Genomic DNA, 57,017 nt, shown 5'->3' on the forward strand with positions numbered 1-57,017 from the left:
GCATGGAAAATAAACTCTCGGTGAATGTGTCGGCGCCGCGCATGATCTTCGGGGGCAAGTGGGGGCCTTCTATCAACGCTTCATTGGTCTTCCGCGATGACGTGGCCGCCGGTACTTCAGCAGCCTGTTAGAGGAGCCGGAGGATTAAATCAACATACTCATGCGCCAGCAAACGGAAATCCTTCAAGACAGCCGGTTCTTCATTTGCGCCGCGTTTATACTCTTGTGCTGGATTCGGCCACTATGGGCTTTGCTTATGCTTTTAATGCGCGCTTTTAGGGGCTTCATCATCCTGTTCGTGGTCATCGCCGGCGTGCTCTTCGGTTCGGCGGGGACGCTGTACGATGGGCGCGCGTGGGCGATGCTGGCGGTGTTCTTTGGATGCGCCGGGGCCATCACCGTCTGGCTCTGGTTCCGCGACAGGGCGCTGCTGGAGCGGCGAGTGAAGGCAGTACCTGGCTCGGAGCCCGATCCGATGCAGAACGTCGTCCAGGGGCTGGCGGGATTTGTCTTTCTGGCCATCTTCGCCGCGTCGGGGTTCGACAGACGCTTCGGCTGGTCCCAGGTGCCCGCCGCCGTTTCGCTCGCTGGCGACTCCATGATCGTCATCGGCTTCCTGATTGTTTTCCTTACCTTCCGCGAGAACACTTTCACCGCCAGCACGATCGAGATCGCCGAGGGCCAGCACGTCATCGACACCGGTCCCTATGCCATCGTGCGCCACCCCATGTACGCCGGCGCGCTGATCATGATCGCCGGAATACCCCTCGCGCTGGGCTCGTGGTGGGCGCTTATCCCGGCTGCCTCGATCGTCCCGGTCATCGTGTGGCGGCTGACGCGCGAGGAGGTCTACCTGGCGGCCAACCTCGCGGGCTACTGCGACTATCGGGGCCGGGTACGTTACCGGCTGGCGCCGCTTCTCTGGTAGTTGCGCTGTCGATGGGCGGCCTGACATTCCGTTCAACCCGGACGGATTCGCCGCCGGTTACCTTAGGCGTCCCTCGCTGCTGCAGTTATCTGTTCACGTTTCGTGGACGACTTGCGTTAGCGGTTCTAAAGCCCCTTTCCCGAAGGGGAAAGGGCTTAAACGAAGCATTCTGCGGCGGCGGGTTGGGGTGGTGCTCCCGCCGCTCAAACTCACTTCACGCCTTCCACGCGTAGGCCTGGAACATTTCTTCGAGGGGCGGCTGGGTGACGCTTGCGGTGTAGTTCGTGATCGTCGAGGCGGCGACCACCAGGATGACGTCGAGCACCAGTGCCTGATCGAAGCCAGCCTCGGTGAACGCAGCGATGTCGTCATCGTCGACATGGCCACGCTTTTCGATCAGCGTGCGTGCCAGGCGCGAGAGCGCCGCGAGCTTCGGGTCCTCCGGGAGGCGGCGTTCGCGGATCGCCTGCACGTCGGCCTCGCTCAGGCCTTCCTTGAGACCGAGACACGAGTGGAATGCGACCGGCCAGGTGGCGCCATTGGTCACCGCATTGGTGAGCAGCAGCGTCTGGACATGCGCTTCGGAAAAGTTGCCGCCATGCGCCTGCTGAAACAGGCCGACGAGACCATTGATCAGCTTCGGCGAGCCGGCAATCGCGCCAGCGATATTGGGCACCATGCCGAAGGCCTGGGCGAGCCCGTTCAGCGCGGGCTTCGATTGTTCAGGGGCGGATTCGAGGGTATAGATGGGGAAGTGAGCCACGGTATTTCCTTGAGAGTTGCAGGTATCGCTGATATCGATCAGGCGACAAGCTCAGATTAGTGAGAGAAACGAGACTCGCCAATTACATGGCGGGTAATCAGCGAGCCAAATCATTCGCGGGCTGCATCGAGCAGGGTGATGTGCTGCGCTTCGGTTGCGTCGTCGGCGGGAAACATGCATTTGATCCGCAGTTCCTGTGCGGCGACCGTCAGCGGTGTTCCGACCGTTGTGATCATCGAGAAGTAGTTGAGTACGGCGCGGTCGTTGATGAAGCCCATCGGCACGATCGGCAGCGTGGACGCAGAACCGGCCATCCCTTGCGATCGCCATTCGGGGCGCACGCCGGGGTAGGACTGCAGCGCGTCGAGGAACTGCTTCGTCTGAGGATCGACGACGTGGCCCACCGATTCGCGCTGCACGCGCTGGATAAGGCTGTGCACCACCGCCTCCCGGTTGGCCATATGGGGCCGCAAACCGCGGGGATCGAACGCTTCGGCCGCTCTCGATGAAGCTGATCTGCCGCTGCGAGAGGCCCGCGTCGAGCGAAAGATCGAGCTGGTTGACGCCTCGCACTTCTCGCCAATAACGCAGCAATCCGCCCAGCTCCTTCGACACTCGCTGGTTGAGGTCCAATGCGCTCATGGTCATTCCGTATGTATGAGAACAAACGGTCCGTTGCGATCGATGTACAACCGCGCTCGACCGGATAGCGGAAATTATCGATTCGTGACCATTTCGAGCAATTACGTCGCATGTAATCATTACGGCGGCGCGCCAACTGCCGCGAAATGATGTTCGGAAATGTTCCGCTAAATGGACCTTATCCTTTCGAAGGACCTTCAAATACCGCCATTAAAGCCTGTGGCATCTCCACGGGCGATCGGTCTCTCGTGTGTGCGACGAGAAGCTATATTGAGCAGTGGTGACATCCGTACATGAGCATGTCGGGTGTTCGTACTATCGCTGCTCGCGCGGTTGGACTCACGCGAGTCGTCGCGAGGTGCCGTTCTAAAACCGCCCCGGAGGGAGCATGGGAAGTCGCCTTGGAGGACAAGTCGTCGGTGCCGCGCTGGCATTTGCCATCGCAGGCGGCGCGACCTGCGCCAGCGCGCAAACAACTGTAAGTCCGCCTGTCGAGACGTCCGCGCAAACGGCGGCGGCTGCGCCAACCGCGCCGCGACGGAGGTCCGATACCATGCTGGCCGGCGACGTCCGTCGAGCGCTCGTGCGCAATCCTGGGGTGAATTCCATGAATATTCACGTACAGGTGCGCGGCGGCATCGTTACGCTGACTGGGTGGGTACCACAGCGCTCGCAGATCGAGCGGGCCAGTATCGCGGCAAGGTCAGTTCGCGGCGTCAGAGCGGTTTCGAATCGTTTAACGGTACGAACGGGGCACGGCGGTGGTCGCTGAGCCCATTGCCGATTTCTGTTGTTGCATGGTCATCGTGGGCGGCCAATGGACCGGGCATCTTGTACAGGAGGAATGCAGAGACATTAGCGTGAGGTCGGGTCGGGCGCCTTCACATAAATGTTTCGACTCCAAAAAAATTGATGATTGATATCATGTTTAGCATGACGAAGTGTGAGGCATACCTTGGTCGTTCATTGCGGTTCTTTACCCGAAACGAGCGCCGTGTCGTAGCGCCGCATCCATGTTCGGTACCGCACACTCCGTCGCGGATTTTCAGCCAAAAATTGCTATAAAAGTATGAGGGAACGGAGGCAGATAAACGGTACGGCGCGCTTCCAGCGCACGTCGATGAAACGCAATCCGGTCGCGCAACATAGAAGAGCGCGCGCCCCGCCTGCACGACGGTGACACCGGTACTGGTGTGCGGCAGTCCAACGGGGTGTCCGTTAGTCCAACGGCGGCGCGATAGCCGCAGCAAGCCGTGATGGCGGCGCATATATCCAGGAGACCGTCATGGCAGAGGCCGCTATCCCCCAAGCCGACGTGAGCGCTGCAGACCCCGAATGGCCCTGTCCGGAGGGCGAACCGGCCGAATATTTCGTGCCGCCGAAGTGCGGCGAGGCGAATGTGTTCGAGATCGGACTCGTTCTGGGTGGTACGGTCTCTGCGGGTACATTCACGGCGGGCGTGCTCGATTTTCTGTTCGAAGCACTGGACGAGTGGGACAATGCGCGAATGCAGGCGGTCAAGGACGCACGCGGGGCCGTACCGGGTCACCGCGTCCGCATCCGCATCATTACGGGCGCATCCGGCGGAGGCATCAATGCCATTCTGGCGGCGCGCGCGCTCAGTTTCCGCTTTCCGCACGTGAGGGAGGGCGTGCAGGAGCCGAGTCCTTCTCCCAACCCTTTCTACCAGGTGTGGGTCAACGACATCGACATCCAGAAATTGCTGGACACGTCTGATCTTGGTTCGTCCGGGCATAAGGGCATCGCTATCATTTCGCTCCTCAACGGCGGCGTGCTTTCGCAGATCGCGCAGGACACTCTTGGTCCCACGCCGGCCGCCGCAGGGGATAAGCCGGACGCGGGCTATCCCGCCCAGGCGCTGCGAGCGGCGGGCGTCGAGGACGTGTTCGCGAGGAGTTGGGTCTATAACCCGTTGGCAGTTGTCGTCACGCACACCAACCTGAGCGGCGTCCCGTATTCGCAGATGTTCCGCAGCGACACGGCGGGTGCTTCCGCGGAATATTTCACGAACCACGCCGATTACGTCCGACTGTATTTCGGCTATTGCGTGGGCGAAAACGGCGCTGCTATCGACCCGAAAACCCGGTATCTCCCTGACTCCAGATATGTGGGCGCTCCGCAAACGTACACGCTGGGCACGGCGTACTTGCCCGAGCAATTGAAGGGGTGCACGGCTGCAGACTGGCCGACGCTCGCACAAAACGTCCTGGGGACTTCGGCATTTCCGATCGGCTTTCCGGCACGCGTGGTGGCACGCCACGCAAACGACTATGCGTACCGTTTCGTCTGGGATCCGGTGGACGCGAAATACCATTGGATCGCGCCGCTGTGGCCAAAGGTTGCGCCAAGCGGTTTGAACCTGAACACCTATCAATTCCTGTCGCTCGATGGTGGATGCACGGACAACGAGCCCATCATGCTGGCCACGCAGGTTCTGGAAGGACTGGAGCGGGCAGGCAATCACCATAGCGTGGCCGGCGCGGAGAAGGCGGACCGGGCCGTGGTGCTCGTGGACCCGCTGTGCGACCCGCTTCCTGAGCTTTTGAAACCCGAGGCGACTGCCCTGGTGTCGCTCCTGTCACCCACGCTGCAGATGTTCATCCGCTCCAACCGCTTTGCGACGGCGGATATGACCGGCTTTCTGCGCAGCGACGTGTACAACCGGTTCCTCGTCGCGCCAAAGCGGTGGCCGCGCAAAGCGGAGGGCGCCGCCGCATCGGTACTCGTGGGCGGCGCGGCGCTATGTGCCGGCGGCCTCGGGGCATTCATGGGCTTTTTCCACAGAAAATTCAGAGAGCACGATTTCATGCTCGGCCGTCGCAACTGTCAGGCATTCCTCGCCGGCACATTCACGCTCGCCCCGGAAAACCCGGTCTTCATAAAAGGGGAAATACCCACGCTGCCAGCGAACTGGTCCGGGCCCAGGCCGCCGGATCCCACGCTGGAATGTCCGATCATCCCCTTGTACGGCAGCGCCGCCGAAGTTCAGGACCAGCCCGAATGGCCCGTAGACGAGTTCAAGCCTAAAAGCATCGAGGGGCTCCTGAAGAAGCGCGTGGAAGCCATGCTTTCCCACCTCGGCGATTATCTGCACATCGGGAAAATGGGTGAAGCGCTGGTCGCCGTAGTCGATCTGCTCGTCATTGCACCGCAGATCACGAAGAAAATTCTCGCCATCGTGAGCGCCGAACTCGTTCGTCAGAGACTGCTCAATCCAGCCGATGCGGTTCCCAACGGCGACGATCCGATGCCATAAAGCGAATGGGAGTGACGCGACGTGCGATACGGCAAAGTGCGCACACGTCCAGCGCCCGCCTGGCTGAACGAAGCGGGCCTGAGAACTGCAAGGCGCGTGGCAATGATCGGAGTAATGGGCTGCGTCGCCGTCGCGGTCAGCATGACGGCGTTCGCTGCCGCAACATCTGCAGACCTGACATGCAATTCGCCGCGCCAGGGGGCCCTCGCCAGAGGGCCGGCTCACGGTGCGAACGGCACGACCGGTACGAACGTGACCGTCACCTGCATGCCCTCGATGCCGGAAACTGCACATCGGGCCGACGTTCGTGACGACCCTGGTAACGCCGGAAACGGTGTGCCCCCATCACACGGTGGCGAAGCCGGCGACCCCGCCGCGCCTCACGACACAAGCGGTGGTGACGCACATCATGCAGGCGCGGCCCCCGCAGCCGATGACGCCATATCGGCGCGCTCACAAGGGGGCACGAAGGCGAGCGGCGCCGAGGCGGCATCCGGTGCAGGTAACTCGTCATCCTCAGCGCCATCAGTGGCCGAACGCAACGCAAAGCGCTGGTCATCGGCGGACTGGAGCAACCTGGTGCGTGCGATTCTCGGCGGGCTCGCGCAACTCGTGGCTGTCTGCGTGGGCGGCTACGGCGCCGGGCTGTTCGCCTATCGCTCACTTGGCATATTCAATGGGCTCTTCGGCGTCGGCGCGCTGGCTGCCAAATCGCCTGGCACGTCGAAATCACCGGAGGCGGCCAAAGCGCCGGATTCGACGAAGTCGCTGGACGCGCCATCCGCCCCGCGGCCGGGACACTTCGCCTTTACGCGCCATTGGGGCGGCTTCGGCGGAGAAGCGACCGGTTGGTATCTGTCGAGGGAGTTGATGCAGTTGATCATCGCGATCCTGCTCGCGGTCGTTGCCGTGGTACTGGCGCTCGCGGTGCTCCTCGTGGCGTTCGGCCGGGGCGGGACCGAAACGGCTCCCGAAGTCAAGCCGGCCGCCAGCGCGCCGCACGCCAGCGCCGCTCACGAGTGAATCTCGATCATGACGATCCGGATCAGGATGACTGTCGACCCGCAATCGCCGCTCGACAGCGGCACGGCGATCGTCGCGCGCTCCGAGGCGAGCCAGGTGCTCGAACATGAACTGACGCAGTATTGCAAGGGGCGCATTCAGGGACGTTCGTTTCTGATCGCGGGCCACCGCGGCGCGGGCAAGACGACGATGGTCGCCGACGTGCTGCGGCGAATCGAGCAAAATGCGCGCAATGGCGATTTGCCATTGCGGCCGCTGCAAGTCATCCTGCACGGTCCAAGCCTGTTCTCCAATCTGGGCGACCCGCCGCAGCCGGAAAGCCCGGCAGACGTGCAGCCCGATGCAACAAAGCCAGTGGAGGATGCAGGCACTGCTTCGTCTGCTTCTGTGCGTGTCGTCTTGACCGCCGCCGCGCAACAGGCGACGGCTTCGGTTGAGCGCACGGCGGCGGACGAAGACCACGCCGGTAACGACGCCGCACCGGTGTCCGACGTCGAGGGCCAGGCGCAGCGCGCGCTGGAGCAGGTGATCCTTTGCCTGCACCGTGCCGTGGTGGTGGCCTACATGGATGCGTTCCGCGCGTGGGTCAACGACACCCAGGCACGTTCGCAGGCATCCGCACAGGACGATTCAGACAGCTGCCTTTTACAGCCCGAAGCACAGTGGGCGGAACTGGCGGCGCAATTCGAAATCGAGCTGATGGAAGATCCACGCGCCTCTCGCCTGCGCGAATTCTATGCAGGCGTTGGCGCATTGCAGTCCGGCGTCCTGTATGGACCCGGCAGTTCGCAAACGGCAGTCGGGCAGGGTGCAAACGAACTCGTTGCGCTGAATGGCATTTGCACGGCGCACCAGCGCATCTCGGGCGTAATCAGCGGGCGCGACGAGGACAAGCTGTCGAAAAAGAAGGAAGCGCGATCGGAACACCGCGTTGGATGGCAAAGCGCGGACTTCATCAAGCCGCTCGCGAGCGTCTTCTCGGGTGTGGTGGTCGCGGCAGGCGCGTCGGCGGGCCAGCATGCGTTGTGGTCGTCGGCGCTATTCGGCCTGCTGACGATGTTCGGCGCGTCGTTCGCGTTCTCGAGTTCGTTCTCGAGTACGAAACTGCATGAGCGCACCGTCGATCGCACGTTCATACCCGACCTCTCGGTGCGAACGCTGGACCGCGTGTTGCCCACGTTGCTCAGGCGTCTCGTGAAGGCGGGACTCGCGCCGGTGCTCGTGATCGACGAACTCGACAAGATCGACCTTCAAGCGGAAGACCTCGAAAAAATCGTCAGTCATCTAAAGAAGCTGATGGCCGAGAATGTGTTTTCGTGCTTTCTCACCGATCGTGGCTATCTGGAGCTGATGACCATGAAGGAGCGAAGTACGGCTTACGCGAAGACGTACACGAATTTTTCGCATTCGCTCTTCGTCACTCATGAGCCCGCCGACCTCGACAAATACATGAACGAGATGTTCATCGCCGAGCCGGACGAAGCGTCGAAGATCGACCTCGATTTGCTGAAATGGGTGCTGCGGCACCGTTCCCAAATGCACGCGCTCGCGTTGAATCGCGAAATCGCGGCGATCCGCAATGACCACAATGAGGTCACGGCCACGTCGCGGGAATTGCGCTCGTCGCCCGTGTATGCGATCGACTTGACCTTGCAGGTGGCCATCGAGCACCGCCTGAACAGCAGCGAAGTGCAGCGCTGGCTGAGGCAGCGGCCCAGAATGCGCCTGACCCTGCTCGATGCGCTCTACCACATCTCACGGAGGTGGCAGGAAGCGCCCGAGTCCGAGCTGGATCTCACCGACAAGGGGCTTCCGGCGTTCCACGCCGACCTCGAAAAGCGCATGAACCTCACGGAGGTCTGCGGCGTGAACGGTCGCCTGAGCATGGCGGAGATATTCAAAAAGGACGATCTCAACATGCTGGACACCCAGGTCCGCGCCTTGGCGAAGCAACTGTGCCTGTTCGCGCCCGGGTTCAGCCAGCCGAGCGACTTGCCGGACCCGACGCAGGGGCCGCCTTCTCCGCGACAGTGGGTCATTAGCTGCCTTCTGACTGGCGACGATTCAGTGCTCATCAGGCTCGACAAGCTCGACGATAACGGCAAGAACCGCTACAGCTTTCGCTACTATCCTTCTGGCGAACGGCTGCCGCCAGTGAGGATTCAGGAGGAAGAAGTGCCGGTGGAAGAGGTGACGTTGGAGCAGCAAACGCTGAAGCGGATCGAGGAATTGCGCGCCGAGGCCGCAGAGCCTGCCGCGTTCCTCGATCGGCTCGCCCGGACTTTGTGCCTCATCATGTTTGACGCCGTTGGGGTCCAGTCGAGTCAATCAGACTGGGAGGTCTTTTACAAGCTCGCCGACGAACTGGGCGTGCTGTCGCCTAACCCGCCAGCGCGAGATGTCCAGGAGGCTGCGACGCGCCTGGCCGGCGCGAAGCTGTGGTCTGGCAGCGTGACGGCGCTCGAAAGCGACCTCGATATGCTCAAGCGCTTCGAGCGCATGATTCGGGCCAATCTCGACCTGATCGAACTTGCCTTGTGCACGGCCGCCCGCCTGGGCGCGCTGGACGGCGCACCTTTGCGAAGCGACGCTATCATGCGCGGGCTTCGAGCGATATCGTCGGGCTTGAAGCTCGCGCAGATTGGCGAGGAGCGTGTGCGAGACGTCATGCGCAGTTTCAATCAGGAGCTGGAGGAACGCCTGCATCTGGTGCCACACGCGCCTGCGGCCGCGGCCACGGATGCAGATAGCGCGGTCGAACGGATGTCCACGATCGTCGACGCCTGGTACGTGGGCCGACGATCCGATGCGAAAACGCTCGCGTCCGCGTGGTCTTCGCTGGCCGACGCGGCGTGGAAAAACTTCGGGCGTGACAGCTCCGGCGCGTTGTTCACAGAGGCAAACCGTCCGGCGCGCCTGGAACTGATCGTCTGCGCAGCGAACGCCCGCGGACCGGGCAAATTCTTCACGCTGAACGCGCTGGCCCCGCCTCTTGAGGACTGGACGAACGTCGCTTATCGCGCGCTCGCTCAGCCCGGGCTGCTCACAGCAGGCGACGACAGGCTGCCACCCGAACTGTTCCCGCACGCGTTACGCATGCTGGGATTCAATCTGCTCCCACGCGAATTCGTCGCGCCGGTGCTCGCGAACTTCGCGCAACAAAGTGGGACGGCCTACGCTGACCTGGACGAGATGCTCGGGCCGAGCTTGAACATGGACGCCGGTTCTCTCTCGAGCGTCGGACCCAACGTGCCAGCGACGATCGTGATCGTCCCGCGGTCGGCGGCACGCTCGAAGACCTTCGAGTGGTCAGCCCCGCAGGTGAGCGAGGTCATGGTCATCATGGAGATCAACGCGCTGATCGACGCGCTTGACGATCAGCAGTTCGCCGCATTGCTGAAGCTCACGTCCAGCGTCGAACTGCGGTGGGACGGCACGCCCATACCAGACAAGCGCGAAAGACTGCTGACCATTTTCGGAACCACAGTGCAGAGGGCGGACCGCTACGTCTAGCCCGCGTTACTCCCCACCTTGCCCCCCAAGATCAACCGTATCGACAAAGTCCTCAGTCACACGAGGCAGCGTCCGACCGCGTTTCTTGACGAGCGCAATCGGGCGCACGAACGCCGGATCGTCGATCGGCCGCATGACGAGACCTCGCTCGGCATGCACTTCGCGCGCGGACTCCGGAAGAACGGAGATACCCAGGCCGCCGCGCACCATCGCAACGGCGGTCATCATGTACATCGGCTCGCACGCGATATCGGGCGTGCAACGCGCGTTCGACAGCGCCGCGTCCACGACCGCGCGCACACTGGTACCCGGCGCGGTCAGCACGAGCGGCATCGATGCGAAGTCGTCGACCGTCACCGTGCGCTTGCGGGCAAGCGGGTGGGTCTTCGGACACACGATCACGAGGCGATCCTCGCCCGTCTGCAGGACATCGAGCGTCGCATCGACGCTGTGCCCGCCCGTCAGGCCAATATCGACCTCTTCATTGCGCACAAGCGCGTTGACGGCGCTCGCGACGACATCGCGAACCTGAAACCGCGCCTGTGGCACGCGCTGGCGAAACGTCCGGATCAGTTCGGGCAGCGCGCTGGCCGCGAAGGTCGGCAGACACGCGAGCCGCACCGTGCCGCTCGAACCGTCGCCAAGCGCGCGCGCATCTCTGAGGGCCTGCTCCATCTCGCTTAGCGATCGCGCCAGGATAGGCAGCAATTCGCGGCCCGTCTGGGTCAGCGCGACACTGCGGCTGTTGCGATCGAACAAACGCGCACCCACCGTTTCCTCGAGGCGTCGAATCTGCACGGTCAGCGCGGGTTGCGACAAATGCAGCCGCGCCGCCGCGCGCGTGAAGTTGCCCGCGTGCGCCACGGTCACGAACGCACGAATGTCGCGGAGATTGAGATCCATAACGAGCTGTGATTGCTGCGATCAATTCATTTCAATTGTGTTATTGCAGCGCCGAACTTACGCTGGTCCGCACTAAAAGACAAGACTGGAGACAGAACATGCTGCCGTTGCTGGGGCTCGTGACGATCGTGGTGCTGCTGGCCGCGATTCTTTCAAAACGCATGTCGCCGCTCGTTGCGCTCATCATCGTGCCGCTCGTCGCGTCGCTGATCGGTGGATTCGGCTTGCAGACGAGCAAGTTCGTCATCGACGGATTGAAGAGCCTTGCGCCCGTCGTCGGCATGTTCGTGTTCGCGATTCTCTATTTCGGCACGATCACGGACGCAGGCACGCTCGATCCGATCATCGACCGCATCCTGCGCACGGTCGGCACAAAGCCGACGCGTATCGTGGTGGGCACGACGCTGCTCGCGCTGCTCATTCACCTCGACGGCTCGGGCGCCGTGTGCTTTCTCGTCACCATCCCCGCCATGTTGCCGCTGTACGAGCGCCTGAACATGGACAAGCGCGTGCTCGCGGCGGCCGTTTCGATGGCGGCGGGCATCAACTTCTTGCCGTGGACGGGGCCAATGATCCGCGCGTCGGCGTCGCTGCATTTGCCGGTTTCGGCGCTGTTCAATCCGCTGATTCCGGTCCAGGCGATCGGCCTCGTGTTCGTGTTCAGCATGGCCTGGTGGCTCGGCCGGCGCGAGGAAAAGCGCCTCGGCTATGCTTCCGCCAGCGACACGATTGCGCTGCCCAAACGCGAACTCACGCCCGAGGAGCAGTCGCTGCGCCGCCCGAAGAACTTCTGGTTCAACATCGTGCTGACGATCGTCGTGCTCGGCACGATGGTCGCAATGGGCGAGAAGATTCCGCCCGCGATCATGTTCATGGTGGGCCTGTGCATCGCGCTGATGGTGAATTACCCGAACGTCGACATGCAGCGCAAGCGCGTCGACGCGCATGCGCGCGCCGCGCTGATGATGGCGGGCATTCTGCTCGCAGCGGGCGTGTTCACCGGCATCATGCAGGGCAGCGGCATGCTCAAGGCGATGGCGCAGGCGGCGGTCGGTTTCGTGCCGCCTGCGTTTGCCGGGCGAATTCCGGTCGTGCTAGGCGTGCTGTCGATGCCGCTCTCGATGCTCTTCGACCCCGACTCGTTTTATTTCGGCGTGCTGCCGGTGATCGCCGAAGTGGCGTCGCAACTCGGCGTGCCGGCGGTGCACATCGGCCAGGCCGCGCTGCTCGGCCAGATGACCACCGGCTTTCCCGTGAGCCCGCTCACGCCCGCGACATTTCTCGTCGTCGGCCTGTGTGGAATCGATCTCGCGGACCATCAGAAGTTCACGTTTCCGCTGCTGTTCGGCGCGTCGATCGTCATGACGATCGCGTGCGTCGTGCTGGGCGTGTTTCCGCTGTAAAGAGGAGTGGCAGAAGTCATGTACCGGACCGGATCATCAAGGCGCATACGGATAGGCGCGGGCGCAGGCTACTCGGGCGACCGCATCGAGCCTGCTGTCGAACTCGCGGAGCACGGTGCGCTGGACTACCTCGTATTCGAATGCCTCGCGGAACGCACGGTCGCGATCGCCCAACAGACGCGCCGTCACGATCCCGCACTCGGCTACGATCCGCTGCTCGAAGCACGCATGCGCGCCGTCCTGCCCGTCGCCGTGAGGAACCGCGTACGGATCATTTCGAACATGGGCGCGGCCAATCCGCGCGCAGCGGCGATCAGGACGGCGCAGACTGCGCAGGAGCTCGGACTCGGCGGACTGAAGATTGCCGCCGTCACCGGCGACGATGTGCTCGATGTCGTCCTGCGTTCCCAACTGCGCTTCGAAGAGTCCGGCGACGATGTCAGCCGCTACACGGACCGCATCGTTTCGGCGAATGCATATCTCGGTGCGGCACCGATCGTCGATGCGCTCGCGGCGGGCGCGGATATCGTGCTGACGGGGCGCGTCGCGGATCCGTCCCTGTTCACGGCGCCGCTCATCCACGAGTTCGGCTGGCGCATGGACGACTGGAACACGCTTGGGCAGGCAACCGTCGTCGGGCATTTGCTCGAATGCGCCGGGCAGGTGACCGGCGGCTACTTCGCCGATCCCGGTTTCAAGGACGTACCGGATCTCGCGCGGCTCGGTTTTCCGATCGGCGAAGTGAGCGCCGATGGCAGCGTCGTCGTGACGAAGGTGCCGCATGCGGGCGGTTGTGTGACCGAGGCGACATGCAAGGAGCAGTTGCTCTACGAGATTCACGATCCGCAACGCTACTTGCAACCCGATGTCGTCGCGGATTTCAGCGGAGTACGTGTCGTGGAAGAGGCAAGAGACCGCGTGCGCGTGACGGGCGGACGCGGCAGCACACGCACCGGAACGCTGAAGGTGTCGGTCGCCTATGTCGACGGCTACATCGGCGAGGGGCAGATTTCCTATGGCGGACCGGGCGCCGTCGAACGTGCGCGACTCGCGCTCGACATCGTGCGGGAGCGCCTCGCGACCACGGGCGTTGACACGAGCGAACTGCGCTTCGACCTGATCGGCGTGAACGCGCTCTATGGCGATGCCCTCGCGGCACGTCACGACGCGCCGTACGAAGTGCGCGTTCGCGTAGCAGGGCGCGCGGCCAACGCAAAGGAAGCGGCGCGCATCGGCAACGAGGTCGAAACGCTCTACACCAACGGCCCTGCGGGCGGCGGGGGCGTAACGAAATCGACTCGCGAGGTGCTCGCCGTGCAGTCCGTGCTGGTGCCACGCGAGCAGGTGGTTCCGGTTTTCCAGGTTGTCGAGGCAAGCGATGAAACTGCGTGAACTGGCCCATGGCCGCACTGGCGACAAAGGCAATACGCTGAATATCTCGGTGATTTGCTACGACGCGAAGCACTACGCCCATCTGCGCCACGTCTTGACGCCCGAACGTGTCAAGGCTCACCTCGCCGACGTGGTCAAAGGCGAGGTCGTGCGCTACGAACTGCCGCTGCTGGGCGCGTTCAATTTCGTGCTCGGCAACGCGCTCGGTGGGGGCGTCACGCGCTCTCTGGCGCTGGATGCGCACGGCAAATCGATGAGCATGGCGCTCCTCGATCTCGAAGTAGACGACCTCCCTGGATGACCGCATTGCGGCGCACTTTCCGAAAGGCGCCGCGCGACACCCGGCTGAACCTTCAGGGTTCTCCCCAATGCATACCCATGTCCTAAAATTTGTATGATGACCCTATGACATGGCAAATCTGCTGATATGTTCGAGAAAATCGCCAACCGGGCGCTGAGCGACACCGTCGCGCAACAGCTGCTCGCACAGATCGACAAGGGCACGTTCGCGCGCGGCGGCAAGCTGCCGACGGAAGCCGTGCTCGCCCAGGAGTTCGGCGTCAGCCGCACCGTGATCCGCGAGGCCATCTCGCGCCTGAAGAACGAAGGTGTGGTCGAGCCGCGCCAGGGCAGCGGCGTGTACGTGGCCGCGCATGGCGCAATCCGGCCGCTGCGCATCGACTACGCGGAAGCGATGGAAGGCGGCTCGGTGCTGCAGATTCTCGCGGTGCGCCGCGCGATCGAAGCCGAAGTCGCGGCGGAAGCCGCCATGCGCCGCACCGACGCCGACATGATGGCCATCGACGCCGCGCTCAGAAAGATCGATGAAGCCGTCGCCGAGGGCCGCGACGGCGTTGCCGAAGACGTCGCGTTTCACCGCGCGATCGCCAGCGTGACGGGCAATCCGTACTTTCTGAAAACGCTGACGTTTCTCAATCAATACCTCGAAGCGGGCACGGTCATCACGCGCCGCAACGAGGCGCTGCGCGAGGACTTCTCGCGCCAGGTGCGCGACGAACACGCCGCGATCGCCGCGGCGATCCGCGCAGGCGACCCGATGGCCGCGCGCAATGCCGCGCAAACGCACATGTACAACGCGGCGCGCCGTCTGGCCGAAGCCGGTATCTGCTGAATTTGCAGACGCATTCGCCCGTGCAATCCGCGGCGCGCAGTCTGCAGCACTGTTCGTAAAGGAAAGGGTATGTCGAGAAATGTCGGAGTGATCGGTCTCGGTGCGATGGGCATGGGTGTCGCGCGTTCGCTGCTGCGCGGCGGTTTCAAGGTCCATGCATGCGACGTGCGCCGCGAAGTGCTCGACCCGTTCGTCGCCGCTGGCGGCACGGCTTGCGCGAGTCCCGCCGAGCTTGGCGCGCAGTGCGATGTGGTCGTCACGCTCGTCGTCAATGCCGCTCAAACGGAAACGGTGCTGTTCGGCGAGCAGGGCGCGGTCAAGTCGATGAAGCCGGGCGGCGTCGTGATCGCGTGCGCGACGGTCGCGCCCGACTTCGCGATCGACCTCGGCCGCCGCGTGGAAGCGGCCGGCCTGCAACTGCTCGATGCGCCCGTCTCGGGCGGCGCGGCGCGCGCGGCATCGGGCGAAATGACGATGATGACGTCCGGGCCCGCCGCCGCGTATGCCGCGTGCGAGGACGTGCTCGCCGCGATGGCCGGCAAGGTCTACCGGCTGGGCGCGCAGCACGGGGCGGGCTCGAAGGTGAAGATCATCAACCAGTTGCTCGCGGGCGTGCATATCGCCGCCGCTGCCGAGGCGATGGCGCTCGGTCTGCGCGAAGGCGTCGATCCCGACGCGCTCTACGACGTGATTACGCACAGCGCCGGCAACTCGTGGATGTTCGAAAACCGCGTGCCGCACATTCTCAACGGCGACTACACGCCGCTGTCGGCCGTTGACATCTTCGTCAAGGATCTCGGCCTCGTGCTCGATACCGCGCGAGGCTCGAAGTTTCCGCTGCCGTTGTCGGCGGCTGCGCATCAGATGTTCATGATGGCGTCGACAGCGGGTCACGGTGGCGAAGACGATTCGGCCGTCATCAAGATTTTCCCGGGCATCGATGTGCCCGCGAAGCGTTGAGCGGGAAGGGCGCAACGACATGACGAACAGGAACGCCTCTGCCGGCAAGCCGCTGCTCGGCTGCATCGCCGACGATTTCACGGGCGCAACCGACCTCGCGAACATGCTGGTGCGCGGCGGCATGCGCACCGTGCAGACGATCGGCGTGCCCGGCGCCGACACGCGCATCGAAGCCGACGCGCTCGTGGTCGCGCTGAAGTCGCGCACGATCGACGCCGCCGACGCCGTGGCGCAGTCGCTTGCCGCACTCGAATGGCTGCGCGCGCAAGGCTGCCGCCAGTTCTTCTTCAAATACTGCTCGACCTTCGATTCGACCGATCAAGGCAATATCGGACCCGTTACCGACGCGCTGCTCGACGCGCTGTCGCGCAATGGAGGCGACGCGCCGTTCACGATCGCGTGTCCCGCGTTTCCGGAGAATGGACGCACGATCTATCGCGGGCATCTGTTCGTCGGCGACGTGCTGCTGAACGAGTCGGGCATGGAGCACCATCCGCTTACGCCGATGACGGACGCGAACCTCGTGCGCGTGCTGCAACGTCAGACGCGCTCGAAAGTCGGCCTCGTACGCTACGACGCCGTGGCGCGAGGCGCGCAAGCCGTGCGCGCCTCGATCGACGCGTTGCGCGCCGACGGCGTGCGCATGGCAGTCGCCGATGCCGTCTCGGACGCCGATCTCGATACGCTCGGCGAAGCGTGCGCGGACCTGCCGCTGATCACGGGCGGCTCGGGTGTCGCGCTTGGTTTGCCCGCGAATTTCCGCCGCGCCGGGTTGCTCGCCGACGCTGCCGACGCAGGCGAGCTGCCGCGTATCGACGGCGCGTCGGCCGTGCTGGCGGGCAGTGCGTCGAAGGCGACGAATGCCCAGGTTGCCGCATGGCGCGAAACACGCCCCGCGTTCCGCATCGATCCGCTTGCGGCGGCGCGCGGCGAGCCCGTCGTCGAGCACGCGTTGGCCTTCGCGCGCGAGCACATGCACGCATCGCAGCCGCAGCCCGTGCTGATCTACGCGACGGCCTCGCCCGACGAGGTGAAGGCGACTCAGCGCGAACTGGGCGTGGCGCAAGCCGGCGAACTGGTCGAACGCACGCTCGCGTCGATCGCGCGAGGGCTGCGCGATCTCGGCGTGCGCAAGTTCGTCGTCGCGGGCGGCGAGACCTCGGGCGCCGTGGTGCAGGCGCTGGGCGTCGCCATGCTGCGCATTGGCAAGCAGATCGATCCGGGCGTGCCCGCCACCGCCACCATCGCTGCCGAGCCGCTTGCGCTCGCGCTCAAGTCCGGCAACTTCGGCGCGGTCGACTTCTTCGCGAAGGCGCTGCGTATGCTCGACGGAGGCGCGCAATGACGGCGGCCATTCACACCAGCAACGAAACGAAGGTCCGCGAAGAAATCTGCGTGACGGGCGCGAGCCTCTACGAGCGCGGCTACACCGTCGGCAGCGCGGGCAACATCAGCGCGCGGCTCGACGACGGCTGGCTCATCACGCCGACGGATGCCTGTCTCGGCCGCCTCGATCCCGCCGAGATCGCGAAGGTCGATCTCGACGGCAATGCGGTTTCGGGCGGCAAGCCGTCGAAAACGTTGGCGCTGCATCGCGGCGTCTACGAGCGCAACCGCGAAGCGCGCGGCATCGTGCATACGCATTCGACACACCTCGTCGCGCTGACGCTCGCGGGCGTCTGGAGCGACGCCGACGTGCTGCCGCCCATCACGCCGTACTACGTCATGAAGGTCGGGCACATTCCGCTGATCCGCTACCGGCGTCCCGGCGATCCGCAAGTCGCGCAACAGATCGCCGCGCTCGCGGATAGCGTGCGCGGCGTGCTGCTGGAGCGGCTCGGCCCCGTCGTATGGGAGCGTTCCGTTTCGCAGGCGTCGTACGCGCTCGAAGAACTGGAAGAGACGGCGCGCCTGTGGCTGATGACGAACCCGCGTCCCGCGCCGCTCGACGACACCGCGCTCGCGGAGCTGCGCGCAGTGTTCGGCGCGCGCTGGTAGCCCCCTCGATTCCATCGAGTGTTCCGCGCCCCCCGCGGAGCCTCCGTATCACCCACCTCAGGCAAAAAGCCGGGGGGCCGTCCGGCATGAAGCGGACGGCCTGCAACCGGCGGCAACCCGAAGGAGACAACGCATGACGAGCTATCAGGCGGCATCGGTTCGCCCCGCATCCACCGCCGACGCCGCCGGGCAACCCGGCGCGGCCGAAATCGAACGCACCTACGGCAAGGTGTTCTGGCGCATCGTGCCGTTTCTGATGCTGTGCTACGTGGTCGCGTATCTGGACCGCGTCAACGTGGGCTTTGCGAAGCTGCAAATGTCGCAGGATCTCGCGTTCAGCGAGACCGTATTCGGTCTCGGCGCGGGCGTGTTCTTCGTCGGCTACTTTCTCTTCGAACTGCCCAGCAATATCCTGATGCATCGGCTCGGCGCGCGCATCTGGATTGCGCGCATCATGATCACGTGGGGCCTGCTTTCCGCCGTGTTCGTTTTCGTACGGACTCCGATGCAGTTCTATGCACTGCGTTTCCTGCTGGGTCTCGCCGAAGCGGGCTTCTATCCGGGTGTCATCCTGTACCTGACCTACTGGTTCCCGTCGCATCGCCGCGCGAAGATCATTGCCGTGTTCATGTCGGCGATTCCGGTATCTGGCATCTTCGGCAATCCGTTGTCGGGCTGGATCATGCAGACTTTCAATTCCCATCACGGCTTCGCAGGCTGGCAATGGATGTTCGTGATCGAGGCGGTGCCTGCCATCGCCATCGGTATCGCGACCATCCTGTATCTCGACAACGGCATCGCCGGCGCGAAATGGCTGACGCCGCGCGAAAAGAAACTGCTCGCCGACGAAATCGCCGCGCAGCCGCAGGAAGAAGCGAAGTCGCATTCGCTGGGCGCCGTGTTTCGCGATCCGCGCACGTGGTGGATGTCGCTGATCTATTTCGCGTTCGTCACCGGCCAATACGGACTCACGTTCTGGATGCCGACGCTCGTGAAGTCTACCGGTGTGACGGGCGCGTTCGAAATCGGCCTGCTGAGCGCGATCCCGTTTCTCGTCGCCATCGTCGTGATGAACGTGATGGGCCACAGCGCGGACAAGCGCCGCGAGCGGCGCTGGCATCTGATCGGGCCGGCGCTCGCGGGCGCGGTCGGCTTCACGGTCGCGGCTTCGTTCGCGAATAACACGGCTGTGTCGATTGCGTTCCTGTCGATCGCCGCTGCGGGGGTGCTGACCTGCGCGCCGCTCTTCTGGTCGCTGCCCACGGCGTTCATGTCCGGCGCGACGGCGGCTGCGGGCATCGCGATCATCAATTCGATCGGCAATCTGGCGGGCTTCGCAAGCCCGTACATGATTGGCTATCTTAAGGATCTCACGCACAGCACGCAGTCCGGCATGTACGTGCTTGCCGCGATGCTCGTGATCGGCGCGCTCGCCGTCTGGCTGACGCCCGCGCGGCTCGTGAACCGCTAACCGTATTCAAGGAGTCGTTTCGATGCCACGCTTCGCCGCCAATCTTTCGATGATGTACAACGAACACGCGTTTCTCGACCGTTTCGCCGCCGCCGCGCGCGACGGTTTCGAGGCCGTGGAGTTTCTGTTCCCTTATGAGTTTCCGGCCGCCGACATCAAGCAGCGTCTCGACGACAACGGGCTCACGCAGGCGCTCTTCAATGCGCCGCCGGGTGACTGGGCGGCGGGCGAACGCGGCATCGCGTCGTTGCCGGGCCGCGTGGACGAGTTTCGCCGCAGCATCGAGACCGCACTCGATTACGCGCGGGTGCTCGGCAACGACAAGCTGCACGTGATGGCCGGGTTGATCAAGCCTGAGCAATCGCGTGCCGCACATCGCGAGGTGTATCTGAAGAACCTCGCCTATGCGGCGCAGGCCGCCCAGGCTCACGGCATCACCGTCGTCATCGAGCCGATCAACACGCGTGATATTCCCGGCTTCTTTCTGAACCGGCAAGACGACGCGCAGGCCATCTGCGCGGAAGTGGGCGCCCCGAACCTGAAAGTGCAGTTCGATCTCTACCACTGCCAGATTGTCGAAGGCGATCTCGCCGTCAAGCTCAAGCGTGACATGAAGGGCATCGGGCATATCCAGATTGCCGGCGTGCCCGAGCGGCACGAGCCGGATCTTGGCGAAGTGAACTACCCGTATCTGTTCTCGCTGATCGACGCACTTGGCTACGACGGCTGGATCGGTTGCGAATACCGGCCGCGCGCCGGCACATCGGAAGGGCTTGGATGGATCAGGCCGTACGTGAAGGCGCGCAGCTGAGCACACATACCTGAGCGCATTCGACGGACACACTGAGGAACGACAGCGACATGAAAGTACTGATCACGGGCGGTGCGGGATTTCTGGGCCAGCGTCTCGCGCGCGAACTGCTCGCACGCGGCGAACTGAAGGGCGCAGATGGGCAGCGCGAGCCGATCACCGAACTGGTGCTGCTCGACGTCGTCGCGGCGCCGGGACCGGCTGACGAACGCGTGCGTGTCGAGGTCGGCGACATTGCCGAGCGCAGCGTGCTTGAACGTGTAATCGACGACAGGACCGCGGCGATTTTCCACCTCGCGGCGATCGTCAGCGGCCAGGCGGAAGCGGACTTCGAGCTCGGCATGCGCATCAATCTCGACGCGTCGCGGCTGCTGCTCGACGTGTGCCGCGAGCGCGGGCATCGGCCGCGCGTCGTGTTCACGAGTTCGGTCGCCGTCTATGGCGGCGATCTGCCCGCCGTCGTCCTCGATGAAACCGCCTTGAATCCACAGTCGTCGTATGGCGCGCAAAAGGCCGTCGCCGAGTTGCTGCTCAACGACTTCTCGCGACGCGGTTTCGTCGATGGCCGCGTGCTGCGTCTGCCGACCATCAGCGTGCGGCCGGGCAAGCCGAATGCGGCGGCGTCCTCGTTTGCCAGCGGCATCATTCGCGAGCCGCTGAACGGCGAGCCGGCCGTGTGCCCGGTGAGCGGTTCGACGCGACTGTGGCTGCTGTCGCCGCGCAAGGCAATCGAGTGTCTCGTCGCCGGATGCGAGATCGACGGCGCGGCGCTCGGCAACCGGCGCACGGTGAATCTGCCGGGCGTGTCGGTGACGGTCGACGAGATGATCGCCGCGCTGCGGGACGTGGCGGGCGATGCCGTCGCCGCACGGATCGAATGGAAGGCGGACGAGCGGGTCGAGAAGATCGTCGGCAGCTGGCCCGCGCAGTGGGACGTTGCGCGAGCGACGCAGCTTGGCCTGCAGGGCGACGCATCGTTCAGGGATATCGTGCGCGCGTTCGTCGACGATGAACTCGGTGGGAAGATTGCGCAGCATTGATTGCCTGCCCGGCTTCTTGCGCCAGAAATAACACACGCCGCCATCGCAGACCTGAGTCCTTGCGAGGCGGCGCTTTTTACCGAAGTTGGAGACCCTCGCGATGCTGCGGGCCGCGCGGACCGTAGTCGAGTTCGGCGCCCAGATTGCTGCTGCGCGTGATTGGCGCGGGTGCATCGCAGGCGTCCATGATCGATTCGACGAAAACCAGTTTGTCGTTTGGCGCGGCGAGGGCGTTTTGCAGATCCCCGCAGGTCCTGGCCACGAACGACTGCACGGAGGCGCCTGGGTGGAGCACTTTCGGCAGCTCCGCGTAGGCCCAGTTCGCGATGTCGTTGTAGGGCTCGGTCTTGCCGAGGTAGCCGCGTTCGATGGTGTAGCCGCCATTGTTGATCAGCAGGATCGCCGGCTTGTGATCGTGGTGCAGGATGGTCGACAACTCCTGCGCCGTGACCTGGAACGAACCATCGCCGATGAGCAACACGTGGCGGCGCTCAGGCGCCGCAGTCAGCGCGCCGAGCAGGGCGCCGACCGAATAGCCAATCGATCCCCAGTTGATCGATCCGATAAAAGTGCATCCCGGCGGCAGCTTCAGGCCGAGAAGGGAAAACGACGTGCCATTGTCGACATACAGGACGTCGCCGGGCCGCAGATAATCCTGGACAGCCTGCCAGTAGGCGGATTGCGTCAGCTTCGCGGCAGCCTCGACGTGCATGCGGGCCGCTGGCGCATCAACCGGGCGTTGCACGCGCGTCGCAACCTGCGGGATGGCATCGATCACGCCCCGTAGCACTTCCTTGAGCGTCACCGCCTGATAGTTGTCTTCGCCGACGTCCACGGCGTGTGCACGCGCGTGGATCGTGCGGGCGGGCAGCGTCGCCGTGAAGTCGCCCGTGGTCACCTCGATTGGCCGGTAGCCCACGGCGAGCAGGCAGTCGCTGCTCTCGATCGTCTCCTGTACCCCCGGCTCGCTGCCCTTGCCGGCATAGATGCCAAGGTAATGCGGGTGCGATTCGTCGATCACCCCCTTGGCGGCGTTGATCACCGCGACCGGGGCCTGCAGCTTTTCCGCGAGCGCCACGAGTTCGGGGGCGACGCCGAACCGGTCGGCGTCCGTATCCACGAGGATCGCCGGTGCCGTTGCTGCGGAAAACTGTTGGGCGAGCGCGGCGATGCACGTTTGCAACCGTTCCGGATCGCTCGGAACGTGGGCAAGAACGAGCGGCGAGGCCGGCACCTCGATCTCGAGATAGGCGATGTCCGACGGCAGCTCCAGATAGACCGGGAGCTTTTCCCGCCAGGCGGTGAGGATCAGCCGGTCGATCTCGACGACGGCGTTGCGCGGCGTGATCCTCGCCTGGGCCACCGTCACCGCCGCATAGGCGCGCAGGAAGTGGTCGAAGTTGCCGTCGGCCATCGTGTGGTGCATGCCGAGGCCGCGATCGATGGAGCGCAGCGGGATCGAACCGCTGATGCAGATGACGGGCACGTGCTCGGCATACGCGCCGGCCACACCGTTCAGCGCGCTCAAGGCGCCGACCCCGTTCGTGACGAGCAGCGCGCCGAGGCCGTTCAGCCGCGCATACCCGTCCGCGGCATAGGAGGAGGTCAACTCGCCCGTGGTGCCGACCCATTCCAGCGCACCGCTATCGTGGAGTTGCTGCAACAGCGTGAGGTTGTAGTCGCCCGGGACGCCAAACAAATGACGAATACCGGCTTCCTCGAGGCGGCGCAGCAGGAAGTCGCCAATCGTCATGCGTTGGGTGAGTTTGGCCGTGTTTTGCGTGTTTTCCATGGAGGACTCCTAAGCTGGGTCATGGGAGGAATGTGCGGTACCGGTGATCAATCGCACTCCGCGGAAATAGCGCTGCGCAAGTCGGTCTGCGGTACAACGGATTCGCAGTCTAGGCGCCCGGTCAAAACAGTAGCGTGACCGGGTCATTACAAAAAAATATCAGGGAGAGAACACGCTGCACTTTGTCATTTCTCTGTAATCACTGAGTAACGCCCCTGTTGGAGCGCACTGCCTAGACTGCTTTCAAGCCCGGCTGGTATAGGGGCGCAAACGAGCACAGAATCAGTGACACGCGCATGAGAGTGCAGGGATCGGACGCCATGAAAATCCTCGTCATCGAAGACGAAGTCAAGAGCAGCGAGTACATCCAGAACGGCTTGACGGAAGCCGGCTACGTGGTGGACGTGGCCACGAATGGCATCGACGGGCTGCACCTCGCGCAGGAGATAGGTTACGACCTGATCCTGCTCGACGTGATGATGCCGGAGATGGACGGCTGGACCGTCATGAAGAAGCTCGGTGCCCGCATCAAAACGCCCGTGTTGTTCCTGAGCGCACGCGGCACGCTCGAAGACCGGCTCAAGGGCCTCGATCTCGGCGCCGACGATTATCTCGTCAAGCCGTTCTCGTTTGCCGAGTTGCTGGCGCGCATCCGCATCATACTGCGGCGCGGCCAGCCTCAAAAGCAGGAAGAGCAGGTCTTCGAAGTCGGGGATCTGCGGGTCGACGTGCCGAAGCGGCGAGTCGACCGGGGCGGCGTGCGCCTCACGCTCACCAACAAGGAATTCAACCTGCTGGCGTTCTTTCTGGAGCATCAAGGCCAGGTGCTGTCGCGCGCCCTGATCGCTTCGCGCGTCTGGGACATGAACTTCGACAGCGATAGCAACGTGGTCGATGTTGCGGTGCGCCGGCTGCGGCAGAAGATCGACGACCCGTTCCCGGTTCGTCTGATCCATACGATTCACGGCGTGGGATACCGTTTCGAGTACGAAGCATGAAGCGGCTTTCCCTCACCACGCGCCTTGCGTTGTTATACGCACTCATCGTATTCACCGCGATGGCGTTGCTCGGCACCTTGCTGTATCGCGGCCTGGAGCGGCAACTGATGGTGCGCGACGACGCGGCGCTGGTGACGCGCGTGGACCAGCTTCGCACGCTGATGAACGATGTCGACGTGCGCGCGCTGATTCGCGACAAGCCCCATCTCTTCGCGAACATGCTCGGCAATACGGAATCGCTGCTGATCGTGGGCTTTCCCGGCGAAGCGCCGCTCATTACGGTGAATCCCGGCCACCGGGCGGTGCCGGACATGAAACCCGTGCCGGTGGACGTGCCGCTCACGCTCGGCGCGGTCCAGCATACGGCTGCGGCCGATGGCACGCCGTTCATCTACGTCGCTGCTGCGGCGCACGACATCGCCGGCAAGCAGGACCTGCAGATCATCTCCGGCCGCTTGCTGACCGAGCGCACGCAACTGCTGCGGGCATACCGCAACCAGATACTGCTATTCGCCTCCGCTGGCGCGACCATCGTTGCCTTGCTCGCTTTCGTCCTGGCGCGCCGCAACATGCAGCCGTTGCGCGTGCTCGCTGCGCAAACCGGGGCGATCGGCATCAGCACGCTTTCGACGCGCATCGAGCAGCGTGCCGCGCCGCCCGAACTCGACGCGCTGATCGCGGCGTTCAACGGCATGCTCGACCGGCTCGAGCGCGGTTTCACGCAACTGAAGCAGGTATCGGCCGACATGGCGCACGACCTGCGCACACCCATCGGCAATCTGCTCGGGCAGACCGAAGTCGGCTTGAGCCAGACGCGCGACACTGCGTATTACCAGCGGCTACTCGGCTCGAATTACGAGGAATTGCAACGCCTGTCGAAGATGATCGACAACATGCTGTTTCTCGCGCGCACCGAGCAGGCCGATAACGCCATCGAGCGCAAGGACCTGCCGCTCGCCGTGGAGTTCGAGCGCATGCAGGAGTATTTCGAAGGTCTCGCGGAGGACCGCAACGTGAGCCTCGAGTGGCGCGGCGAAGGCCACGTGTGCGCGGATCCGGATCTGCTGCGCCGTGCGCTGGGCAATCTGCTTGCGAATGCCTTGCGGTATGCCGAACCGGGGACGGCGATCTCGACCGTGGCGCAGCAAGGACCGGAGGCCACGACGCTCCATGTCGAGAATCGCGGGCCGACGATCGAGCCACATCATCTCGAGCGGATCTTCGACCGCTTCTATCGGGCCGATCCGTCACGGCACCGCTCGTCGGAGTCGAGCGGGCTAGGGCTTTCGATCGTGCGCGGCATCATGTTGCTGCACGGCGGCACGTGGAAAGCATCGAGCAGCAACGGCGTGACGCGCTTTACGCTCGTGTTCCCGCGGCAGCGCGAGCCCCGCAGCCAGTAGGCGCCCCAGGGGCGGCGGTGCGACAAACCGCGCTATGATGGGCTGCCTTGAATTGGGAATGCGGGACGCAACCCATCGGTGCGCGCATGGGTTGTCCGTACGAGTGGAATTCAGCGTTTATTCCAGTCATGAAGCGTAGAAGACGCGATGAAACAACGTACATGGCCCAGACTCGCTGTCGTTTGCTCATTGCTGGCTTTCATGCCGCTTGCGGGTTGCGTGGCCCGCGGCGCGCCGTCCTGGTCGCTCTTCGGTGCGTACTTCCCGTACTGGCTCGTGAGCGCCGTGATCGGCATCGTGGGCGCGCTCGTCGCGCATCGCGTGTTCATCTCGACCGGCTGGGTCCGCGTGGTGCCGTACCAGCTGTCCGTCTGCACCGCGATCGGCATCGTCGCCGGGGTGCTCGTCTGGCTGTGGGGAACGGGGCAGCTCTGACATGAAAATGGCCGGCCAGAATCCTCGACATGCCTGGAAGGGCCGTGCGATCGCCATCGTGATCGTCCTGCTCGGCGCCGCGGCGCTCTGGTACGCGTACGAGCGGTCGTCGCGCTATCCGTCCACCGACGACGCGTCGATCGACGCGGACGTCGTCCACGTCGCGTCCCCCGTGGGCGGCCGCATCATACGCGTGCCCGTGGAGGAGAACCAGCATGTCGCCAAAGGCGACGTGCTGTTCGAAATCGATCCGGTGCCGTACCGGCTCGCGGTCGCGCAGGCGCAGGCCGAAGTCGAGCTGGCGCGCGCCGCGCTCGCCACGCGCCGCCGCACGCTGATCGGCGAGACCTCGAACGCGACGATCGCGGCCGACCAGACCCGTCGTGCGACGCACAACTACGATCTCGCGACGCGCAGCGTCGACCGGCTTCGGCCGCTCGAGGCGCAAGGCTATGTGTCCGCGCAGCAGCTCGACCAGGCGGTCGTCGCGCAGCGCGACGCGAGCGTCTCGCTCGCGCAGGCGAAGGTGCAGCAGCGTTCCTCTGCTCAGACGATAGGCGACGACACCGACGCGATCGCGGCACTGCATGCGCGCGAGGCAGCGCTGGCCATCGCGCAGCGCGGCCTCGACGATACGGTCGTGCGCGCGCCGTTCGACGGCTACGTGACGGGCCTGACGATCCTCGCGGGCGAGACGGTCGCGCCGAACCAGTCCATCTTCACGCTGGTTCACTCGGGCGAATGGTTTGCGGTGGCGAACTTCCGCGAGACGGCGCTCCGCGCCATCGAGGTGGGCGACTGCGCCACCGTCTACTCGATGATCGACCGCAGACAGCCGATGAGCGGCAAGGTGATCGGCATCGGCGCCGGGATCATGGACACGGACCGCGTGAACCTGCCGCGCAGCCTGCCGTACGTGCAGCAGTCGGTGAACTGGGTGCGCGTCGCGCAACGCTTCCCGGTTCGCGTGCGCATCGACGCGCCGGTCAACAAACTGGTGCGCATCGGCGCCAGCGCGATCGTCGAGGTCCGGCATGGCCAGTCTTGCCGGTGACATCAGGCGGCCCGGTCCGCGGGAAATCGCCAGGCTGCTCGCGCCGTTTCCGGGCCGCGCCGCGATCGTCACACGCATTGCGCTGATCTGCGCGCTCACGGTGCTCGTGACGGTCGGCTACGGCACGCCCGATGCCGCGACTGCCGTCTATATCGTGTTCTTCCTGAACCGACCCGACCGCATGACGAGCGTGGTCATGTCGATCGCATTGATGCTGCTCGTGACCGTAATCATCGGGATCGTGATGATCTTCGCGATCTTCACGATCGACCAGCCGCCGCTGCGGGTGGCGAGCATGGCGCTCCTTTCGTTCGGACTGCTATTCGCCACGTCGGCAAGCAAGCTTCGTCCGATCGGCGCGATCCTGGCGATGATCGTCGGCTTCGGACTCGACGAACTCGGCCTCGCGCCGCTTGGCGAAGCGGCAACGCGCGGCCTGATGTACGCATGGCTGATGGTTGCGATTCCGATCGGTGTGGCGGTCGTCGTGAACGTCGTGATCGCGCCGTCGCCGCGCCGGCTCGCCACCGCGCAGCTTGCACGGCGCCTGAGGCTCGCTGCGCGCCGCCTCGCGGGCACAGCGAGCGACGAGGAGCGCGCGGCGTTCGAAGCGTGCATGCGCGAGGGCGATCACCAGATCCTCACGTGGCTCAAGCTCTCGAAGCTCGAAGGCACGTTGGCGCCGGCCGACGGCGCGGCGCTGCGCCAGGCGGCGGCGTCCACGACGGCGATCCTGGTCGCGACCGATTTTGCGGCGAGCGAGCCCGGCGCGCGCCTGCCCGACGCATGCGCGGCGCAGCTTGCCGAAACGATGACGCAAATGGCCGCGATGCTGGAGGCGGGCGGCTATCCCGTGGATGTCACGCTCGAGGCGCCGGACCTGCCCGAGGGCGCTGCGCTACCGGCGCTCGTGCTCGCCGATCTGCGCGCCGCGCTGGAGGGCTTCGCGGTGCCGCCTGCGGAGCCCGCCGCCGCGCCGGCTCCGGCGCCCGAAAAAGCCGCCGAACCTGCCGAACGCAGCGGCTTCTTCGACGCCGATGCTTTCTCGAATCCCGATCACGTCCGTTACGCGCTGAAGACCACGGCGGCGGCGATGTTCTGCTACGTGCTGTACCAGCAGCTCGACTGGCAGGGCATTCATACGTGCTTCATCACCTGCTATATGGTGTCGCTCAGCACCACGGCCGAAACCGTCGAGAAGCTGACTCTGCGCATTGCGGGTTGTCTCATCGGCGCGTTGTTCGGCACGGCGGCGATCGTGTTCGTCACGCCTCATTTGACCTCGGTGGGCGAACTGATGGCGCTGGTGTTCGTGGGTGGGTGGCTGGCCGCGTGGGTGGCGATGGGGTCCGCACGGATCGCCTATGCGGGCATGCAGATCGCGTTCGCCTTCTTCCTGTGCGTGATCCAGGGCGCGGCGCCGGCGTTCGACCTCACGCTCGCACGCGACCGCGTGATCGGCATCCTGATCGGCAACGTCGTGATCTATCTGGTCTTCACGCGCGTCTGGCCCGTGAGCATCGCGAGCCGGATCGACGCGACGTTCAAGGCGCTGGTTGCGCAGTGGAGCCGCATCGCACGCGCGGCGGACGCCCGCACGCGCAGCGCGCTCGCGGCGGGCGCGCTCGCCCAATACGGCGGACTGCGCCAGGATATCGGCCTGATTCACTACGAGCCTTCGTGGGTGCGTCCCGAACCGGAGTGGGTCGCGAGCCGGCGGCGCGCACTCGCGGAGCTCGAGGCGCTGGAGGCGCCGCTGATCCTCGCGGCAGGGCGCGCGGGCGCGGCGCGGCTTGGGGAAATCGCCCAGCGCCTCGCTGCCGGCGACGACGCGCACGTGCAAGCCGCACTGCATGCCGCCGCCACGCTGACGCGAGACGCCGAGGCCGCGGAGGACCGCACGGCCGACCCCGCGCTCGACGCGCTCCAGAACGTCATCGCAAAGCGGTTCGGACAGATCGCCGAGATCACGCGCCCAGCTTCGGCCAGGGAGACGACGACCGATGCGCGCCCCTGAATCGACGCCCCAGCTCATCGTCCTGGCCGCCGCGCTGGCTGCCGCGTTCGCCATGGCGGGCCTCGAAGGGTGTGCGACGTCGTCGATCGACCTCGCGCCTGCCGCGCCGGACCGTCCCTGGCAGCCGCAGACGGACGCCGGCGGCAACATCGCGCCCGGGCCGCCGCGCAGTGCCAGCGAGGCGACGCAGGCGGGCTACACGTTGCCGCGCAGCGCCGCGCTCGCTTCGATCGAACCCGCGGCGGCGCTCGATGCGAACCACGCGTACACGCTGCCCGAGCTGATCGATCTCGCGGAGTCGACGAACCCGCTCACGCGCGTCGCCTGGAACGACGCGCGCAATGCGGCGCTCGCAGCGGGTATCGCGAAGACCGCCTACTTGCCGCAGCTCACCGCCACCGCCATGGGCGGATACGAAGCGGCGAGCGGCGCGGCGTCGACGCCGCTGCTCGGCACCACATCGACCAACTCGAACATTCACGGCACGGTTTCGGTGCTCTCGCTGCAATGGCTGCTATTCGATTTCGGCGGCCGCCGCGCGCACCTCGACGCGGCCAAGCAGCTTTCCGTGGCGGCGAACGTCGCCTTCACGTCGGTTCACCAGCACGTGATCCACGACGTGAGCATCGCGTACTACACGTATGAAGCCGCGAACGCGCGGGAGCATACCGCGCAGCAGGCGCTCGACAACGCGGACGGCATTCTCAGCGCCGCGCGCGCACGGCGAAAGCAGGGCGTAGGCACCGTGGTCGAGGTCGCGCAGGCCACGCAGAACCGTGCGCAGGCCAATCTCCTGAAGGTGCAGGCGGACGGCGCGCTAAGCGACAGCTATCTGGGCCTCGTCTCCGCGCTCGGCATTTCGCCGTTGTCGAAACCGCTGATCGCCCCGTTGCCGGCGCGTACGCTCACGCCGGCGCTGCACCGGAGCGTCGATGAGATCGTGACCGATGCGATTGCGCGACGGCCGGACGTGCAGGGCGCCTATGCGCTGGAACAGGCCAACCAGGCGAAGATCCGCGCGGCCGAATCCGCCTTCATGCCGAAGATATTCCTCTCGGCCGCGGCCGCGTACGGCACCGGGACGACGTCGATCACGGCGATTCCCCCGGTCGGCGATCAGGCGGCGACGGTGAACCTGAACGGCAGCCGCCGCAGCGGCAGCATCTTCCTCGGCGTGACGATTCCCCTGTACGACGGCGGCTTGCGTTCCGCCGTATTGATGCAGGCGCGCAACGATGCGGACAGTGCGGCCGCGCAATTGACCCATACGAGGCAAGAGGCCGTCCGGCAGGTCGTTGCCGCTCAGAACGGGCTTTCCACGAGCCTCGCTTCGAACGACGCCGCGAAGGCGCTGGTCGAGGCCGCGCAGACGACCTACGATGCGGCGTTCGCCGCGTACCGGCACGGCGTCGGCACCATCACCGATGCGCTCCTCACGCAGAATCAGCTACTCGCCGCGCAGAACGCCTATGCCGACAGCTACAGCGCCGCGCTTTCTGCCGCGGCGACGCTCGCCCTGGCAACGGGCGAGATCGGCTCGCCGTCCACGGAAGGCGGGCCGTCTCAACAGGATCACTAAATATAGTTCGACGGCGATTCAGCTGCCAAAATACGTCATGCAATAGCTGGCCGGGCCAACACAGGTGGACGGTGCGGGCGTATGCGTACGCGAACCCGCGGCCGAGCTGCCCGCCATCGATACGCCACCCATGTCGCGTTGCGCCGAATCTTGCGCGTATTGTGCTGCTGCGACCTTGGATTCGGCGGCCTGAATGTCTGCCGGATAGTCGATGTCGTCGCCGCGGCCCGGGCTGTATCCGGCCTGCTCGACACGCACGAGATCCGCCCGCACTTCGGCGCGGGTCAGCGGCTGAGTGGACTGCGCGAAGCTATATGCCGGGACGGCGACCGCGGAAGCCGCGACGAGAATGCTGAGAAGAAGTCTGGACATGATCAATACTCCTATATATCCGCAGAGCGGATGAGTCGGGAAGGAAAGCCGCTGCATCGACTGTGCATGGACGCGAAGACAGGCTTAGGAACGAGCGACTTGAAACATGGCTAAGCGAGGCAAGGCGTTACTGCGTGGTTGCAGTGTAGGTAGGCGCTCCGGTCGCCAAGGTTACCCAGTCATTACAAGAAAATAACGAATCTTCCGTCCCTTTGATTCGATGCCTCGGCGCCGGCACGTCATTTTTTCGTAATGACCGGGTAACCCTCCCGTTCGAGGCGGCTTTCTAGACTGGCCGTGTTGTCAATCGATTCGTTCACATCGCGTCATTCCAAGGAGCTGCCATGTCTTTCATTTCCTTCCGTTCTGCCGTTGCTCATGCTGCAGCGGCGCTTTGCCTGGTTGCCGGTGCCGCTACGACAGCGCAGGCCGCGCCCATCAAGAACGTCGTCCTCGTGCATGGTGCCTTTGTGGGCGGCGCCGGATGGCGTCCGGTCTACGACATTCTCACGAAGGACGGCTATAACGTGACGCTCGTGCAGGAACCGCTGACGTCATTCAAGGACGACGTGACGGCGACGAAACGCGTCATCGATAGTCTGGACGGCCCGTGCGTGCTCGTCGGCCATAGCTACGGCGGCGCGATCATCACGGAGGCGGGCAACGACGAACACGTGAAGTCGCTCGTCTACATTGCCGCTCATGCACTCGATGTCGGCGAGACCGAAGTCTCGAATGGCAAGCGTTATCCGAACGCGACGCCCCATGAGGACATCGTGAAGACAGCCGACGACTATCTGTACCTGAATCCCGCCGACTATCCGCGCGATTTTGCCGCCGACCTCCCGATCGCGCAGGCTGAATTCGAGGCCCATGAACAAATGCCGACCGCGGCGCGTGTATTCGCGTCGGAGATCCCGGATCCGGCATGGAAGATCAAGCCGACGTTTTATCTGGTCGCGAAGGCGGACAAGATCATCAACCCGGACCTCGAGCGCATGTACGCGAAGCGCGCTCACGCGCAGACGGTGGAAATCGATGGCGCCAGCCATTCGGTTTATGAGTCGCATCCGAAGGAAGTCGCCGCGTTGATCGAGCAGGCGGCTCAGCAACTGGGGCAGTGAGTCGGCGTGCGCGCGCCGGACGGCCCGTTAAGGCGGAGGCGACCATTCCATCTATAAAGCTACTACATATAATGTCGTGGCCATATCAAGATGTCGCGTTCATCGCCGAGGAGGACCAGGCCGAACCGTGGAAGCCAGCGCCCGCGCAGCCGAAGCGGCTGGCCGGAACGATGCCGGCGTCGCTCACGCTGACGCTCGCGAACCAGCTTTATCTTGAAAAGGCGCAGCTTCCGCAGGCACTGCTCAACCGGCTCATCCGGCTGGCCGCCTTTCAGAATCCGGAGTTCTACCGGGCCCAGGCGCGCGGCTTCAGGGTATGGGACAAGCCACGCATCATTGGGCCGCTTGCAGTTCCGTTTGCCGGCACGTTGCGCGATGACCAGCAGGCGGCCGTCACCGACCTGCTGCGACACGATACCGGCATCCTGCATGCGCCGACGGCGTTCGGCAAGACCGTGACGGCGGCCGCGATGATCGCGCAGCGAGGCGTCAACACGCTCGTGCTTGTGCACCGCCGGGAGCTGCTTGACCAGTGGCGCGAGCGCCTGCAGTCGTTTCTCGCACTCGACGCGCGCGAGATCGGCACGATTTGCGGCGGCAAGTCGAAGGCGACGGGCCGGATCGATGTCGCGATGCTGCAATCCGTGGCCCCCGATGGTGCCCGCGGCGAGCTGTTGCGGCGTTACGGCCATGTCGTCATCGATGAATGTCATCACGTCTCCGCGGATTCCTTCGAGGCCGTGCTAAAGGGCGTCAATGCACGCTACGTGCTCGGCCTGACGGCGACGCCGGTGCGGCGAGACAGCCAGCAACCGGTGATGTTCATGCTCTGCGGACCGATCCGGCATGCAGCGAAATCGCCCGCCAGCGCGCCGCAGGTGCTTGAGGTCTTCCCGCAAAGGCTCACCTCCGCAGTGGACGTCGCGGCCGACGCGCCAATCCAGGCGGTGTTCGCACGGCTCGCGCAGGACCTCCCGCGCACGCAGATGATCGCGGCGGCTGTACGTGAACAGTACGGGCAGGGGCGGAACGTGCTGGTGCTCACCGAGCGGACGGAACATCTCGAAAGCCTGCAGCAGATGCTGCAAGATACGGTGCAGTCGCTGTTCGTGCTGCACGGACGGCTCGGCAGAAAAGCGCGCGCCACCCAGTTGGCGGCTCTTGACGCGCTGGCCGGGGACCCGCTCGAGTGGGTACGGCAATATTTCGATGCCCATGTCTACTCCTCCAACTGGGGGAGCTGCCGCCTGCTTCTTCGCCTGCCGCACGGGACGTTTGACGCGGCGACCATCCGCGATTACGTCAAGGCTGGACGAAAGAGGCGCTCCCGTTTCGAGAAAGCATTCGAGGCCATGGACGTCGATGACTGGTGCCTCCTCGACTGGTCGTTCAACGATGACTCGGGCGAACATGCCCGCTTCTCGGAGGAGATGGATGGTGGGGGGTGGATGACGCGCCTGCTGCCTGTACGCGACGAGTTGCTCGCCGGCGATGCTCGCCCGCTTTATCTTGGGTGGCTTGCCCGACACGGGAATGATGAGCTACACGAAGATGAAATCGAACCGCCGGTGCCTGCGGGATTACAGGCGTTGACGCCCGCACAGGTAGCACTGGCCGAGTTTCTGATGCTGGATGCGGATTGGCTCGCCGCCGCCGCGGAGGCCAGCCCATCATTATTGGCCCCAGAATCCAGTGGGAGCGAAGACAGTCGCTTTGATCCCTGGTTACGTGAGTTGCCGGTTGAGGAAATGCGGGCGAAACTGCGCATGCTGCTACAGGGACGCAGCCGTGAAGCGGAGCGAACGCTTCGAAACGCTTTTCTCAAATGGGAGAAGGGTAGGAATGCAAAGCAATTGAATTTTCCCAGGCGCCGTCGAATATCCGAAATCGAATCAAAGGTCGCCTCTCATCGTTCCAACTAGACTGTCGACTAGCGGCCGGTTATGCGACTACCAGATCGGCCTCGCGCAGCAGCGCCACAACGGTGCGCTCGGGGGCATGAAGCCGAAACTTGATGTCCTGTACGAAGGTCGCCACCAATACTGCGGGATGGCCATCCTCAAAATATTCCAGCAGCCGTTGGACTTCGCCCGGGGTCGAGATCTGGCTGTCCATGCGCTACAGAATTGTTCCGGCGTTCGAGGATGCGGAAAAGGTCGCGGTCCATCAGAGCTCGGGTGGTCGATCGGGTCGTTGGGTTGCGCAGCGACTTGATCGCGATCTGGATGATTAGCGCTCCGGCCAGTGTCTCGGCAAAGAACTCGAACGGGATTCCATCGGCCCGGGTGCACACGGACCCGCCCGGTTCCTGGCAAAAGCCATGTGCGAACCTGAAGCCATTCGACCTCCCTTGCGAACCACGAGGGGGACTTGCTGCGAGCCCGATCGTGCCTGATTTTTAGCGCATCAAATTGAATCCGATACGACAATGGGACACAGTCATGTAAAGCCACCAGAAGTTGCCGCTTGAGTGCTTGTCTCTGGCCGGACGTCATTCTCACCGCGCTGCTGGGTGCGTTCGCTCGGGGTGCGGAGGCATGACACCAGCGTTACCCTGCTGGAGAGTAGCTGCCAGCGACAGGAGGGAGCCATGATCGACCTCGGCCCGGAAAGGACATTCCGGGGATTACCTCTGACCGCTGAACAAGATGCGGAAGTGAGGCACTACATCAAGGTACAAATGCAGCGTCACCTTCCATGGGACACGCCCGAACTGGACGCCATGCTTCGGGACATGATCCAGCCTCTCGAGGTCGCCGATGCGGGAGACGAAGTCGAGGCAGACGAAGCGAGGGCGGCCGCCGAGCGCGCAAGCGCGTCCGTCGATGACGCGATGGAACCCGATGAGGCGAGCGAGGAATGGCATGCGGCCATCGAATCGGAAAACATGAAGCACCCTAAGGAATGAACCGGCGGCAGCCACGGTGCCAGCCTTCCAGGTTCCCGCGAGCGCAGCCACGCCGCGGCGCCCGCGAAGATGACCTTGAGCGCGTAGTGGAGGGCGGGCCGTCGTGACACGCGTGCCGCATGTTCTCGATATTTCCGGGCTACGCGCTGAGATGCTGCGGCTGGTCACACACCGGCAGTGACGCGGGACACAATGACGGTGCCACTTCGCGCCGCACTGCGTGTCGTGGAATCGGTCTCCTGACTGTTGACCAGGTGAGGGAACATGCGTGCGACGGGCGCCCGTCGTAAGCTATTCCGGCGATGAAGCCTTGTCGCCTGGCGGGGCCGCGTTGGAGCAACGACAGTGCACTGCCTACTGGCAATCGCGGGACGGCAGTTCTGTGGCGGTGGTGCCCCGACTCAAAGCTCTTCGCTGGGATCTGCGATATCGAGCCTGAACTGCCATCCTTCCATGCTCATCAGCATTCGCCCAAGATCGTTCCACGAGACTTCCTTGCCGTCGACCACGACGAGTGGCAAGTGCCCATCCTGCGCCTCGTCCCATTCGATGCGCCCGCGCACCGTGCTGTCGATGATCCTGCGTTCACGAAAATCAATGTGCTGAACCGAGAGTGCGCGGCGCATCTTCTCGACGAGGCGCCCGAGCAATAAGAGCACGTCGTCGTCGGGCTCGCCGATCAGCTGGAAGCGGTAGCCAGCGGGAAGATCACCGCGAAGCTCGAATGCATCCAGGGCGAGCCCGTCGCCCAGCAGGCGGATCTGAAAGTGGAACTGGTGCGACTCTCCGCTGTAGTCGGCCATCAGTATGGGATCAAGCCGGACATTCTCGAAATCAGTGAAGCCGGCTGACTCGGCAATCCTGGCGTTGAAGCAACGGCTGCAGAGCAACTCGTAGCGGCCGTCACCGGAGCCGCAGTGTATCGTGTCCCAGGGCGGCGTCAGGGTGCCACATTGTTCGCAACGCTCGTGTGCCATGTCGTGTTTGCTGTATCGGTTCTTCCTGCGATCACGGGGGAGATGATGCCATCAGGTTGCCGGGAGCTGGTCACCGCACGCTGACAGCTCTGATTTGAGATATTGATGCGGGTGAAAGCGGGGGACACCCTGCCGCCATTGTGACATCCATTAGCTGGGTTGCGATCCAGCGGTACGGGCGTGACACGGGGGCTCCTGGACGTGCCGGTCGCCACGACTCGCTCGCCGATGAACATTGCGATGAGGTGGTCACCGGGCGCGGCGGAGAGTGGGACAGCCCCCACGCCGGCGCAGTCTTCACACGCCGGGAGAGATCAAAGCGCAGCGTGGAAACCGGCTTGCCCCGTCCCGATGTTTCGGGCGGAGAGTTCCACCGCAGGGAGCCTTGCGGGGCGCGAGCACCTGGAGCAGGGCAGGTACGCCCGTGCAGCCTGTGGCGCTCGCCCGCGCCTCGATGCGACGGGACCGTGTCAGGCTATGGATAATGGGGCCACATATTACCCTTGAGGAACCTCCCCCATTGCTCCGCGGCTCACCACCTCCATAAATTGCGATTTTGCCAACATCGTCTATAATGTTGGCAGTTTCGCAAACTACCGGAGGGAGTCATGATTCAGGTTCATGATGATGCAAACACGGATGTCGTGTTGAATTTGCCGCTCCCGCGGGGAACCGATCCGGCCGTCGCCTCTACCCTTAAAAAGGGTATGCAGGAGTTGCTGACTGTTCTTCTGGCCACGCCTCAGTGGGAAACACAGGTTTTCCTGCGCGCAGATGACCTTGCGCGCGCGATCACTGGCCTGGCTGCGCCGACGCCCGCGTTGATCGAGGAGCGCATCCGGCGCCAGAAGACCATGCGCGAGGTTTTTGCGCGAGGCGACTGGCATACGGCGGAGGAAATCAACAGGCTCCAGGCAACGCCGCCCACCAACAAGGCTCAGCCTGCGAGTGACTGGAAGCGCCGGGGGCGGCTCTTTAGCGTGGCATTCAACGGCAAGGAATACTACGCGGGCTACCAGTTCGACGCGATGTTCCAGCCTCTGCCTGTCATCAAGGACATCCTCGAGGCGCTAGGTCCGGTCGCAGACACCTGGAAGATCGCGGCCTGGTTTCATTTCCCGAACGGATGGATCGCTGGCACTGGCGACCATGATGGTGAACCTGTGGCTCCGCGGGATGCCCTTGACCGGCACGACGCGGTGGTCGGAGCAGCGGCGCGCCACGCCAGTCACGGGTACGTCGCCTGATGGCCGGTCCGCACACGCCTGACGGCGCGGAAGCCTTCACCGTCATATCTGTCACGTGGGAAGACGTACCGGTCTGGTATCACGCGTACTGCACGCACCCGCATGCAACGACCGCGACGACCTTCGCGCAGGGCTGGGGCAGTAGCCGCTTTGCGCCGATTTCTTGTGCGGATGGCTCGCCGGTTCACACGTACTATGCTGCGAGCTCATTCGCCTGCGCCGTTATGGAGTCCCTGTTCCATGACGTGCCGCTGAGTCCACCGGGCATCTTCGACCTCGACCGGCTGACGCACTTCCGGCTCGCGAGGCTCACCATTCCAGATCCGATCCAGTGCGTCAGTTTTCACACGCCATGCCTTCCTGCGCTGGACCTGACACGGGCGGACCTGATAGACAGCCTGCCGGCCGTCTACGACTCGACACGGAAATGGTCTCAGGCGGCATACGACCAGTGCCCGGGCGCGCAGGCCATCGCATACGGCTCCCGCAGGGATGATTCAGGCCGATGCGTGATGCTTTTTGGCCAACGGCTTCCGTCCTCATGCCTGACGGTCGTCAGCGACGAGTCGATGGCTGTCGAGCCGCTACGGACAAAGGTGCTGCAACTTGCGGACACCCTGAAGCTCAACGTCATCTGACCCGGCTCGAAGCGTCTGGCGCCGGCGAACGCGCGAACCTCGGGCGCGTGAAAATGCGACCCTCAAATCTTCATTGCCGTCCTGACCACGGCACGAATCCGAACCTATGCAGATCCTAAGGACTACAGATTGGTATAGACGATGTCAAAGCCATTTTCAGATGTCGGGGTCCCAGCTAAATAGAAATGTCGGGTTTCAGGGTTAAAGGGTTGTCTTTAGCGGGTTACAGCTCACGCAGTGTCGAAGGTTGACGCTTGAACGGGCAGGGCGTTGATGCCAGGGCCACCAGCCTTTGCAGACCGCCGCCCAGGTTTGCCCGGTGGCTGTTGTACCTGCCTGCGTTGCGCCAGATCCACAATCACATGCTCAACATCGGCCTGCGTGAACTCGCGTTGTTTCTTCGTGCCCGGTAGCCGGTCTTTGGCGCGAACCGGCTCGCCTTGATGCGTCCGGGAAGGCGAGCCGGAGGCCCTTCGGTTATCGCGCTGAGCCTGAATCGCCTGCGCCACCTGAAGCACATGACTCAGCCGTTTGTGCTCAACCACAACGCCCTGATCGACATCAGCCAACCGGTCGTACTGCCGGTACGGCAGCACCCGACCATCGGCACGGATCTCGATGCGGCTGTCCGGATATTCCCACACGTCGATGTAGCGATGGATCAGCTTCCGGTTCTCTGGCGTGTCATCCAGCAGGTACATCACCCGGTCATACTGCACCGTCAGCGATTTCGTGACCCGGCGCGTCTCGCGCCACGTCATCAGCAGATCGAGGTTCTCGTCCGCTCGCAGTGGCCGGTGCGCGTCGAAATCGCTCTTCGGTGGCTTCGCGAAACGCGCGTTATAGATCGCCATGAAGGTGAGGGCATACGCATTGGCATCCGCTACCGTATTGATGCCGCGCAGCCGCAGCTCCTTGACGAGCCGGTCCTGCAGCGTCAGGTGCGCGCGCTCCACACGTCCCTTGGCCGGGCTGCTGTTCGCGCAGAACGTGTCGATGTTCAGCTCATACATCGCACGGCCGAAATGGGTCATGCTGTTGCCGGTCTTGCTGGCCGCCGCGCTGCGAAACACGCTGGCCTTGTCGCTGTAAAGCGCACCCGGCTTGCCATGGCGTTCGATGTACGCGCGGGTCGCTTCGAAATAGCTGAAGGTCGATTCCGTCGCCGTGAAATGCAGGTGCATCAGACGGCTCGTCGCATCGTCCAAGCACACCAGCAGCGTGCAGGCCGGCGCGCGCTCCTCGAACCAGCGGTGGTCGCTGCCGTCGATCTGGATGAGCTCGCCCAGGCATGCACGCCGCGCCCGTGGCTGACAAACCGTCAGTGGCCGCTGCCGGCGAGGCACCCACAAACCGGCATCTGTCATGAGAGTCGAGCGCAACTAACCTCCAGACACGGGGTGGCTTGCATGTCCGGGCCCAAAGCCACTACATTCGAAACGATGTCCCTTCATATCGCCGATCGGCACGCACGGTGGGCGTGCTTCCCACAGCGCGCGCATCTGCGCGGCGATCTCAACTGGGACGTATCGGGCCGTTATCAATCGATACAGGTACCGGTTAGTTGTTCGCTGAGTTGCCACAGACGTCCCGCGGAAACAGGATCCGTCGCGCGCGGCCGTACGCCCACCAACTCCATTGAGTCGTCGGAAGGCAATGCGGGTGCGACCTCGCAGTCAGCGCAATAGACACCACCCATCCCGTCGAGCTGCGCGCTTGTCGCGCACCATATAGTCGTGGCGGCGCCCTGTTGCGGTGTCTTCTTGTTATTCTTCGGATCGATGATGGGCTTGCCGGCTTGGTCGATGATGTCACTCGCATCGATCTGCGCTTGGGACATGTGCCGGATAAGGTCCGTTACGATGCCGCCGGGATGCACGGAGAACGCACGAACGCCTTGAGATTGCCCGATCGAGTCCAGTGCGACGGCGAACAACGCATTTGCGGTCTTGGATTGACCATACGCAATCCACGGATCGTACTCCCGTACCTCAAAGTTGGGATCATGGAAGTCGATTCCAGCGCGCCGATGCCCATAGGAACTGAGCGCGATGACACGAGCCCCATGTGCGCGCCGAAGAGCAGGCCAGAGTCGGCAGGTGAGCTGGAAGTGGCCGAGGTGGTTAGCGGAGAATTGGGATTCGTAACCACGCGCATCCCGCGACAAGGGTGGTGCCATGACGCCTGCATTGTTGACGAGGACGTGAAGCGCATCGGTAGTTGCGAGAACACGTTCAGCATACCTATCTATCGAAGCCGGATCGAGCAGGTCCATCTCGTCCAGAAGCACGCCGGGAATATCGTGAAATGCTTCCTTTGCTTTACCCATGTCGCGAGCGGGTACGAGTACCGTCGCACCGGCCGAGCGGAAAGCCCGGACCGTTTCAACGCCGATTCCTGAATACCCACCTGTGACGACAATGTGCTTGCCAGTCAGGTCGACGCCTGCAATGACTTCGGCTGCGGTGGAAGCCGGGCCGAATCCGGAACCGATAGGGGTTTGCAAGGTTGTCATGTTGTCACTTCGTTCATTTGATGGAGGACTGGACTATATCGGGCGCAGATCGTACCAGGAATGCTTGAAAGGACGAGTTTTGTGCGCGATAGTTCGCAAATGGCCACCGACCTCCTTTCAGAACTGTTAGCCCTCGTGCGTGCGCGATGCAGCCTCTCCGGGCGGCTCATCGCCGGTGGAAGTTGGGGGCGTCGCTTTGACAATCTCGATGCCGTGAAAATATGCGCTGCCATCGAAGGAAGCTGCTGGTTTTTTATGGCCGGGATGGCAGAACCTTTACCGTTCGAGCGCGGTGACATTCTGGTCATGAATGGCTCGCGTCCGCTGGTTTTGGCGAGTGAACCGCATCTCACAATGGATGCCCCTACGACGCCGCTCGCTGCGGATGGGAATGGCAATTATCGACTCGGAGAAGGCAACGATTTTGTCATGCTGGGCGGCATGGTGAAGATAGACGAAGGTGACCAGCCCTTGCTTCTCGGCGGCCTTCCGCCATTTATTCGTGTAACTGGCGCTCAACTGGAGGCCGCAAGCCTTGGTTGGTTGCTCGGACAAATCGTTCTTGAGATGGAACCACCGATGCGGCCAGGCGGCAGCGTCATCCTGGCCGAACTCGCACAGCTGCTTTTTGTGCAGACGCTAAGAGCTTATGTGCTGCAATCGCCGACGAACGACGGTGGCTGGCTGAAGGCCCTGGGTGACCGGCGACTCGCTCCGGCCCTTGCCGCGATGCATGCCGAGCCCAGCCGCGCCTGGAATCTGGAGGATCTGGCAAAGGAAGCTGGCATGTCACGCACGACTTTCGTTGTCCACTTTCGCGAAGTGATGGGCGTGCCGCCCCTTACTTATCTGACCAACTGGCGCATGCGGCTCGCGCAGCGAAAACTGAGCGCAGGCGCGTCGGTTGCCGAAGTTGCCGACGCGATCGGATACACGTCTGAGAGTGCGTTTGCTCATGCATTCAAACGAGTAACGGGGGCGGCACCTGGAAGTTACCGCAAGCGTGCTGACGAGAGGCGTTCGATGGGGTTATGTGACACCGCAGACGACGAGCCGGCGACGGCATTTTAAGGGCGAGACTGTTGCTGCCTTTCGGCGGATAATGACCATCCACTTCAACTCGGCATTGCTGCTATGAGCGACGTCAATCCTCCTCACGTTCTCGTGGTTGATGACGACCCGGCTATCTGCGAACTGATTTCCGGGTACATGAGTGACAACGACTTGCGTGTCACCGTTGCCGGCAACGGGACGGAAATGACGGCAGCACTCAGCGAGTTTGCAATTGATCTGATCATTCTCGATTTGCGGATGCCTGGTGAGGACGGCATGCAGATCGCCCGCCGCATCCGCGAACAGTCGTCGCTTCCCATCATCGTCGTTTCAGGGCGGCTCGATGAGGCCGATCGCGTGATGGCGCTCGAGTTGGGCGCGGACGATTACATGACCAAGCCATTCAGCTCACGCGAACTTCTCGCCCGCATAAGAGCGCTACTTCGGCGCTCCGCTGCGGTTATCGTCGCGACGGGCCGGCAATCGGATGCGCGTGCGTACCGTTTCGACGGCTGGGAACTCAATCTCGGTTCGCGCAGGCTCACTTCGCCGGCAGGTGAACGTGTGTCGCTCACCAACGGAGAGTTTTCCCTGCTTAATTCATTTCTCGCGTCGCCGGGACGCATACTCACGCGCGAGCAGTTGCTCGAGTCGAGCCGTCTCTATGATGATGTGTATGACCGGTCGATTGACGTACAGATCTTGCGATTGAGGCGCAAGATCGAAGCGGATCCATCGAATCCTCGTTACATCAAGACTGAACGCGGGGCTGGATATGTATTTTCAGTGTCTGTAGAAAAACTCGGAACCGCAGCGACGTGGGGCGACGACGCAAAGCAGACGGGCTAGTTGCCCGCTGGCTTTTCACATGCCTTTAGTCAGATCGCGAACGATTTCAAGCAACTGATCCACGCGGAACGGCTTTGGCAACGTTCGTTCGACACCGAGTTCGGCCGCCAGGCCACCGGACGCCTGGATACTCGCGGGGAAGTACCCCGAAGTCGCGACAAATGCCGACGAAGGGAACAGTTCGCGCAGCTTTTTAATAGTGTTCCCTCGCGTCGCCTTCGGAGAGTTGATTGCTACGACAACGGCGTCGACTTTTACTCCCTCGAGAGAGCGAGCGGTTTGTATGGTGCAGGCTCTCACCCGGTAGCCCCCATCCCTGAGTGACATCGAAATGAGTTCGCACATCGACGGATCGTCCTCGACGATCAAAATGTCCCGTTGGTGCGTCATTGTTTAAGCTCCCCGACAAAACTTGCGGACTTCAGGCTGCTGCGCCTGCGCGGTGCTCAGTGAGTGAGCACTGCACCTAACGTCAGATGATTACCACCCTTGTCGAGGAAAGGCGGCTTGACAATGGTTTGCCCGGACACAGCAGTTCGCAGGGCATTTACCTGCGCATGATTGCGCTCGAGTGCTTGTGGTACGCAGGTACGCAACAAATCGTGCCACGTTCGCGTTCTTGCATCGACGAAATGGCGTGAAGGATGGACCGCACAGATTTCCCTCGATCCGACGGTATAGTCGGGCAAAACACGTACCAACGAACCATCGCTCAGCCCGGCCAACGCAGCATGAACGGGTAGTGCCCCAATACCCATGCCTTGGCGGATCGTCGCCGCAAGGGCTTCTGCATTGTCCAGTTGAAGGGCGCTCTCAAAGACCCGTTGTTCCTTCCCTCGCGGCCCGTCAAATTGCCATTCTCGACGCCGTACCGTGGGCGTACTCAGTGCCAGACATTCATGGGACGACAGGTCGGCAGGTTCTGTTGGCGCGCCGTGAGTCGATAGGTAAGCGGGTGAAGCACACAGGACGTCGAACGTCGAGCCGAGCCGAATCAGAACGGCGTCGGAATCCGGCATCGACGAGACCGCGAGGATTGACGAATCACAGGAGCCATCCAGCAGATCCGGGATGTCTTGCGAGAGTCGGACCTCGATCTTGACGTCTGGATAGCGCCGTCGATACTCCGAGATGACGGGAATGATGTAATGCTGGCCAAAGCTGGCGAAGCTGTGGATGCGCAGGATCCCTGATGGCGAGACGCGTGAGTGCGTCATGTCTTCTTCTGCCTTGGCGACGTCCGCCAGGATCCGCCTGCACCGGTCGAGATATTCGACGCCGGCGCTCGTCAGCGCGATGCGACGCGTTGTCCGGTTCAGCAAGCGGGTGCGAAGGTGTGTCTCGAGTTCATTGATGGCGCGTGAAGCCGATCCAGCACTGATGTCGAGCGACTCGGCCGCCGCGGTGAAGCTTCCAGCCTCGACAACGCGGACAAAAACGTTCATGTTCTGCAGGGTGTTCATGATCAGCCTCATTGCCGGTTGGATTGCGTGCCTCCAGATCGGTGGCTGCGTCTCGCAACGCCCCGATTGCACAATTGAAAGTCTCATGGCGGCCAATTACCGGCGCGTTTCGTTCGACATCTGCCTTTATTTCAATTGCAATCTGGGTTCATGCGCCTATCGGCCGAAGGCCTGTTCGAGGACGATGCGCCTTTCTTGCGAAGGGGTGCGTTCTGTGTTAAAGAGGGTGCACTTTAAGTGTTCAATCGACACCCGGTCTTTCCCATGCGAGCCGGTTTTCTTGTGATCCTCCGGAGCTGGCGAACGATAGCCTGGCCCCATTCGGAACGCGCCGTTGCGATAGGCGCCAGCCTGGTCGTGTTGTTGCTTTGCCTGACGTCGGGATGGGACCAGTGGAGAGCGCGGCATCTCACGCTGGCCGACAATAATCGCGAACTTGCAAGCCTCGCGAGCGCGATTGCCGAACATACCGCCAGGTCGATGCAGGCGGCTCAACTCATACTGCGTCGCACGGCAATCGACCAGGATGTGACGCGTGCGCGCGCCGCGCCTCAACAGGCCGCGGACTTTCTGCGCATACAGATCAATGGCGCGCCGCAGTTACGCGAACTCAGCATTGCTGATGCAGACGGGCAACTTGTAGCGACCTCCGAGCGAAGCAACTATTCCCATGTGAGTGTCGCGGCACGGTCCTACTTCCAGCGCCTATTGCATGCAAGCGGGGACGCGATAGCGATTGGTGAGCCGATAATCAGCCTGCTGGACCATAGACTGGCCCTGCCGATGGCCTTGCGCCTGCATGACGCAAACGACCGTTTCACCGGGGTCGTCGTCGCTTCAGTCGAACCGGGCTACTTCCGGAATTTCTACGAGCGGATCGACTTGACACCTGGCACGCGCATCCGCCTTCTAGGTAACGACGGCGAGGCGATAACCAGCTATGAGCGGGCGCCTGGCATTGTCGGAAGCGACTTGCGCTCGGTTGTTCATGCCGTCGAGGGCTATCCGTTGTCAATCGAGGTATCGAGGTCGAACAATATGATCCTCGCCGCCTGGCACGCAACGATGTTTAATGTGCTGACGCGGTCGGTACTCATCTCCCTGTTCATTGGGCTGCTCGCAAGGTTTCTTATCAAGCAGTTGCGTCGGGTTCGACAGATGAATGAACAGTTGCGCTCGAGCGAACATCGCTTGCGCACCGTTTTCGAGCACGCACCCATTGGGGTCATCGTATTGCGAGGGCAGCGCTACGTAGCTGCCAATCCCGCGTTCCAGCAAATGGTCGGATACTCGGAAGCGGAACTGATGAAAAAGCGGGTCGCCGACATCACGTATCCCGACGACGAGTATCTGACGGAACTTCACACGAACAAGCTCGTCTTTGAAGGCGTCAGGAGCGTGCGGTTCCAGAAGCGCTATGTCCACCGCGACGGACACATCGTCTGGACCGACATACGTTCTGCGCGCATCTTTCCGTGGCGGCGCGCCGAGCGCGAGAGCGCCGGTGACGAAGATTACATGATGGCGACCGTCGAAGACATCACGCAGCGGCTCGACGACGAGCAACAGCGTCAGCGGCTCGAGAAGCAGTTGAGGCAGTCGCAGAAGCTGGAGGCACTCGGTACGTTTGCCGGCGGGGTCGCCCATGACTTCAACAATATTCTCGGGGCTATTCTCGGGTTTGGTGAACGGGCATTGTCCCAGCTTGGCGAGGGTACATCCGAGCGTCGCAGTGTCGAGCAGGTGCTGAAGGCGGGGGAAAGGGCGCGACTGCTCGTTGAGCGCATCCTCACCTTCAGCCGCAGCGGATCGACCGCACGTGTGCCTGTCGACGTGCGATCGGTGGTGGGCGAGGTGATCGGGCTTTTGAAGGTGACGTTGCCGGAATGCATCACGCTCGAGGTGCAACTCGAGGACAAGAATCTGTTCGTGCTCGGAGATCCAACGCACCTGCATCAGGTCGTCATGAATCTTTGCAGCAATGCGGTGCACGCCATGCCAGAGGGTGGGGGACTCGGTGTCAGCCTGAAGCGTTTGCATCTGGACAGCCCGCATACGCTCTCGCACGGCACCGCGAGCGACGGAGATTACGTACAACTCGCGGTTGTCGACAGCGGGGTGGGCATCCCCGCGGACGTGCTCGAGCGGATGTTCAATCCATTTTTCACGACGCGCAAGGCGGGCGAGGGTACGGGTCTGGGGCTGTCTCTGGTGGACGGCATCGTTCGCGAATATGGCGGCGCAATAGACGTCGAGAGCGCGGTCGGCAGCGGTACGCACTTCCTCGTCTATTTGCCGTTGACCGACGCGACCCCGCCTGTCGCGTCGCCGGCCGGCGGGGCGCTCCCCCGGGGTTCTGGGCAGGTCGTGATGTTGGTCGACGATGAGGAGACGCTGGTCACGCTGGGCGAAGAGGTGCTGGCCGAGCTGGGCTACGAGCCCGTCGGGTTTCAATCGGCCGCTGAGGCATGGCAAGCATTCCAGCAGGATCCCGAACGTTTTGACGTCGTCGTGTCTGACCAGACCATGCCGGATATGACGGGTGTCGAACTGGTCCAACGGATCCGCACGCTTCGCCCCGATCTGCCCGTCATACTGTGCAGCGGTTTCAGCACAGTGGCATTGGAGGAAGCGGCCCGGAAGGCAGGCGTGCCCGGCGTGCTGCATAAGCCGCTTTCCCAGGCGGAATTGGCCGCGGCGCTCGAGCGCGCCTTTCATCCCACGTCTGCGCATTGATGATGGCCGTCGCGGTGCGTTCCTCGGCGCGCAGTTAGAATCGATGCTGAATGCCAACGGAGACGACGGCCTGATTATTACCGGTAGACGGAGACAGATTGAAGATGCCCGCATCGAATACGGGATTCCCGTTGCCGCCGCTCACCCGTTGATAGGTGCCTTCGAGAAAGACCTCAGTGCGCGGACTCAGCCGATAGTCGGCCTGCGCCATGACCTGATTCCAATGGGGCCTCGAAGTGGCGCCCGTCAACGGTTCGAACGAAGCCATGGTATAGACGTATGATGCGCCAAGGCTGAACATGGGCAGTACGAAGTACCGCCCGTTGACTTCGAAGTTATCGAACTTGATCCCATGACCGTGCAGCGCTCCGGTGGTCGTGCTGCCACCCTGCAGGATCCCCGTGACATCTTCGGTCGATGAGTGTGACCAGACAAACCCGGCGGTCGATTTGCCAATCGCATACTGCACGCCCGCGCCGTAGATTTGCAGGCGCCCGCCCGTCGTCAATGCGTCGCCGTCGTTGGTACTGACTGCCCCGGTGGCATTCGCCTCTGAGGGCGTGGCACTGCGATTCACCTGAAGAAACGCTCCGGAGACGGTGACCGGGCCACCCGCATAACGCAGCCCGAAACTGTATGCCCTGTTGTTGCCGAACCCGCCGGCTTCATTTGAAAAAGCGTACATTCCGCCAGCCTGCAAGCCATTAAATGCCACGCTGCTGAACTTCGCCGCATTGTTCAGGCGCATGTTGTTGTTGAGGTTATCGTTGTCATAGGGATGTTGCGCGAGGTTAGCGGCAAAACCTGAACCTGTAGCGCTGAGAGGCGCGACGAAGTCGACCATGAAGTCGTATTGGCGGCCGAAGGTTACACCCCCGTATGTCTCGGAGGTCAGGCCAACCCACGCCTGGCGCCCAAACAGATCGCCGCCATTCTTGAATGCTCCATTGGTCGAGTCGAAGCCGCTCTCCAGCCGGAAGACGGCACTCAGACCATTGCCAAGCGGCTCATTGCCATGCACGCCCCAGCGCGAAGTATTGATGATGCCCGTGATTTGCGACCAGCTGGAACCGCCTATCGAGGGCACTGCGGGCTTGGTGCGCGCATTGCTGATATAGCCAATACCCGTATCGATCAGCCCGTATAGCGTGACGCTGCTTTGCGCGTGTGCGGCACTCGCGACGAGCGCGGTTGTGAGAGCAGCCAGATTCCTCGTTTTCATTCGACGAACTCCTCGTTCTTCTTGTCATGAAGACCCGGATGACAGTCCCCGAATGATGAAGCTGAAAACAGGTCGTCAGTCGCGGTAGTTTTCACGGCTGGCCGGCGAATTTCCCGCAATTCGTGTGATGAGTCGGGAATCCGCGCTGTCGAATGTTTCAATCGTAGTCACGACGCTGTCGCCCTGCAACAGCCGAGTAACGGCCCGTTGATGAAATCCTGCCATCGCCTGAATGGTCGCGAAGCGACGCAACGTTCCGAGGCGTGACCACTGCAATTTCGGTATGTCTCAAGGAGAGTTTGTCATGGGTTCACTCAGCATCTGGCATTGGCTTATCGTGCTGGCCATCGTTTCACTTGTTTTCGGCACAGGCAAGCTGCGTAATCTCGGTAGTGACCTTGGTTTTGTCGTCAAAGGCTTAAAGGATGGCGTGAAGGAGGCGGGATCACTTCACGATTCCATGCTGAACAACGATCTGCATGATATGGTCGTCAGCGCGAAAGATATGGTGCGCAATGTGGATGAAGCACATTAAGAAGAACCACTCTGGTTGAACAATCTGTTTCGAAACCAGGCTCAAATGCGAGGCCGGTTGCATATTCGATGAGCGCAGGCGCGAGCCTGCGTTTTTTATTGCTCATCGAGTCGACGAGCGCGGGTAAAGAGTGGCCGTCGCGGGATGCAGCGACGGCCGTGGCTTGCTTGTGGGTGCATCAGATGAGGAAATCGCTTCTCAGCGGCGCCATGAGCTTGGGGTTGTCCGAGTAATCCACGGGGATGGCGACCACCGCCGGACCTTCCACGGCCAACGCCGCGCGCAGCGTGTCGCGCAATGTATCCGCTGATTTGACTGCGAAGCCGGCTGCGCCGAACGACTCAGCATAGGCCTTGAAGTCGATAGGGCCGAATTCAACCCCCGAGCGGCGCTTGAACTTTTGCACCTCCTGGATTGCGACCATGTTGTACATATTGTCGACCCAGATGACATGAACGATATTGCTCTTGAGGCGAACGGCCGTTTCGAGTTCCATGCTCGATTGCATGAAGCTGCCGTCCCCCGAGACCGAAATCACCTTTTCGCCTGGCCGCACAAGCGATGCAGCGATTGCCCACGGCAGCGCTACACCCATAGTCTGCTGGCCATTGGAAATGAGCAACTGGCGCGCACGGAAGCTGTACAGATAACGCGCGATCCAGATATGGAAGCTCCCCATATCGACACACATCGTGGTTTTGGAGTCGACGACGTCCTGCAATTCCTTCACGATGCGCAGCGGATGAACCGGCGAGCCGCCGAGCGAAGCTGCCTTGTTCGCCAGTTCGAGGCGTGCGGTCGTGAGCGTCGACAGGATCGCGCTGAGTTCGCGCGAGGGTTGCCGTGTCGGAACGTCGGCACTGAGCAGGTCCATGGTCTTCGCGATGTCGCCGACGAGTTCGACGGCAGGACGATAGTGACGATCGGCGTCGGATGGCACCGCGTCCACATGGATCAGAGGACGACGCACGTCCTTGTTCCACAGGGCGGAGTCATATTCAACGGGGCTGTAACCCGCGGTGATGATGACATCGGCCTGATCCAGCAGCACATCGCCGGGCTGGTTGTTCCAAAGGCCGACGCGCCCCGCGAAGCGTCCGAGGTTTGCTGCATCGACCGTTCCGGCCGCCTGGTAGGTGCCAACCACCGGGATGCCCGTCTTTTCGACGAAACGCCGTACGGCCTCGGCATTCTCGGGGCGGCTTGCGAGCAGGCCGACCAGCAGGACCGGATTGCGTGCCTTGACAAGCAGCTTCGCTGCGGCCGCGATCGCCTCTGTTGCCGCGGCGCCCGATAAAACGGACGTGAGATCAACGAGCGGTTCGCCCGTTGCAGGAAGACTCGCGATATCGGCGGGCAGACTGACGAATGCTGCGCCTGGCCGCGTATGTTCTGCCGCACGAAAGGCGTTGCTCATCACTTCGGAAATCGATGACGAGGTCACGACTTCAGCGGAGTATTTCGTGATCGGCCTGAAGAGTGAGACGGTATCCATCCCCTGGTGAACCTGCTTATGCTGGTCGTCGAGCTTGACAGCCCCCCCTATAGCGACCATCGCATCGCCCTCCGAGTTTGCCGTTGCGAGGCCTGTGGTCAGATTCGAGCATCCCGGACCGGAAGTGGCGATAGCAACCCCAGCCTTTCCGGTTAGACGGCCGACTGCAGCCGCCATGAACGCCGCGTTGGCTTCGTGTCTGACGACTACCGTTTCGATCGGCGAGTCCTCGAGCGAGTCGAAGACGCGATCGATCTTGGCTCCCGGAATGCCAAACACGTGTTTGACGCCCTGAGCTTCCAGGTTTCGGACAACCAGGTCCGCACCGCTCGTCCACGTCGTTTCGACGTCGTATGCATTCTTCAACATTCTCCGCTCCAACAAATCCATATTCATAAAAGTGGTACTGCTAATCGAATCGGGTTCAACCTTCCGCTGCTTCAATTGCTCGCCCTAGTTCTTCCGAGTGCAATGTCGCCCTTTGGAAGTGGTCGGTGCAAGGAAGGTCGATCCGAAGCCGTGAGATCTTTGCGACTTCTATGGTTCCGCGAGTCAGGCGATAGTCGAGTACGTGGCCGCCGCCCGTGCGATCGCCGGTGATGAAGTGCACATGGAAGCCAGCGACATTGATTCCCTGTACGTAGTCGGGGCACCGGAACCCGATGAGCGTGCCCGAGGTCTCCTTGAAGGTGAAGACGGGTTGACGCTCGATTGCCTCCAGCATCGGCCGGTAAGGCATCGTCTGCCGCGGCACGGTGCGCGTTTCGACGCGCTCGAATTTCCCGTCGATGCGAAAGGCACAAAATAGATTCGGTGAACCGATCAATTCATCGAGGATTTCCTGAACTTCGAATTTATCGTGGGCACTACCGAATTCACCGAACATCGTAGGGCGAAAATTCGTGACGACGGCAAAAGGTGTCTTCTGGTCCATGCGCGCGAGCCGCGCACTGCCGTCCTCGCGAAGCTGATGCACTTCCTTGTCGAACGCCACCAATTCTCCGTCGAGTTCGTCGAATGTCCCGAGGCCGAAATCGCCATGTTGCAGTAACTGCCCGATGGTCTTGTCGCCGTCGTACACACCGTCAATCAGCGCGCTCATTAGAGATGTCTGATAGATCTCGCTTTCATCGTGACGGTTGCTTGCAAGGCGCGAGAAGGATTTCGCTATGTCGCGTACGCACGAACATGTGGCAGCGTCTTTCATAACCCGGTTTCCTGAAAATGTGTTGCGATGAAAGCAGTATGTTTCCCGGGTGCGCTGGCGTCTAATATTGAAAGCAATCCACTTTGATATGAGTTCGATATGGAGTTTCGCCACCTTAAGTACTTTGTCACTGTCGCCGAAGAGCGGCACTTCACACGAGCGGCAGAGCGGCTCGGCATGGCGCAGCCGCCCATCAGCCAGCAGGTTCAAAAACTGGAGCACGAAGTCGGTACGCCGCTTTTCAGGCGCTTGACGCGCGGCGTCGAGTTGACGGATGCGGGCCGCGTGCTTTATGAGGATGCGCGGAAGATTCTCGATCTGGTCGAGCAGGCTCGATGCCGTGTGAAAAGCGCCGCGCGCGGACTGACGGGAAGCATTCGAGTCGGCCTCGCAAGTTCGGTTACGTTTCATCCCGTCATTCCAGAGGTCGTACGGGCATATCGGGAATCGCACCCGCAGGTGACGATTTCGCCTTCGGAAAGCAACATCTCGGCCCTGGTCGACGATCTGATCCAGGAGCGAATCGATGTCGCGATCATTCGTCAGACATCACCGGTCTCGGAGCGAGTCAAGATCGCGCCGCTGCTCGATGAAAGAATGCTGCTCGTCCTGCCACCCACGCACAGGCTCGCTGACTCGGCGCGCATCGGCCTCGCGGACGTGGCGCAAGAGCGTCTGATTCTCTTTCCTCGTTCGATTGCCCCTGTCCTCTACGACGACGTGATCTCGGCGTGCCAGTGTGCGGGCTTCAGCCCGCAACTCGGACAGGAGTCGACGCAGGTGGCGTCCGCTGTCAGCATGGTCGCAGCGGGCTTCGGCGTGACTGTCGTGCCGCATTCGATTCAACAGCTACACCACTCCGGTGTGACATACCACGAGATTGAGGGGACACAGCCGACCGCTCAGATTGTTGTGGCGTACCGATCTGGCGAATCCTCCAAAGTGGTGCGTGATTTCGTCCACACCGCGCAGCTTGAGGCGAGAAGGTACAAGGCCGGCGAAGTAAGCAATCGAGCCGCAGGGTCCAACGCAACTGACGTTCGAGTGCGTGCGATCGCTTCGTCCAGCACAGGTTCGTTACATCTGCAATGAACGCCTGCCAACCCTGAAAGCCTCGGGTAACGGCACGTTGGTCAAATTCGAAGGACGCAGTGGCCCGCATCCGCGCCATGAGACACCGTGTGGCGTTGTGCTGGCTGATCGTCCTCGGATTTCACACGGCATTCGCACTGATGCCGGCGATGTAATCGATGCATTCTCGAGCGGGACGAAAAAAGGTGACTCGCCGCTATTCCGATTGGCGACGATGTGTGCGAGTGGATACGGTGTGCAGATGACGTGAGGATCAACTCTATGCTGGACCTGGGAATTACCAAGATGGCCCTGATCGGCGTGGTCGCGCTGGTTGTGCTGGGCCCGGAACGGCTGCCGCGCGTCGCGCGCACAGCGGGCGCGCTTTGGAGCCGCGCGCATCGCTATGTCAATGAAGTCAGGACGGAAGTGACGCGCGAGCTCGAACTCGAGGAATTGCGCCGCATGAAAACTGGCTTTGCATCGGCGGCACTCGAGATCGAAGATTCGCTCCACGCGGCTGTGCTTGGCGATCAAACCGAGCCGGAAGTGGCGAAGGAGCGTGCTGTGCCTCTTTCGCCTGTCGTGGCAGCCACCGCACCAGTGTCGGACGGCAAACGAAACTGGCGCTCGAAGCGCACCGCAATGCAAATGAAGGCGGCACGAGGCGCGGGAAGCCGCTTGCCGGGCGCACGGCGAGTCATGCGGCCCGCGCTTACAGCCGTGCGCGAGCCAAGACACTATTCCGCATTCAATCCGCATGTACCGGTATTGCCGGGTACTTCAAATTCCCGACGCGAGTCTTACGCTACGCAAACGAGGGCAGCATGAGCACATTTGATACGCGTACGGATCGCGATAGTGGTGAGGCAAGCGAAGGCGACCAGACATTCGTCTCGCACCTGGCGGAACTGCGTGACAGGATCATCCGCGCGGGAGCCTCGGTGATCGTCGCTTTCATCGCACTGGTCTACTGGTCGCCCGACATCTTCCGGCTCCTTGCCCGACCCCTGATGGAGAATCTGCCGAGCGGCGGCAAAATGATCGTGACCGATGTGACGGGCTCGTTCTTCGTACCGATGAAGGTGACGATGGCTGTCGCATTCGCCGTTGCATTGCCCGTCGTGCTCTATCAGGTCTGGGCTTTTGTAGCGCCCGGACTCTATCGGAACGAGAAGCGGCTCGTTGTGCCCCTCGTCGGGAGCAGCTATCTGCTGTTCCTCTGCGGTATGGCGTTTGCCTACTTCGTTGTCTTCCCCGCCATCTTCCGTGTGATGGCGCACTACAACGCGCCTCTCGGCGCGGAAATGACAACCGACATCGAAAATTACCTTGGCTTCGTGCTGACGATGTTCATCGCGTTCGGCGTAACGTTTGAAGTGCCGATCATTGTCGTGTTGCTTGTACGGATGGGTGCGCTGACTGTCGAAAAACTCCGGAAGATCCGCCCATATATTGCGGTGTGTGCGTTCGTCGTTGCTGCGGTCGTCACGCCACCCGACGTCTTTTCTCAACTGATGCTCGCGTTGCCGCTGATCGTGCTTTACGAGGCCGGCATCCTCGCTGCGTGGCTCTTCGTGCGCAACGACGCTAGCGCAAGCGACGACGGACCTCCGGCAAGCTGACGCCAGGCTGGTGGCATATCAAAGCGTGAATGCTCCGAAAGATGCGGAGCATTCACGCTTTTCTTTTGTATGCACATAATGGGGTGACACCTCGCATTGGTGAATTCTGTATCGACCTACTACAGGCGATGGCGTCTGGCACGCGCTCGCGCATCAAGAGCAGAAATTCCGGGGAGTGGCGAAGAGCGCGACTTCCCTCGCCACGTGCGAAGCATTACGGATGAAATGGAATGCAGCACTGCCTGAAATCGGATGGAAGCTCCGGCGACGAATACTGTCGCAACACTTAAAGACGAAGGAGCTTCCGATGGGCATGTCCGCACTGTTTCTATCCCGCCTACAGTTCGCAGCGACCATCTCTTTTCACATCATCTTTCCGGCCTTCACCATCGGCCTTGCTGCGTGGCTTGCCGTACTGGAGGCCATGTCGCTGGCTACGCGCAATCCTGTGTACAGGCGCGTGTTCGACTTCTGGCTGAAGATCTTTGCCGTTGCGTTCGGCATGGGCGTGGTCTCGGGTATGGTGATGGCTTTCCAGTTGGGCACCAACTGGAGCGAACTGTCGCGCGCGAGCGGTCCTATCCAGGGGCCTCTTCTCAGTTACGAGGCATTTACCGCTTTCGCCCTCGAGGCTGCGTTCTTCGGCGTCGTGTTGTTTGGCCGCAGCCGGGTGCGCGAGTGGTTCTATCTAGTCTCGTGCATTCTCGTCGCCGTCGGCACGACGCTCTCTGCGTTCTGGATTCTCGTCAACAACTCGTGGATGCAGCATCCCGTTGGATACACGATCCAGAACGGTGCTTTCGTGCCAACGGACTGGCCGGCGATCATTTTTAATAGCGTCGTCTGGGTCCGGTTCCCGCACATGCTTCTCGCAGCCTACCTGACCACTGCATTTTGCGTCGCCGCTGTCGGTGCGCGGCTTTTGCTGAAGGGGCGTGACCGGGCCGAGGCAACCGTGATGTTTCGCATGGCACTCGGTCTCGCCGCCGTGCTGGTGCCTCTTCAAATCTTTTTCGGGCACTTGACTGGCGACTACGTGCACGACTATCAGCCCGTGAAGTTTGCTGCCATCGAAGGTCGCTGGGCTGACGAGCAACCTGCCGCCGAAGTGATCCTTGCGGTTCCTGACGCGCATGCCGAACGCAACCGCTATGAATTGAAGGTGCCGGTGCTCGGTAGTCTCGTCGCTTCCGCCACGCTCGATTCCAAAGAAGTCGGCCTCAAGGATTTCGCGCGCGCTGACCGCCCGCCCGTGCTGATTCCCTTCTTCGCGTTCCGCGTGATGGTCGGCTGTGGCGTGGTCATGCTTCTGCTGGCCTGGATCGGCACGTATTGCGCATACCGACGAAAGCTAAGTGAGCGGCGTTGGCTGCTTTGGCCGGTGGCGTGGAGTTTCCCGCTCGGTTTCGTCGCGGTCCTGACGGGTTGGTTTACCGCCGAAGTCGGGCGACAGCCGTGGACTGTTTGGGGCGTGATGCGTACGGCAGATGCGCTGACGCCAGGACTGTCGGCGCACTTTGCCGCCTCGACACTGGCGCTCTATGTCGCTGTCTACGGATTCATCTTCTGCTTCGGCGTCTACTACATCGTGAAGATCGTAAATCGCGGAGTGATGACCGGCAAAGTCGTCGCGTTCTGGAATGGCAACGCGATCGCCCAGACATTCGAGCCGAATGCGCGTTTCGAAGCACAGCGACGGGCCGCCGAGGCCACGATTGCTGGGCGCAAGGCAACGTCACGTTGATCACGGGGAGAAAGAGATGCTTGACTGGTTTTGGCTCGCGGAATTCGCTTTTACGCTCGCAGTCTATGTGGTGCTCGACGGGTTTGACCTCGGTGTCGGCATCCTGAGCGGAATTGCCGGCAGTGCGCCGGCGCGAGAGGAGATGTTGGCTTCCATTTCGCCCGTTTGGGACGGCAATGGTACGTGGCTCGTCATCGCGGGGACGATCCTTTGGGGCGCATTTCCCCCTGTCTATTCGATCGTGTTGCCGGCGCTCTATATTCCGCTTGCGGCAATGCTGTTCGGTTTGATCATGCGCGGTGTGTCAATCGAATTCAGTCACAAGGCAAAGCGCTCGCGCTGGGTCTGGGATGGACTCCTGTTTGTCGGCTCGTTTGTCGCCGCGTTCATGCAGGGCGTGGCGGTAGGGACGTACGCGCAGGGCTTGCCCGTCTCGGCACTTCGCTACGTGGGCAACGGCTTCGAGTGGTGCGGCGCTTTCCCGTTGTGGTGCGGCATGGCCGTCGTACTAGGCTACGCCGTGCTGGGCGCTGGCTGGCTCGTCCTGAAGGGCGAGGGCCGTTTGCAACAGTTCGGCAGAACTGCCGTCAGCCGACTCGTGCCTTTCGCCATGCTCTTCGTCGCATCGATATTCGTGACGACGCTCGTCACGCACCGTGAGATCGAAGCGCGTTGGCTTGCCCATCCTGTGCTTTTCCTGCTTCCTCTGCTCAGCTTGCTGGCGTTTGCCGGCAGTTCCCGCGTGGCACGAGCCGGATCGGCGCGCCATCCCTACGCGCTCGCCGCCGCGGCCTGCGTGCTGCTGTTGCTGACGCTCGCGGTTTCGCTGTTGCCGTATGTCGTGCCGTTCGATCTCACGATATTCGAAGCCGCGGCGCCGGCCGCTACACAGAAGTTCATGTTCTGGGGGGCAGGGTTATTCGTCCTGCCGCTCATCGTTGCCTACACGTACATCGCCTACTCGGTATTCCGGGGGAAGGTGAGCCGCGAGCACGGTTACCACTGATTCACACAATCCATTACCGAGGATCCGAGTATGAAAGTAGCGTTGTTTGTCCCATGTTTCATCGATGCGTTCTTTCCCGAGGTTGGGGTTGCTACGCTTGAGTTGCTTGAACGGCTCGGCTGCACTGTCGATTACCCGCTCGATCAGACGTGTTGCGGGCAACCGCTGGGCAATAGCGGATGCGAGAGGGAGGCTGGCGCGACAGAGGAACTTTTCATCCGGAACTTTGCAGGCTACGACTACATCGTGGCTCCCAGCGGAAGCTGCGTACACCATGTTCGCGATCACATGAGCGCTTCGGCTCAAACGCCTGACGCTCAGGCGGTGAGGAAAAACTGCTATGAACTCGTGGAGTTTCTGCACGACGTGCTCAAGGTCGAAGAACTGCCGTGGGCCGAGTTCCCGCACAAGGTCGGTCTGCACAACAGCTGCGGGACGCTGCGTTCATTGCGCACCGCGAAGATGTCCGAAATCGAAGAACCGTTTTTCTCCAAGCCGCTTGCGCTGTTGAAGAAGGTAAAAGGCATTGAGTTCATCACGCCAGACCGTCCTGACGAATGTTGTGGCTTTGGGGGGACGTTCTGCGTATCGGAGGAGCCGGTCTCTGCAAGGATGGGCATCGACAAGGTACGGGACCACAAACGCAACGGCGCGGAATATATCGTTTCGGCGGACTCTTCCTGTCTCATGCATCAG

General features: G+C 62.5%; 49 protein-coding genes and 1 pseudogene (1 of these 50 running past the window's edge). 36 read left to right on the forward strand and 14 right to left on the reverse strand.

The window, feature by feature from the left end; all coding sequences use genetic code 11:
- The first annotated feature begins 160 nt into the window (after nt 1–160).
- Nucleotides 161–928, forward strand: a complete 768-nt coding sequence (locus AB4Y44_RS31220; RefSeq protein ID WP_368701724.1) for an isoprenylcysteine carboxylmethyltransferase family protein — start codon at nt 161–163, stop codon at nt 926–928.
- A gap of 214 nt (nt 929–1,142) precedes the next feature.
- Here AB4Y44_RS31220 and AB4Y44_RS31225 read toward each other — a convergent pair whose 3' ends face one another.
- Nucleotides 1,143–1,691, reverse strand: a complete 549-nt coding sequence (locus AB4Y44_RS31225; protein WP_368701725.1) for a carboxymuconolactone decarboxylase family protein — start codon at nt 1,689–1,691, stop codon at nt 1,143–1,145.
- A 110-nt stretch (nt 1,692–1,801) separates the two neighbouring features.
- Nucleotides 1,802–2,339 (reverse strand): annotated as a pseudogene (locus AB4Y44_RS31230) (hypothetical protein).
- 547 nt (nt 2,340–2,886) lie between these two features.
- Here AB4Y44_RS31230 and AB4Y44_RS31235 point away from each other — a divergent pair.
- From AB4Y44_RS31235 to AB4Y44_RS31250, 4 genes are all read left to right on the forward strand, one after another.
- Nucleotides 2,887–3,105: a BON domain-containing protein gene (locus AB4Y44_RS31235; RefSeq protein WP_256095105.1), complete on the forward strand. Its 219-nt coding sequence runs from the start codon at nt 2,887–2,889 to the stop codon at nt 3,103–3,105.
- Nucleotides 3,106–3,618: 513 nt separating this feature from the next.
- Nucleotides 3,619–5,610 carry a patatin-like phospholipase family protein gene (locus tag AB4Y44_RS31240; RefSeq protein WP_342920141.1) on the forward strand — a complete coding sequence of 664 codons (1,992 nt, stop codon included), beginning with the start codon at nt 3,619–3,621 and terminating at the stop codon, nt 5,608–5,610.
- 528 nt (nt 5,611–6,138) lie between these two features.
- A complete protein-coding gene (locus AB4Y44_RS31245; RefSeq protein WP_342920142.1) occupies nt 6,139–6,633 on the forward strand; it encodes a hypothetical protein in 495 nt (164 codons plus the stop codon).
- A gap of 9 nt (nt 6,634–6,642) precedes the next feature.
- Nucleotides 6,643–10,146 carry a hypothetical protein gene (locus tag AB4Y44_RS31250; protein ID WP_368701726.1) on the forward strand — a complete coding sequence of 1,168 codons (3,504 nt, stop codon included), beginning with the start codon at nt 6,643–6,645 and terminating at the stop codon, nt 10,144–10,146.
- 6 nt (nt 10,147–10,152) lie between these two features.
- Here AB4Y44_RS31250 and AB4Y44_RS31255 read toward each other — a convergent pair whose 3' ends face one another.
- Complete coding sequence (locus AB4Y44_RS31255) at nt 10,153–11,049, reverse strand: LysR family transcriptional regulator (protein WP_368701727.1); 897 nt, start codon at nt 11,047–11,049, stop codon at nt 10,153–10,155.
- Between the two features lie 98 nt (nt 11,050–11,147).
- Between AB4Y44_RS31255 and AB4Y44_RS31260 the strand changes: the two genes are divergently transcribed.
- From AB4Y44_RS31260 to denD, 10 genes are all read left to right on the forward strand, one after another.
- Nucleotides 11,148–12,452, forward strand: a complete 1,305-nt coding sequence (locus tag AB4Y44_RS31260; RefSeq protein WP_368701728.1) for a CitMHS family transporter — start codon at nt 11,148–11,150, stop codon at nt 12,450–12,452.
- A gap of 18 nt (nt 12,453–12,470) precedes the next feature.
- Nucleotides 12,471–13,844 (forward strand): acyclic terpene utilization AtuA family protein, encoded by a 1,374-nt coding sequence (locus tag AB4Y44_RS31265; RefSeq protein WP_342920146.1) that lies wholly within the window; start codon nt 12,471–12,473, stop codon nt 13,842–13,844.
- Complete coding sequence (locus tag AB4Y44_RS31270) at nt 13,831–14,145, forward strand: hypothetical protein (protein WP_342920147.1); 315 nt, start codon at nt 13,831–13,833, stop codon at nt 14,143–14,145. Before AB4Y44_RS31265 ends, AB4Y44_RS31270 begins: the two co-directional genes overlap by 14 nt.
- A gap of 126 nt (nt 14,146–14,271) precedes the next feature.
- Nucleotides 14,272–14,976, forward strand: coding sequence for a FadR/GntR family transcriptional regulator (locus AB4Y44_RS31275; protein ID WP_368701729.1), 705 nt, complete (start codon nt 14,272–14,274; stop codon nt 14,974–14,976).
- 69 nt (nt 14,977–15,045) lie between these two features.
- Nucleotides 15,046–15,936, forward strand: a complete 891-nt coding sequence (gene ltnD / locus AB4Y44_RS31280) for an L-threonate dehydrogenase (protein WP_368701730.1) — start codon at nt 15,046–15,048, stop codon at nt 15,934–15,936.
- Nucleotides 15,937–15,955: 19 nt separating this feature from the next.
- Complete coding sequence (gene otnK / locus AB4Y44_RS31285) at nt 15,956–17,281, forward strand: 3-oxo-tetronate kinase (RefSeq protein ID WP_368701731.1); 1,326 nt, start codon at nt 15,956–15,958, stop codon at nt 17,279–17,281.
- Nucleotides 17,278–17,934 carry an aldolase gene (locus tag AB4Y44_RS31290; RefSeq protein ID WP_368701732.1) on the forward strand — a complete coding sequence of 219 codons (657 nt, stop codon included), beginning with the start codon at nt 17,278–17,280 and terminating at the stop codon, nt 17,932–17,934. The genes otnK and AB4Y44_RS31290 overlap by 4 nt, the downstream gene beginning before the upstream one ends.
- 133 nt (nt 17,935–18,067) lie before the next feature.
- The gene (locus tag AB4Y44_RS31295; protein WP_368701733.1) at nt 18,068–19,405 is read left to right on the forward strand and encodes an MFS transporter; all 1,338 of its coding nucleotides are present in this window, start codon (nt 18,068–18,070) and stop codon (nt 19,403–19,405) included.
- 22 nt (nt 19,406–19,427) lie between these two features.
- Nucleotides 19,428–20,216: a 2-oxo-tetronate isomerase gene (gene otnI, locus AB4Y44_RS31300; protein WP_368701734.1), complete on the forward strand. Its 789-nt coding sequence runs from the start codon at nt 19,428–19,430 to the stop codon at nt 20,214–20,216.
- A gap of 50 nt (nt 20,217–20,266) precedes the next feature.
- Nucleotides 20,267–21,256: a D-erythronate dehydrogenase gene (gene denD / locus AB4Y44_RS31305; protein ID WP_342920154.1), complete on the forward strand. Its 990-nt coding sequence runs from the start codon at nt 20,267–20,269 to the stop codon at nt 21,254–21,256.
- Between the two features lie 76 nt (nt 21,257–21,332).
- Here denD and AB4Y44_RS31310 read toward each other — a convergent pair whose 3' ends face one another.
- A complete protein-coding gene (locus AB4Y44_RS31310; RefSeq protein WP_368701735.1) occupies nt 21,333–23,009 on the reverse strand; it encodes an alpha-keto acid decarboxylase family protein in 1,677 nt (558 codons plus the stop codon).
- Between the two features lie 359 nt (nt 23,010–23,368).
- Between AB4Y44_RS31310 and AB4Y44_RS31315 the strand changes: the two genes are divergently transcribed.
- The 6 genes from AB4Y44_RS31315 (at nt 23,369) to AB4Y44_RS31340 (ending at nt 30,534) form a co-directional block, all read left to right on the forward strand.
- Complete coding sequence (locus tag AB4Y44_RS31315; protein WP_368701736.1) at nt 23,369–24,046, forward strand: heavy metal response regulator transcription factor; 678 nt, start codon at nt 23,369–23,371, stop codon at nt 24,044–24,046.
- Complete coding sequence (locus AB4Y44_RS31320) at nt 24,043–25,449, forward strand: heavy metal sensor histidine kinase (protein ID WP_368701737.1); 1,407 nt, start codon at nt 24,043–24,045, stop codon at nt 25,447–25,449. Before AB4Y44_RS31315 ends, AB4Y44_RS31320 begins: the two co-directional genes overlap by 4 nt.
- 147 nt (nt 25,450–25,596) lie before the next feature.
- On the forward strand, nt 25,597–25,884 hold the full coding sequence (locus AB4Y44_RS31325) for a hypothetical protein (protein WP_342920158.1): 288 nt from the start codon (nt 25,597–25,599) through the stop codon (nt 25,882–25,884).
- A 1-nt stretch (nt 25,885) separates the two neighbouring features.
- A complete protein-coding gene (gene mdtN, locus AB4Y44_RS31330; RefSeq protein ID WP_342920159.1) occupies nt 25,886–26,938 on the forward strand; it encodes a multidrug transporter subunit MdtN in 1,053 nt (350 codons plus the stop codon).
- Nucleotides 26,919–28,955, forward strand: coding sequence for an FUSC family protein (locus AB4Y44_RS31335; protein ID WP_368701738.1), 2,037 nt, complete (start codon nt 26,919–26,921; stop codon nt 28,953–28,955). The genes mdtN and AB4Y44_RS31335 overlap by 20 nt, the downstream gene beginning before the upstream one ends.
- Nucleotides 28,942–30,534, forward strand: a complete 1,593-nt coding sequence (locus AB4Y44_RS31340) for a TolC family protein (RefSeq protein WP_368701739.1) — start codon at nt 28,942–28,944, stop codon at nt 30,532–30,534. The genes AB4Y44_RS31335 and AB4Y44_RS31340 overlap by 14 nt, the downstream gene beginning before the upstream one ends.
- An 18-nt stretch (nt 30,535–30,552) precedes the next feature.
- Here the strand turns inward: AB4Y44_RS31340 and AB4Y44_RS31345 are convergent, their stop codons facing one another.
- A complete protein-coding gene (locus AB4Y44_RS31345) occupies nt 30,553–30,906 on the reverse strand; it encodes a DUF4148 domain-containing protein (RefSeq protein ID WP_368701740.1) in 354 nt (117 codons plus the stop codon).
- Nucleotides 30,907–31,250: 344 nt separating this feature from the next.
- Here AB4Y44_RS31345 and AB4Y44_RS31350 point away from each other — a divergent pair, with 344 nt between their 5' ends.
- Nucleotides 31,251–32,030: an alpha/beta hydrolase gene (locus tag AB4Y44_RS31350; protein WP_342920163.1), complete on the forward strand. Its 780-nt coding sequence runs from the start codon at nt 31,251–31,253 to the stop codon at nt 32,028–32,030.
- A 71-nt stretch (nt 32,031–32,101) separates the two neighbouring features.
- On the forward strand, nt 32,102–33,952 hold the full coding sequence (locus AB4Y44_RS31355) for a DEAD/DEAH box helicase family protein (protein ID WP_368701741.1): 1,851 nt from the start codon (nt 32,102–32,104) through the stop codon (nt 33,950–33,952).
- A gap of 19 nt (nt 33,953–33,971) precedes the next feature.
- On the opposite strand, the gene AB4Y44_RS31360 is transcribed toward AB4Y44_RS31355, so the two are convergent.
- On the reverse strand, nt 33,972–34,145 hold the full coding sequence (locus AB4Y44_RS31360; RefSeq protein WP_368701742.1) for a hypothetical protein: 174 nt from the start codon (nt 34,143–34,145) through the stop codon (nt 33,972–33,974).
- A gap of 475 nt (nt 34,146–34,620) precedes the next feature.
- Between AB4Y44_RS31360 and AB4Y44_RS31365 the strand changes: the two genes are divergently transcribed.
- The gene (locus tag AB4Y44_RS31365) at nt 34,621–34,938 is read left to right on the forward strand and encodes a hypothetical protein (RefSeq protein ID WP_342920167.1); all 318 of its coding nucleotides are present in this window, start codon (nt 34,621–34,623) and stop codon (nt 34,936–34,938) included.
- 401 nt (nt 34,939–35,339) lie between these two features.
- On the opposite strand, the gene AB4Y44_RS31370 is transcribed toward AB4Y44_RS31365, so the two are convergent.
- Nucleotides 35,340–35,915, reverse strand: coding sequence for a hypothetical protein (locus AB4Y44_RS31370; RefSeq protein WP_342920168.1), 576 nt, complete (start codon nt 35,913–35,915; stop codon nt 35,340–35,342).
- 608 nt (nt 35,916–36,523) lie between these two features.
- Between AB4Y44_RS31370 and AB4Y44_RS31375 the strand changes: the two genes are divergently transcribed.
- Together AB4Y44_RS31375 and AB4Y44_RS31380 are read left to right on the forward strand one after the other, a co-directional pair.
- Complete coding sequence (locus tag AB4Y44_RS31375) at nt 36,524–37,162, forward strand: hypothetical protein (RefSeq protein WP_342920169.1); 639 nt, start codon at nt 36,524–36,526, stop codon at nt 37,160–37,162.
- Nucleotides 37,162–37,800 (forward strand): RES family NAD+ phosphorylase, encoded by a 639-nt coding sequence (locus AB4Y44_RS31380; protein ID WP_342920170.1) that lies wholly within the window; start codon nt 37,162–37,164, stop codon nt 37,798–37,800. Before AB4Y44_RS31375 ends, AB4Y44_RS31380 begins: the two co-directional genes overlap by 1 nt.
- A gap of 230 nt (nt 37,801–38,030) precedes the next feature.
- On the opposite strand, the gene AB4Y44_RS31385 is transcribed toward AB4Y44_RS31380, so the two are convergent.
- Nucleotides 38,031–39,167: an ISNCY family transposase gene (locus AB4Y44_RS31385; RefSeq protein WP_368701749.1), complete on the reverse strand. Its 1,137-nt coding sequence runs from the start codon at nt 39,165–39,167 to the stop codon at nt 38,031–38,033.
- 173 nt (nt 39,168–39,340) lie between these two features.
- Nucleotides 39,341–40,315, reverse strand: coding sequence for an oxidoreductase (locus AB4Y44_RS31390; RefSeq protein ID WP_368701743.1), 975 nt, complete (start codon nt 40,313–40,315; stop codon nt 39,341–39,343).
- A gap of 99 nt (nt 40,316–40,414) precedes the next feature.
- On the opposite strand from AB4Y44_RS31390, the gene AB4Y44_RS31395 reads away from it, so the two are divergent.
- Complete coding sequence (locus tag AB4Y44_RS31395) at nt 40,415–41,386, forward strand: AraC family transcriptional regulator (RefSeq protein ID WP_368701744.1); 972 nt, start codon at nt 40,415–40,417, stop codon at nt 41,384–41,386.
- Nucleotides 41,387–41,449: 63 nt separating this feature from the next.
- Nucleotides 41,450–42,217 carry a response regulator gene (locus AB4Y44_RS31400; RefSeq protein WP_342920173.1) on the forward strand — a complete coding sequence of 256 codons (768 nt, stop codon included), beginning with the start codon at nt 41,450–41,452 and terminating at the stop codon, nt 42,215–42,217.
- Nucleotides 42,218–42,232: 15 nt separating this feature from the next.
- Here AB4Y44_RS31400 and AB4Y44_RS31405 read toward each other — a convergent pair whose 3' ends face one another.
- On the reverse strand, nt 42,233–42,607 hold the full coding sequence (locus AB4Y44_RS31405) for a response regulator (protein WP_342920174.1): 375 nt from the start codon (nt 42,605–42,607) through the stop codon (nt 42,233–42,235).
- A 56-nt stretch (nt 42,608–42,663) separates the two neighbouring features.
- Nucleotides 42,664–43,680 (reverse strand): LysR family transcriptional regulator, encoded by a 1,017-nt coding sequence (locus AB4Y44_RS31410; RefSeq protein ID WP_342920175.1) that lies wholly within the window; start codon nt 43,678–43,680, stop codon nt 42,664–42,666.
- Nucleotides 43,681–43,917: 237 nt separating this feature from the next.
- On the opposite strand from AB4Y44_RS31410, the gene AB4Y44_RS31415 reads away from it, so the two are divergent.
- Nucleotides 43,918–46,416: an ATP-binding protein gene (locus tag AB4Y44_RS31415; RefSeq protein ID WP_368701745.1), complete on the forward strand. Its 2,499-nt coding sequence runs from the start codon at nt 43,918–43,920 to the stop codon at nt 46,414–46,416.
- 34 nt (nt 46,417–46,450) lie between these two features.
- Here the strand turns inward: AB4Y44_RS31415 and AB4Y44_RS31420 are convergent, their stop codons facing one another.
- Nucleotides 46,451–47,638, reverse strand: a complete 1,188-nt coding sequence (locus AB4Y44_RS31420) for a porin (RefSeq protein ID WP_342920177.1) — start codon at nt 47,636–47,638, stop codon at nt 46,451–46,453.
- A 304-nt stretch (nt 47,639–47,942) separates the two neighbouring features.
- On the opposite strand from AB4Y44_RS31420, the gene tatA reads away from it, so the two are divergent.
- A complete protein-coding gene (gene tatA / locus AB4Y44_RS31425) occupies nt 47,943–48,173 on the forward strand; it encodes a Sec-independent protein translocase subunit TatA (protein ID WP_342920178.1) in 231 nt (76 codons plus the stop codon).
- A 178-nt stretch (nt 48,174–48,351) separates the two neighbouring features.
- Here tatA and alsS read toward each other — a convergent pair whose 3' ends face one another.
- Both alsS and budA read right to left on the reverse strand, forming a co-directional pair.
- A complete protein-coding gene (alsS, locus tag AB4Y44_RS31430; RefSeq protein ID WP_368701746.1) occupies nt 48,352–50,037 on the reverse strand; it encodes an acetolactate synthase AlsS in 1,686 nt (561 codons plus the stop codon).
- Between the two features lie 55 nt (nt 50,038–50,092).
- Nucleotides 50,093–50,875, reverse strand: coding sequence for an acetolactate decarboxylase (gene budA, locus AB4Y44_RS31435; RefSeq protein WP_342920180.1), 783 nt, complete (start codon nt 50,873–50,875; stop codon nt 50,093–50,095).
- A 99-nt stretch (nt 50,876–50,974) separates the two neighbouring features.
- Between budA and AB4Y44_RS31440 the strand changes: the two genes are divergently transcribed.
- From AB4Y44_RS31440 to AB4Y44_RS31465, 6 genes are all read left to right on the forward strand, one after another.
- Nucleotides 50,975–51,967: a LysR family transcriptional regulator gene (locus AB4Y44_RS31440; RefSeq protein WP_342920181.1), complete on the forward strand. Its 993-nt coding sequence runs from the start codon at nt 50,975–50,977 to the stop codon at nt 51,965–51,967.
- Between the two features lie 261 nt (nt 51,968–52,228).
- On the forward strand, nt 52,229–52,777 hold the full coding sequence (gene tatB / locus AB4Y44_RS31445) for a Sec-independent protein translocase protein TatB (protein WP_342920182.1): 549 nt from the start codon (nt 52,229–52,231) through the stop codon (nt 52,775–52,777).
- A complete protein-coding gene (gene tatC / locus AB4Y44_RS31450; RefSeq protein WP_368701747.1) occupies nt 52,774–53,571 on the forward strand; it encodes a twin-arginine translocase subunit TatC in 798 nt (265 codons plus the stop codon). The genes tatB and tatC overlap by 4 nt, the downstream gene beginning before the upstream one ends.
- A gap of 307 nt (nt 53,572–53,878) precedes the next feature.
- Complete coding sequence (locus AB4Y44_RS31455; RefSeq protein ID WP_368701748.1) at nt 53,879–55,315, forward strand: cytochrome ubiquinol oxidase subunit I; 1,437 nt, start codon at nt 53,879–53,881, stop codon at nt 55,313–55,315.
- A gap of 16 nt (nt 55,316–55,331) precedes the next feature.
- Nucleotides 55,332–56,321 (forward strand): cytochrome d ubiquinol oxidase subunit II, encoded by a 990-nt coding sequence (gene cydB / locus AB4Y44_RS31460; protein WP_342920185.1) that lies wholly within the window; start codon nt 55,332–55,334, stop codon nt 56,319–56,321.
- A 30-nt stretch (nt 56,322–56,351) separates the two neighbouring features.
- Nucleotides 56,352–57,017, forward strand: partial view of a (Fe-S)-binding protein gene (locus AB4Y44_RS31465; RefSeq protein ID WP_342920186.1) — the 5' portion only. 78 nt of this gene lie beyond the right edge of the window; 666 of the gene's 744 nt are visible here — the first part of the coding sequence; it begins with the start codon at nt 56,352–56,354; its stop codon lies off the right edge, out of view.

Source organism: Paraburkholderia sp. BR10937 (genome assembly GCF_040965695.1).
GTDB lineage: Bacteria > Pseudomonadota > Gammaproteobacteria > Burkholderiales > Burkholderiaceae > Paraburkholderia.

What these genes read in the sequence shown, in the direction of transcription:
- AB4Y44_RS31345 (WP_368701740.1), bottom strand. Translation starts at nt 30,906, where the DNA reads ATGTCCAGACTTCTTCTCAGCATTCTCGTCGCGGCTTCCGCGGTCGCC.
- AB4Y44_RS31365 (WP_342920167.1), top strand. Translation starts at nt 34,621, where the DNA reads ATGATCGACCTCGGCCCGGAAAGGACATTCCGGGGATTACCTCTGACC.
- AB4Y44_RS31405 (WP_342920174.1), bottom strand. Translation starts at nt 42,607, where the DNA reads ATGACGCACCAACGGGACATTTTGATCGTCGAGGACGATCCGTCGATG.
- AB4Y44_RS31310 (WP_368701735.1), bottom strand. Translation starts at nt 23,009, where the DNA reads ATGACGATTGGCGACTTCCTGCTGCGCCGCCTCGAGGAAGCCGGTATT.
- tatB (WP_342920182.1), top strand. Translation starts at nt 52,229, where the DNA reads ATGCTGGACCTGGGAATTACCAAGATGGCCCTGATCGGCGTGGTCGCG.
- AB4Y44_RS31385 (WP_368701749.1), bottom strand. Translation starts at nt 39,167, where the DNA reads ATGACAGATGCCGGTTTGTGGGTGCCTCGCCGGCAGCGGCCACTGACG.
- tatC (WP_368701747.1), top strand. Translation starts at nt 52,774, where the DNA reads ATGAGCACATTTGATACGCGTACGGATCGCGATAGTGGTGAGGCAAGC.
- budA (WP_342920180.1), bottom strand. Translation starts at nt 50,875, where the DNA reads ATGAAAGACGCTGCCACATGTTCGTGCGTACGCGACATAGCGAAATCC.
- mdtN (WP_342920159.1), top strand. Translation starts at nt 25,886, where the DNA reads ATGAAAATGGCCGGCCAGAATCCTCGACATGCCTGGAAGGGCCGTGCG.
- cydB (WP_342920185.1), top strand. Translation starts at nt 55,332, where the DNA reads ATGCTTGACTGGTTTTGGCTCGCGGAATTCGCTTTTACGCTCGCAGTC.
- alsS (WP_368701746.1), bottom strand. Translation starts at nt 50,037, where the DNA reads ATGTTGAAGAATGCATACGACGTCGAAACGACGTGGACGAGCGGTGCG.
- AB4Y44_RS31265 (WP_342920146.1), top strand. Translation starts at nt 12,471, where the DNA reads ATGTACCGGACCGGATCATCAAGGCGCATACGGATAGGCGCGGGCGCA.
- AB4Y44_RS31440 (WP_342920181.1), top strand. Translation starts at nt 50,975, where the DNA reads ATGGAGTTTCGCCACCTTAAGTACTTTGTCACTGTCGCCGAAGAGCGG.
- otnI (WP_368701734.1), top strand. Translation starts at nt 19,428, where the DNA reads ATGCCACGCTTCGCCGCCAATCTTTCGATGATGTACAACGAACACGCG.
- AB4Y44_RS31355 (WP_368701741.1), top strand. Translation starts at nt 32,102, where the DNA reads ATGTCGTGGCCATATCAAGATGTCGCGTTCATCGCCGAGGAGGACCAG.
- tatA (WP_342920178.1), top strand. Translation starts at nt 47,943, where the DNA reads ATGGGTTCACTCAGCATCTGGCATTGGCTTATCGTGCTGGCCATCGTT.
- AB4Y44_RS31335 (WP_368701738.1), top strand. Translation starts at nt 26,919, where the DNA reads ATGGCCAGTCTTGCCGGTGACATCAGGCGGCCCGGTCCGCGGGAAATC.
- ltnD (WP_368701730.1), top strand. Translation starts at nt 15,046, where the DNA reads ATGTCGAGAAATGTCGGAGTGATCGGTCTCGGTGCGATGGGCATGGGT.
- AB4Y44_RS31360 (WP_368701742.1), bottom strand. Translation starts at nt 34,145, where the DNA reads ATGGACAGCCAGATCTCGACCCCGGGCGAAGTCCAACGGCTGCTGGAA.
- AB4Y44_RS31395 (WP_368701744.1), top strand. Translation starts at nt 40,415, where the DNA reads ATGGCCACCGACCTCCTTTCAGAACTGTTAGCCCTCGTGCGTGCGCGA.
- otnK (WP_368701731.1), top strand. Translation starts at nt 15,956, where the DNA reads ATGACGAACAGGAACGCCTCTGCCGGCAAGCCGCTGCTCGGCTGCATC.
- AB4Y44_RS31400 (WP_342920173.1), top strand. Translation starts at nt 41,450, where the DNA reads ATGAGCGACGTCAATCCTCCTCACGTTCTCGTGGTTGATGACGACCCG.
- AB4Y44_RS31255 (WP_368701727.1), bottom strand. Translation starts at nt 11,049, where the DNA reads ATGGATCTCAATCTCCGCGACATTCGTGCGTTCGTGACCGTGGCGCAC.
- AB4Y44_RS31390 (WP_368701743.1), bottom strand. Translation starts at nt 40,315, where the DNA reads ATGACAACCTTGCAAACCCCTATCGGTTCCGGATTCGGCCCGGCTTCC.
- AB4Y44_RS31420 (WP_342920177.1), bottom strand. Translation starts at nt 47,638, where the DNA reads ATGAAAACGAGGAATCTGGCTGCTCTCACAACCGCGCTCGTCGCGAGT.
- AB4Y44_RS31270 (WP_342920147.1), top strand. Translation starts at nt 13,831, where the DNA reads ATGAAACTGCGTGAACTGGCCCATGGCCGCACTGGCGACAAAGGCAAT.
- AB4Y44_RS31350 (WP_342920163.1), top strand. Translation starts at nt 31,251, where the DNA reads ATGTCTTTCATTTCCTTCCGTTCTGCCGTTGCTCATGCTGCAGCGGCG.
- AB4Y44_RS31290 (WP_368701732.1), top strand. Translation starts at nt 17,278, where the DNA reads ATGACGGCGGCCATTCACACCAGCAACGAAACGAAGGTCCGCGAAGAA.
- denD (WP_342920154.1), top strand. Translation starts at nt 20,267, where the DNA reads ATGAAAGTACTGATCACGGGCGGTGCGGGATTTCTGGGCCAGCGTCTC.
- AB4Y44_RS31260 (WP_368701728.1), top strand. Translation starts at nt 11,148, where the DNA reads ATGCTGCCGTTGCTGGGGCTCGTGACGATCGTGGTGCTGCTGGCCGCG.
- AB4Y44_RS31315 (WP_368701736.1), top strand. Translation starts at nt 23,369, where the DNA reads ATGAAAATCCTCGTCATCGAAGACGAAGTCAAGAGCAGCGAGTACATC.
- AB4Y44_RS31250 (WP_368701726.1), top strand. Translation starts at nt 6,643, where the DNA reads ATGACGATCCGGATCAGGATGACTGTCGACCCGCAATCGCCGCTCGAC.
- AB4Y44_RS31410 (WP_342920175.1), bottom strand. Translation starts at nt 43,680, where the DNA reads ATGAACACCCTGCAGAACATGAACGTTTTTGTCCGCGTTGTCGAGGCT.
- AB4Y44_RS31325 (WP_342920158.1), top strand. Translation starts at nt 25,597, where the DNA reads ATGAAACAACGTACATGGCCCAGACTCGCTGTCGTTTGCTCATTGCTG.
- AB4Y44_RS31220 (WP_368701724.1), top strand. Translation starts at nt 161, where the DNA reads ATGCGCCAGCAAACGGAAATCCTTCAAGACAGCCGGTTCTTCATTTGC.
- AB4Y44_RS31375 (WP_342920169.1), top strand. Translation starts at nt 36,524, where the DNA reads ATGATTCAGGTTCATGATGATGCAAACACGGATGTCGTGTTGAATTTG.
- AB4Y44_RS31455 (WP_368701748.1), top strand. Translation starts at nt 53,879, where the DNA reads ATGGGCATGTCCGCACTGTTTCTATCCCGCCTACAGTTCGCAGCGACC.
- AB4Y44_RS31370 (WP_342920168.1), bottom strand. Translation starts at nt 35,915, where the DNA reads ATGGCACACGAGCGTTGCGAACAATGTGGCACCCTGACGCCGCCCTGG.
- AB4Y44_RS31380 (WP_342920170.1), top strand. Translation starts at nt 37,162, where the DNA reads ATGGCCGGTCCGCACACGCCTGACGGCGCGGAAGCCTTCACCGTCATA.
- AB4Y44_RS31240 (WP_342920141.1), top strand. Translation starts at nt 3,619, where the DNA reads ATGGCAGAGGCCGCTATCCCCCAAGCCGACGTGAGCGCTGCAGACCCC.
- AB4Y44_RS31340 (WP_368701739.1), top strand. Translation starts at nt 28,942, where the DNA reads ATGCGCGCCCCTGAATCGACGCCCCAGCTCATCGTCCTGGCCGCCGCG.
- AB4Y44_RS31235 (WP_256095105.1), top strand. Translation starts at nt 2,887, where the DNA reads ATGCTGGCCGGCGACGTCCGTCGAGCGCTCGTGCGCAATCCTGGGGTG.
- AB4Y44_RS31320 (WP_368701737.1), top strand. Translation starts at nt 24,043, where the DNA reads ATGAAGCGGCTTTCCCTCACCACGCGCCTTGCGTTGTTATACGCACTC.
- AB4Y44_RS31275 (WP_368701729.1), top strand. Translation starts at nt 14,272, where the DNA reads ATGTTCGAGAAAATCGCCAACCGGGCGCTGAGCGACACCGTCGCGCAA.
- AB4Y44_RS31295 (WP_368701733.1), top strand. Translation starts at nt 18,068, where the DNA reads ATGACGAGCTATCAGGCGGCATCGGTTCGCCCCGCATCCACCGCCGAC.